Source organism: Pedobacter sp. GW460-11-11-14-TSB4 (genome assembly GCF_059423705.1).
This window is the reverse complement of the sequence record NZ_JBWKYI010000009.1, coordinates 115,344-173,014: the sequence shown is the minus strand read 5'-3', so window position 1 is coordinate 173,014 and position 57,671 is coordinate 115,344. Positions and strand designations below refer to the sequence as shown.

General features: G+C 38.6%; 46 protein-coding genes (2 of these 46 cut by a window edge). 16 read left to right on the top strand and 30 right to left on the bottom strand.

Annotation, left to right across the window (positions count from 1 at the left end; all coding sequences use genetic code 11):
* On the top strand, positions 1 to 1,771 hold the 3' portion of the coding sequence (locus AC07YT_RS11615; RefSeq protein ID WP_086547991.1) for an alpha-ketoacid dehydrogenase subunit alpha/beta. Its footprint begins 206 nt before the window's first position; the window shows 1,771 of its 1,977 coding nt (coding positions 207-1,977); its start codon lies off the left edge, out of view; its stop codon occupies positions 1,769 to 1,771.
* A gap of 97 nt (positions 1,772 to 1,868) precedes the next feature.
* Positions 1,869 to 3,506, top strand: coding sequence for an adenine deaminase (gene ade / locus AC07YT_RS11610; RefSeq protein ID WP_086547992.1), 1,638 nt, complete (start codon positions 1,869 to 1,871; stop codon positions 3,504 to 3,506).
* Between the two features lies 1 nt (position 3,507).
* Here ade and AC07YT_RS11605 read toward each other — a convergent pair whose 3' ends face one another.
* The 4 genes from AC07YT_RS11605 to AC07YT_RS11590 form a co-directional block, all read right to left on the bottom strand.
* Positions 3,508 to 3,852: a DUF5615 family PIN-like protein gene (locus AC07YT_RS11605; protein WP_086547993.1), complete on the bottom strand. Its 345-nt coding sequence runs from the start codon at positions 3,850 to 3,852 to the stop codon at positions 3,508 to 3,510.
* Positions 3,852 to 4,088 carry a DUF433 domain-containing protein gene (locus AC07YT_RS11600; RefSeq protein WP_086547994.1) on the bottom strand — a complete coding sequence of 79 codons (237 nt, stop codon included), beginning with the start codon at positions 4,086 to 4,088 and terminating at the stop codon, positions 3,852 to 3,854. Before AC07YT_RS11600 ends, AC07YT_RS11605 begins: the two co-directional genes overlap by 1 nt.
* A 38-nt stretch (positions 4,089 to 4,126) precedes the next feature.
* Entirely contained in the window at positions 4,127 to 4,735 is a 609-nt protein-coding gene (locus tag AC07YT_RS11595) for a SprT-like domain-containing protein (protein WP_494945322.1), read from the bottom strand.
* Between the two features lie 482 nt (positions 4,736 to 5,217).
* Complete coding sequence (locus tag AC07YT_RS11590; protein ID WP_086547995.1) at positions 5,218 to 7,485, bottom strand: helix-turn-helix domain-containing protein; 2,268 nt, start codon at positions 7,483 to 7,485, stop codon at positions 5,218 to 5,220.
* A 461-nt stretch (positions 7,486 to 7,946) separates the two neighbouring features.
* Between AC07YT_RS11590 and AC07YT_RS11585 the strand changes: the two genes are divergently transcribed.
* Positions 7,947 to 9,530, top strand: coding sequence for a peptide chain release factor 3 (locus tag AC07YT_RS11585; RefSeq protein ID WP_056094020.1), 1,584 nt, complete (start codon positions 7,947 to 7,949; stop codon positions 9,528 to 9,530).
* Positions 9,531 to 9,583: 53 nt separating this feature from the next.
* Here AC07YT_RS11585 and AC07YT_RS11580 read toward each other — a convergent pair whose 3' ends face one another.
* A complete protein-coding gene (locus AC07YT_RS11580; RefSeq protein WP_086547996.1) occupies positions 9,584 to 11,104 on the bottom strand; it encodes a glycoside hydrolase family 32 protein in 1,521 nt (506 codons plus the stop codon).
* A 47-nt stretch (positions 11,105 to 11,151) separates the two neighbouring features.
* Positions 11,152 to 12,201 (bottom strand): helix-turn-helix transcriptional regulator, encoded by a 1,050-nt coding sequence (locus AC07YT_RS11575; protein ID WP_086547997.1) that lies wholly within the window; start codon positions 12,199 to 12,201, stop codon positions 11,152 to 11,154.
* Positions 12,202 to 13,250: 1,049 nt separating this feature from the next.
* Between AC07YT_RS11575 and AC07YT_RS11570 the strand changes: the two genes are divergently transcribed.
* From AC07YT_RS11570 to AC07YT_RS11555, 4 genes are all read left to right on the top strand, one after another.
* Positions 13,251 to 14,348, top strand: coding sequence for a slipin family protein (locus tag AC07YT_RS11570; protein ID WP_086547998.1), 1,098 nt, complete (start codon positions 13,251 to 13,253; stop codon positions 14,346 to 14,348).
* 62 nt (positions 14,349 to 14,410) lie between these two features.
* Complete coding sequence (locus tag AC07YT_RS11565; protein WP_086547999.1) at positions 14,411 to 15,172, top strand: nucleotidyltransferase domain-containing protein; 762 nt, start codon at positions 14,411 to 14,413, stop codon at positions 15,170 to 15,172.
* A complete protein-coding gene (locus AC07YT_RS11560; protein ID WP_086548000.1) occupies positions 15,162 to 16,223 on the top strand; it encodes a DNA polymerase beta superfamily protein in 1,062 nt (353 codons plus the stop codon). Before AC07YT_RS11565 ends, AC07YT_RS11560 begins: the two co-directional genes overlap by 11 nt.
* Positions 16,224 to 16,234: 11 nt before the next feature.
* A complete protein-coding gene (locus tag AC07YT_RS11555; protein ID WP_086548001.1) occupies positions 16,235 to 17,659 on the top strand; it encodes an RtcB family protein in 1,425 nt (474 codons plus the stop codon).
* Between the two features lie 402 nt (positions 17,660 to 18,061).
* Here AC07YT_RS11555 and AC07YT_RS11550 read toward each other — a convergent pair whose 3' ends face one another.
* From AC07YT_RS11550 to AC07YT_RS11470, 17 genes are all read right to left on the bottom strand, one after another.
* Complete coding sequence (locus AC07YT_RS11550; protein ID WP_086548002.1) at positions 18,062 to 19,315, bottom strand: pyridoxal phosphate-dependent aminotransferase; 1,254 nt, start codon at positions 19,313 to 19,315, stop codon at positions 18,062 to 18,064.
* A gap of 31 nt (positions 19,316 to 19,346) precedes the next feature.
* Complete coding sequence (locus AC07YT_RS11545; protein WP_086548003.1) at positions 19,347 to 19,679, bottom strand: type II toxin-antitoxin system RelE/ParE family toxin; 333 nt, start codon at positions 19,677 to 19,679, stop codon at positions 19,347 to 19,349.
* Positions 19,679 to 19,867 (bottom strand): hypothetical protein, encoded by a 189-nt coding sequence (locus AC07YT_RS11540; protein ID WP_086548004.1) that lies wholly within the window; start codon positions 19,865 to 19,867, stop codon positions 19,679 to 19,681. Before AC07YT_RS11540 ends, AC07YT_RS11545 begins: the two co-directional genes overlap by 1 nt.
* A gap of 20 nt (positions 19,868 to 19,887) precedes the next feature.
* Positions 19,888 to 21,219, bottom strand: a complete 1,332-nt coding sequence (argH, locus tag AC07YT_RS11535) for an argininosuccinate lyase (protein WP_086548005.1) — start codon at positions 21,217 to 21,219, stop codon at positions 19,888 to 19,890.
* A gap of 30 nt (positions 21,220 to 21,249) precedes the next feature.
* Positions 21,250 to 21,582 carry a DUF5615 family PIN-like protein gene (locus tag AC07YT_RS11530; RefSeq protein WP_086548006.1) on the bottom strand — a complete coding sequence of 111 codons (333 nt, stop codon included), beginning with the start codon at positions 21,580 to 21,582 and terminating at the stop codon, positions 21,250 to 21,252.
* Entirely contained in the window at positions 21,582 to 21,803 is a 222-nt protein-coding gene (locus AC07YT_RS11525; protein ID WP_086548007.1) for a DUF433 domain-containing protein, read from the bottom strand. Before AC07YT_RS11525 ends, AC07YT_RS11530 begins: the two co-directional genes overlap by 1 nt.
* Positions 21,804 to 21,843: 40 nt before the next feature.
* Positions 21,844 to 22,911, bottom strand: coding sequence for a M20 family metallo-hydrolase (locus tag AC07YT_RS11520; RefSeq protein ID WP_086548008.1), 1,068 nt, complete (start codon positions 22,909 to 22,911; stop codon positions 21,844 to 21,846).
* Between the two features lie 120 nt (positions 22,912 to 23,031).
* On the bottom strand, positions 23,032 to 23,841 hold the full coding sequence (gene proC, locus AC07YT_RS11515; RefSeq protein ID WP_086548009.1) for a pyrroline-5-carboxylate reductase: 810 nt from the start codon (positions 23,839 to 23,841) through the stop codon (positions 23,032 to 23,034).
* Between the two features lie 149 nt (positions 23,842 to 23,990).
* On the bottom strand, positions 23,991 to 24,827 hold the full coding sequence (argB, locus tag AC07YT_RS11510; RefSeq protein ID WP_086548010.1) for an acetylglutamate kinase: 837 nt from the start codon (positions 24,825 to 24,827) through the stop codon (positions 23,991 to 23,993).
* A complete protein-coding gene (locus AC07YT_RS11505; protein ID WP_494945321.1) occupies positions 24,817 to 25,857 on the bottom strand; it encodes a PDDEXK nuclease domain-containing protein in 1,041 nt (346 codons plus the stop codon). The genes argB and AC07YT_RS11505 overlap by 11 nt, the downstream gene beginning before the upstream one ends.
* Before the next feature lie 22 nt (positions 25,858 to 25,879).
* Complete coding sequence (locus AC07YT_RS11500) at positions 25,880 to 26,854, bottom strand: Rossmann-fold NAD(P)-binding domain-containing protein (protein ID WP_086548011.1); 975 nt, start codon at positions 26,852 to 26,854, stop codon at positions 25,880 to 25,882.
* A 29-nt stretch (positions 26,855 to 26,883) separates the two neighbouring features.
* Positions 26,884 to 27,258, bottom strand: a complete 375-nt coding sequence (locus tag AC07YT_RS11495; protein WP_086548012.1) for a four helix bundle protein — start codon at positions 27,256 to 27,258, stop codon at positions 26,884 to 26,886.
* 4 nt (positions 27,259 to 27,262) lie between these two features.
* On the bottom strand, positions 27,263 to 28,411 hold the full coding sequence (locus tag AC07YT_RS11490) for an aspartate aminotransferase family protein (protein ID WP_086548013.1): 1,149 nt from the start codon (positions 28,409 to 28,411) through the stop codon (positions 27,263 to 27,265).
* 33 nt (positions 28,412 to 28,444) lie between these two features.
* On the bottom strand, positions 28,445 to 28,816 hold the full coding sequence (locus tag AC07YT_RS11485; RefSeq protein WP_086548014.1) for a four helix bundle protein: 372 nt from the start codon (positions 28,814 to 28,816) through the stop codon (positions 28,445 to 28,447).
* Positions 28,817 to 28,856: 40 nt separating this feature from the next.
* On the bottom strand, positions 28,857 to 29,837 hold the full coding sequence (gene argC / locus AC07YT_RS11480; protein ID WP_086548015.1) for an N-acetyl-gamma-glutamyl-phosphate reductase: 981 nt from the start codon (positions 29,835 to 29,837) through the stop codon (positions 28,857 to 28,859).
* Positions 29,838 to 29,926: 89 nt separating this feature from the next.
* Entirely contained in the window at positions 29,927 to 31,114 is a 1,188-nt protein-coding gene (gene argG, locus AC07YT_RS11475) for an argininosuccinate synthase (protein WP_086548016.1), read from the bottom strand.
* A gap of 1 nt (position 31,115) precedes the next feature.
* The gene (locus AC07YT_RS11470; protein WP_057931816.1) at positions 31,116 to 31,814 is read right to left on the bottom strand and encodes an N-acetyltransferase; all 699 of its coding nucleotides are present in this window, start codon (positions 31,812 to 31,814) and stop codon (positions 31,116 to 31,118) included.
* A 582-nt stretch (positions 31,815 to 32,396) separates the two neighbouring features.
* Here AC07YT_RS11470 and AC07YT_RS11465 point away from each other — a divergent pair.
* Positions 32,397 to 33,098 (top strand): DUF4397 domain-containing protein, encoded by a 702-nt coding sequence (locus AC07YT_RS11465; protein ID WP_086548018.1) that lies wholly within the window; start codon positions 32,397 to 32,399, stop codon positions 33,096 to 33,098.
* Between the two features lie 110 nt (positions 33,099 to 33,208).
* Here the strand turns inward: AC07YT_RS11465 and AC07YT_RS11460 are convergent, their stop codons facing one another.
* The 4 genes from AC07YT_RS11460 to AC07YT_RS11445 are packed head-to-tail and all read right to left on the bottom strand — an operon-like array spanning position 33,209 to position 39,651.
* Positions 33,209 to 34,192 (bottom strand): DUF5007 domain-containing protein, encoded by a 984-nt coding sequence (locus AC07YT_RS11460; protein WP_086548019.1) that lies wholly within the window; start codon positions 34,190 to 34,192, stop codon positions 33,209 to 33,211.
* 19 nt (positions 34,193 to 34,211) lie between these two features.
* Complete coding sequence (locus AC07YT_RS11455; protein ID WP_145954279.1) at positions 34,212 to 34,898, bottom strand: hypothetical protein; 687 nt, start codon at positions 34,896 to 34,898, stop codon at positions 34,212 to 34,214.
* A gap of 26 nt (positions 34,899 to 34,924) precedes the next feature.
* Positions 34,925 to 36,442: a RagB/SusD family nutrient uptake outer membrane protein gene (locus AC07YT_RS11450; protein ID WP_086548021.1), complete on the bottom strand. Its 1,518-nt coding sequence runs from the start codon at positions 36,440 to 36,442 to the stop codon at positions 34,925 to 34,927.
* Positions 36,443 to 36,453: 11 nt separating this feature from the next.
* Entirely contained in the window at positions 36,454 to 39,651 is a 3,198-nt protein-coding gene (locus AC07YT_RS11445; RefSeq protein WP_086548022.1) for a SusC/RagA family TonB-linked outer membrane protein, read from the bottom strand.
* Between the two features lie 468 nt (positions 39,652 to 40,119).
* On the opposite strand from AC07YT_RS11445, the gene AC07YT_RS11440 reads away from it, so the two are divergent.
* The 8 genes from AC07YT_RS11440 (at position 40,120) to AC07YT_RS11405 (ending at position 53,955) form a co-directional block, all read left to right on the top strand.
* Positions 40,120 to 42,549, top strand: coding sequence for a TonB-dependent receptor (locus AC07YT_RS11440; RefSeq protein ID WP_086548023.1), 2,430 nt, complete (start codon positions 40,120 to 40,122; stop codon positions 42,547 to 42,549).
* 26 nt (positions 42,550 to 42,575) lie between these two features.
* Positions 42,576 to 44,993, top strand: coding sequence for a TonB-dependent receptor (locus tag AC07YT_RS11435; RefSeq protein ID WP_086548024.1), 2,418 nt, complete (start codon positions 42,576 to 42,578; stop codon positions 44,991 to 44,993).
* Between the two features lie 66 nt (positions 44,994 to 45,059).
* Complete coding sequence (locus tag AC07YT_RS11430; protein ID WP_086548025.1) at positions 45,060 to 45,770, top strand: DUF4198 domain-containing protein; 711 nt, start codon at positions 45,060 to 45,062, stop codon at positions 45,768 to 45,770.
* A gap of 79 nt (positions 45,771 to 45,849) precedes the next feature.
* Complete coding sequence (locus AC07YT_RS11425; protein ID WP_086548026.1) at positions 45,850 to 47,055, top strand: PepSY-associated TM helix domain-containing protein; 1,206 nt, start codon at positions 45,850 to 45,852, stop codon at positions 47,053 to 47,055.
* Between the two features lie 23 nt (positions 47,056 to 47,078).
* A complete protein-coding gene (locus AC07YT_RS11420) occupies positions 47,079 to 48,017 on the top strand; it encodes a DUF6607 family protein (protein ID WP_086548027.1) in 939 nt (312 codons plus the stop codon).
* A 511-nt stretch (positions 48,018 to 48,528) separates the two neighbouring features.
* Positions 48,529 to 49,668, top strand: coding sequence for a M28 family metallopeptidase (locus AC07YT_RS11415; protein WP_086548028.1), 1,140 nt, complete (start codon positions 48,529 to 48,531; stop codon positions 49,666 to 49,668).
* Positions 49,669 to 49,816: 148 nt separating this feature from the next.
* Positions 49,817 to 50,893, top strand: coding sequence for a DUF5694 domain-containing protein (locus AC07YT_RS11410; protein ID WP_086548029.1), 1,077 nt, complete (start codon positions 49,817 to 49,819; stop codon positions 50,891 to 50,893).
* A 287-nt stretch (positions 50,894 to 51,180) separates the two neighbouring features.
* Entirely contained in the window at positions 51,181 to 53,955 is a 2,775-nt protein-coding gene (locus AC07YT_RS11405) for an outer membrane beta-barrel protein (protein ID WP_086548030.1), read from the top strand.
* Positions 53,956 to 54,133: 178 nt separating this feature from the next.
* Here the strand turns inward: AC07YT_RS11405 and AC07YT_RS11400 are convergent, their stop codons facing one another.
* From AC07YT_RS11400 to AC07YT_RS11390, 3 genes are all read right to left on the bottom strand, one after another.
* On the bottom strand, positions 54,134 to 55,141 hold the full coding sequence (locus AC07YT_RS11400) for an LLM class flavin-dependent oxidoreductase (protein WP_086548031.1): 1,008 nt from the start codon (positions 55,139 to 55,141) through the stop codon (positions 54,134 to 54,136).
* 152 nt (positions 55,142 to 55,293) lie between these two features.
* Positions 55,294 to 55,980: a class I SAM-dependent methyltransferase gene (locus AC07YT_RS11395; RefSeq protein WP_086548032.1), complete on the bottom strand. Its 687-nt coding sequence runs from the start codon at positions 55,978 to 55,980 to the stop codon at positions 55,294 to 55,296.
* Positions 55,981 to 56,382: 402 nt separating this feature from the next.
* A protein-coding gene (locus AC07YT_RS11390) for an MBL fold metallo-hydrolase RNA specificity domain-containing protein (protein WP_086548033.1) crosses the window boundary here: on the bottom strand, positions 56,383 to 57,671 show its 3' portion. Its footprint extends 112 nt past the window's final position; 1,289 of the gene's 1,401 nt are visible here — the last part of the coding sequence; the start codon falls outside the window, past its right edge; it ends in the stop codon at positions 56,383 to 56,385.

Sequence of the window (57,671 nt, the reverse complement as noted above, 5' to 3'; positions counted from 1 at the left end):
CCGCAATTTGGGTGTTTTCACTTCACGTGATATTCCTTTAAAAAAATTAATGGCTCAATGGCAAGGCAAAATTACCGGTTTTAGCAAAGGCCGCGACCGCTCCTTTCATTTCGGTACGCAAGAATATAAAATCATCGGGATGATATCCCACCTGGGTCCGCAGATGGCCTTAGCCGATGGCATCGCGCTGGCGGATGTTTTACGCAACCAGCCCCACGCTACTTTGGTTTATACCGGAGAAGGCGCAACCAGCGAAGGCGATTTTCATGAGGCGGTAAATGTTGCCGCAGTTTGGAATCTTCCCGTTATTTTTCTAATTGAGAATAACGGATACGGCCTTTCCACTCCAAAATCAGAGCAGTTCAGATGCAAAAACCTGGTGGATAAAGCCATTGGTTATGGCGTAGAGGGCATACAGATCGACGGGAATAATATTTTAGAAGTTTACGATACCATCAACCAACTGGCTATGGAAATCAGAAAAGATCCAAGGCCGGTTTTGGTAGAATGCCTTACTTTTCGAATGCGTGGACATGAAGAAGCATCAGGTACTAAATATGTTCCGCAAGAATTATTTGATGAATGGGAAAAGAAGGATCCGTTGAATAATTATGAAGCGTATTTAATTGAGCAGGGTGTTTTAACACCGGATACCGTTATCGACATCAAAATCCAAGTAAAAAGAGATATAGAGCTGGAAATTGAAGAAGCTTTTAACGAGGATGAGCCGATAGCTAATGCTGATCAGGAAGAGACCGATATGTATTTCCCATACAGGCAGCAGGTTATTCAGCCCGATGAATCTTCAACTGAAAAAAGATACCTGGATGCGATAACAGATGGACTGGACCTGGCCATGCAAAAGTATCCTAATCTGGTTTTAATGGGACAAGACATTGCTGATTATGGTGGGGCTTTTAAAATTACAGATGGTTTTACAGCCAAATATGGCAGAGGCAGAGTGCGCAATACCCCAATTTGCGAATCGGCCATTGTCGGTGCAGGTTTAGGCCTGTCTATAAATGGTTATAAAGCAGTTGTAGAAATGCAATTCGCCGATTTTGTAACTGTAGGCTTTAATCAGATTGTGAATAACCTGGCCAAAACACATTACCGCTGGGGCGAAAAAGCTGATGTGGTGGTGCGTATGCCTACAGGTGCCGGAACAGGTGCTGGTCCATTCCACTCACAAAGCAATGAAGCCTGGTTTACCAAAACACCAGGGTTGAAAATCGTTTATCCAGCTTTCCCCGAAGATGCGAAAGGTTTACTGCTTGCTGCAATCGAAGATCCAAATCCAGTGCTCTACTTTGAGCATAAATACCTTTACAGAAGTTTAAGCGCTCCTGTTCCTGATGGTTATTATACGACAGAAATTGGTAAAGCCGTTAGGCTTGCTGAAGGAGATAAATTCACGATTATTACTTACGGACTGGGCGTACACTGGGCTTTAGATTATATGGAGCAATATCCGGAAAGTGGTGCTACATTAATTGACCTACGTACATTACAGCCCTGGGATAAGGAAACTGTAAGCGCAGCAGTTAAAGCAACCGGAAGGGTTTTAATTTTGCATGAGGATACCTTAACAAATGGTTTTGGGGCCGAGCTATCTGCCTGGATTGGCGAACACTGTTTCGCTTATCTGGATGCTCCTGTAATGCGCTGTGCGAGCTTAGATACCGCCATTCCAATGAGTAAAATATTAGAAGAAGATTTTCTAGCTAAAGCAAGACTAGCCGAAACGATTGATAAATTATTGAAATATTGAGAAGGTTAATTGTATAAACTGTTCAAATCGGTTAATTGCTAAGGTAAATCTACAGTTAACCAATTTATACAATTAACCAGTTAAACATAAAGAATATATGGGCAATTTCAAAGTCGAAGGGAATATCATCAACATCACCAAGCGGAATATTTTCTTTGGCGAAGTAGCCGTTGAAGATGGAAAAATAAAATCAATCACCAAAATTTCTGAACAGAAAGAAGGAGCGCATTTTATCTCCCCAGGCTTTATCGATAGCCATGTGCATATCGAAAGCAGCATGTTAATTCCAAGTGAATTTGCGCGGTTGGCGGTTGTTCATGGAATAGTATCAACCATTAGCGATCCGCACGAAATTGCCAATGTTTGTGGGATGGAAGGTGTGGAATTTATGATTGAAAATGGCAATACCGTTCCTTTTAAATTTAATTTTGGGGCGCCAAGCTGCGTTCCGGCTACGGTTTTCGAAACGGCTGGCGCTGAATTAAATCACGATGATGTAAAGGCACTTTTAGAACGTCCGGAAATAAAATACCTCAGCGAAATGATGAATTTCCCAGGTGTGCTTTATAAAGATGAAGAAGTTTTAAAAAAGATTGCCGCTGCGCACCAGTTGGGAAAACCTGTTGACGGACATGCCCCAGGCTTACGCGGTGATGCGGTTCAACAATACATTAATGCCGGAATTTCTACCGATCACGAATGTTTTACTGCAGAAGAGGCACTGGATAAATTGCAACGTGGCATGAAAATCCTGATCCGCGAAGGAAGCGCCGCCAAAAATTTCGAAGCACTGATCGATCTGCTGAACGACTGGCCAGAAATGATGATGTTCTGCAGCGATGATAAACATCCTGATAGTTTAGTTGAAAATCATATTAATCAGCTTTGCGCAAGGGCAGTAGAAAAAGGAATCGACATATTCCATATCCTTAAAGCAGCCTGCATTAACCCTATCCTACACTATAAATTGGATGTTGGTTCACTCCAGATCAATGATGATGCTGATTTTATTGTACTTGAAGATTTAAAAAACTTCAAGGTAAAACAAACCTATATCAATGGGTTATTGCTTGCCGAAAATGGAAAAACAATAGGTAATTGGGTAAAACATGTCGAGGATCGCGAGTCGGTAAACCACTTCGACTGCAGTTTGAAAAAGGTAGAAGATTTTACATATCCATTTACCGGACAAAAAGAAATCCCTGTTATTGAAGCATTAGACGGGCAATTGATTACCAACAGGTTATCGGCCAAACCAAAAGTTTTAAATCAAAATATCATTAGTGATCTGGAAAACGATGTCTTGAAAATGGTAGTGGTAAACCGTTATCACGATGCACCTATTGCAATATCCTTTGTAAAAAACTTTGGCTTAAAACAGGGTGCCATTGCATCAAGTGTTGCCCATGATAGTCATAACATTATTGCCCTTGGTGCCGATGATAAAAGTATCTGCGAAGCCGTAAATCTGGTAATTGCAGCAACTGGTGGTGTAGTGGCATTGGGCAATGGGAAAAAAGAAGTTCTGGCCTTACCGGTAGCAGGCTTGATGAGCAATCATAATGGCTACGAGGTTGCAAAAAGTTATACCTCCATAGATCAGTTTGCAAAGGACCTGGGTTCTACCCTACTTGCACCTTTCATGACGCTTTCTTTTATGGCTTTATTGGTGATCCCTCACTTAAAATTGAGTGATAAGGGCTTATTTGATGGGGATGAGTTTAAGTTTGTTTAAATTATTTTACCCCCTCAATCCGATCAATAAAGACGTTAATCAATTTAAAATCTTTGTTAAGTTCAATTATCTGAGGCCAAAGGTTAGTAAGAACATCATGAAACCGGTTCATTTTCATGTTTCCTAACTTAATATGAATAACTTTTGGGGGAGGATTGTGTAGCAAAATACGTGAGGAAAAATCACTGTCTTTAGTAATGATGGTTAAGTTTTCTAATTGAGCATATTTCCAGATTTCGGTATCCGACCATTCATCGCCAAGCTCATATTGATGGACATATTCTTCAGAATTCCACAAAGAAAAGAATCTTGGCAAATTTACATCAATAAGAAAAACTTTTTGCATTAAGCTACAGCTTGCTTAATTATAAAACTATGGTTCATTAATTCAGTTGCATATAGCATACAAGCAGTAATATCCTCAGCTTCCAAAGATGGGTATTGCTTCAAGATTTCCTCCGAAGTCTCACCTGCTGCTAAAAATTCCATTATCGTTTGCACAGTAATTCTTTTACCTCTTATAATTGGCTTACCACTACAAATATTTGCATCAATGTATATACGGTCAAAAATCTTTTCCATAACTTAAAGTTAATCAATTAGTTTAATATCAGCTAATCTTATTCCACCACAAGAACCTCGGCTAAAGGGTTAAACAAATACAATCGTTTATCATCCAAACAAATACAACGATACCGTTTCCTGATTCTTTCGCCTTTGGTAAAGCGCCGGCCATCTTTGATTTTAAAAGTGGTATTAATGGGCAATTGTTCTAAATGTAAAGTCTCGGTTTTATTGCTATCGTATTTTTTTAAAGCACGCGATAAATGCAGATCGGAACAACTTGAAGCCGCCGGGTTAGACATATAGTTATCAATCGCTCTATGGATATCATCAGGAAAGATATTCATGTCAAAAAAAGGAACCATCATGCGCTGGAAATTCTTCTTCCACTCTGAGCCATGTGGTTTTACTTTATTCTTGAAATCGTTCCAGGTGAGTAAATGGGCAAACTCATGTACGGTAGTAACCAGAAAAGCGTAATGGTTGAGGTTAAAATTCACCGAAATGCGATGGCCTTTACCTTGATAAGGATGACGGTAATCGCCTAGTTTTGTAGAACGGGTTTTGGCAATTTTAAATTCACACTGAAAATAATCTATCCACTTTGCAATTAGCGGTGCCGCTGGCTCGGGCATGTACTGCGCTAAAACTTTAACCTTTTCCACGAATGCTAAGATAAATAATTTTAAGGTTTAACCACAAAAGAGACAAAGTTTTACACAAGAAAACAGAATCTTCTTGTAGCTTAAAACCACAGAGTGGGCTAAGTTTGCCCCAGAGAAAACGGAGATGTTTTAGTACCCATTAACAATAAAGTTTATAAGCTCAATAGATAAATAATCTATTTTGGGAAAAATGTGCTGTAATTCTTAAACATACAGTCGTCACCCTGAACCGAGCCTTAGCGAGCTCACCGAAGGTAATTCATTTCAGGGTCTATCTGGCAGAAAAGATGCTGAAACAAGTTCAGCATGACGATCAGATTTATAGAACAATCATTCTTTATAAACGCGCGCTAGCAAATCTGGTCCGAGACCAGTATAAATATCTATAGCAAGCCCGATCATATTCTAGTTAATAAATCCTCTTCCATGATCCTTTGTGTTCTCCGTGCCTCACGCTGTTCTCTCTGTGGTTAAAACTCGTCCTATTCTTCTGATGGAAACAACGATGCCAGCACCAGTTTAATCTCTCCGAAAGAATAATCTTTCCCCAAAAACTCCCTTATTGTAGCCATTGATTTTGTTTTCTGGCTCTCCACCGCATCACTGATATTTCTGATCTTATTTGCCTTTACCAGTTTGGTTACATCCAATTGTTGGGTTGAAACATAATAAGCCAGGTGGCCCTCAATAGTACCGGCAGAAAAACCACGTTCTTTTGCAATTTCATCAATGGTTTTGCCCTGCTCGTAAAGCTCAAAGCTGACCAGCTTGGTGTCGGTTTTTGGCTCTTTTTTCTTTTTCTCAGCTGCTGACTTTACTTTAAGTGTTTCGCCTTTTAACTGGATTGCCTTTTGGAGCTGATTATTTCTTTCAACTGTATTTAACAATGCATCGGTATCGGCTTTGCTAAACTCTTTCCCTGCAATGAGTGCCTGCAACAAGGCTTTGCTTTTATGCATTTTTTTCAATTGCTCATATACCAGAATTTCGAGTTCTAACAGTTCGGTAACATAAGTTTTAATTTGCTTTTCTTCCTTTATCACTTCAATTTGAGCCAAAAAACGATCTGAAATCTCCTTAACCAGCGGATTAAAATATTTTAAAGCAGCCTCTACCCTTTTCGATACATTAAATAAAGTATGTTCGGTTTGCTGTGCGAAGAGATTTTTCAGCTGATTCACAAATGTATCCGCTGTTGCCGTTATTTTTTGAAAGTCGGTATAAATAGTATCGGTCCAATCTTCATGTTTCTGCTTGGCCGATTTTTCACTTTTATCAAACGTCTGACGGTGCTCTTTTAAATAGTAGCGGATCAGATTCAGATCAAATGCAGCAAGCAGGTAACTGCGGATAAAAGTATAACTTTCTATACTGATCTGTTCGTTCAGTACTTCTGATGGCTGCTTCGTTTTAGAAAAATAATGCACATTCTGATCTTGTTGTAAACCACTATCGCGCAGGTGAGAAGTTAAAACCAAACCTTTTAATGAGCGTAAGCGCGATAAGGCCACATAAGCCTGACCTGGCGCAAAAGCATCACCAACATCTATAATGGCTTTATCAAAGGTTAAACCCTGGCTTTTATGTACGGTTATCGCCCAGGCTAGTTTAATAGGATATTGAATAAATGAACCAGCTACATTTTCCTTAATCTCGTTGCTTGCTTCATCCAGCTTATATTTTACGTTTTCCCAGGTATAACGGGAAATCTCTATGACTGTCCTATCCTCAGGGAGTTCAATTTCAATGATATCTTTCTCGATATGATGTACCACGCCGATTTTGCCATTGTAGTACCTTTTCTCGGCTGTCATATCATTTTTAATGAACATCACTTGTGCACCAACCTTTAGCTCTAAACTTTTATCATTCGGGTAAGCGTATTCATTAAATTCGCCCTGAATTTTTGCTTCAAAAAAGTAAGATTTACTTTTCAGCTGGGCTAGTCTTTCGCGGTTAATGCTATCTGCCTTATTGTTGTGCGTGGTTAATGTGATGTAGTTTTCATCGGCCGCAGGTTTAAAATCTTGCTTAAAATGCTGTCTCAGTAAAGCGGTATCTTCAGTCGTAATTTTATTGTTCCGAAGGTTGTTCAGCAGATCGATAAATACCGAATCATCCTGACGGTAAATTTTATCCAGTTCGATATAAACTGGTGGATTGTCCTGCAGGGCCAGGGCATCGAAAAAATAAATGCTCTTATAAAATTTGGCCATGATGCGCCACTCATCGTTTTTGACTACAGGCGGTAACTGGTGCAAATCGCCGATAAACAACAACTGTACCCCGCCGAACGGAAGATTTCTGTTCCGGCGTACATAACGTAAAGCAAAATCGATGGCATCGAGCATATCGGCCCGCAACATACTCACCTCGTCGATGACCAGCAACTCCAGTTCCTGCAACATGCGGCGTTTATTGCCCTGCATGTTTAAATGTTTTACTAAAGTTTTTGGCGTATTGAAGTTGAAATTGATATTTTCATTGATCAAGCCTCCGGCAGCATCTGGGAAGAAAGAACCGAATGGAAGTTGGAAAAGCGAATGGATCGTTACCCCCGATGCATTGATTGCAGCGATACCGGTTGGTGCCACAATTAAGGCTTTTTTATGTGTAAGTTTAATCAGTTTCCGTAAGAAAGTTGTTTTACCTGTACCTGCTTTTCCAGTCAAAAAAACGTGTTTCGAGGTATAATTAACAAATTTAGCCGCAATTTCTGCAGGCATAGAAGTTTCTTCTAAAGTGGGCATCGGCAGTAAAATTTTAGTTTACAATAAACGGAGGGATGAATAAAGCTAAACATTTTAGCACAAAACTAAACAATGATTGATGAGAAAATTAAATTTTCGGAGGATAATTTTTGATTTAAGCATTTGTTTAATCAACACAGTCTTAGTTAGCCAGAATAAAAAATCTTAATAGAATTACTGCAAAAGCAACCTAAACCTGACAGAAACGACAGCTCCCGTCCCGATTTTACATCGGGATTCGTCGGGACTATAGTGTATGGCAGGACTGTAATAACAAAAAAACCACTGTCCCTGCTTTTCTAAATCTATTCAACCACACTATAAAACAATACAACAACCTAACAATTAATGATAAAGCTTTTTCTTATCTTTGCGGCCTGATGAAGCAACAATATTCAAATCTTATCGCTGTTAAATTCCTTTAACAAGGTTTCATCAATCTTTACACCCAAAATTTTATTATGCTTAACCCTGAAATAGAAAAACGTAAAACCTTTGCCATTATTAGTCACCCCGATGCGGGCAAAACCACACTGACAGAAAAGTTTCTGCTTTTTGGTGGCGCCATTAATACTGCCGGGGCGGTAAAAAGGAACAAAGCGAACCAAAGTAATACCTCCGATTTTATGGAGATCGAAAAGCAGCGTGGTATCTCGGTGGCCACTTCGGTAATGGGTTTCGAATACAGTGGTAAACGTATTAATATTCTGGATACACCTGGTCACAAGGATTTTGCTGAAGATACCTACAGAACGTTATCAGCAGTGGATAGTGTGATTTTAGTGGTCGACTGTGTGAAAGGTGTGGAGGAACAGACGGAAAAACTGATGTCGGTTTGCCGTATGCGTAATACTCCGGTAATCATTTTCATCAACAAAATGGACCGCGAGGGTAAAGAGGCTTACGATTTACTAGATGAAATTGAAGAAAAACTAAACATCAGCCTTTGCCCGCTTTCCTGGCCTATTGGCCAGGGACACACTTTTAAAGGTGTTTACAGCATTTACAACAAACATTTAAATTTATTCAATTCGGATAAAACCAAAGTAACTGATTCGGTTGTGGCGGCAAGTGATTTAAATGATCCATCTTTATTAAATTACCTGAAAGAAAACGAAATCAATACCTTAAAAGATGATGTTGAATTGGTTGACGGCATTTATGGTAAGATAGATAAGGATTTATATACCGATGGTCTGGTTGCTCCTGTGTTTTTTGGTAGTGCGATCAATAATTTTGGGATAAAAGAGCTTTTAGATACGTTTATTGATATCGCTCCAAGTCCCAGACACAGGGAAGCTGAAGAACGTGATGTATTGGTGGAAGAGAAAAATTTCAGCGGATTTGTGTTTAAAATCCACGCGAACTTAGATCCGAAACACCGCGACAGAATTGCCTTTTTAAGAATCTGTTCAGGTAAATTTGAACGCAATAAATTCTATTACCATACCCGTCAGGATAAGAAATTAAAGTTCTCTAACCCGATGGATTTTATGGCGAACGAAAAAAGTATTGTGGAAGAGGCCTGGCCGGGCGACGTAGTGGGCTTATACGATAGCGGTAACTTTAAAATCGGTGATACTTTAACCGAAGGCGAAAAACTGCAGTTTAAGGGAATTCCTAGTTTCTCTCCTTCAATTTTTAAAGAGGTGGAAAACATGGACCCCATGCGTACTAAACAGCTGGAAAAAGGTATTGAACAATTAACCGATGAAGGTGTGGCACAGTTATTCGTGATGCAACCCGGAAACAGAAAAGTGATTGGTGCCGTTGGTGAACTTCAGTTCGAGGTAATTAATTTCAGGTTAGAGCATGAGTATGGTGCAAAATGTCGTTTCCGTACGCTGAGTTATACCCGATCGAGCTGGGTAACTTCTACCGACAGAAAGAAACTGGATGAATTTGTAAAACGTAAACAACAGCACATCGGCTTCGATAAAGAAGCTAATCCGGTTTATCTGGCAGATAGTGAATACATGATTAATTTAACGAAACAGGATTATCCTGATATTGAGTTCCATAAAACCAGTGAGTTTAAGAGTTAAATTGAATAAGAGAATGATTGAATGAGAGATTCAATCATTCCCTTATTCAATCCTTATTTCCTCCCGCTCATATCCCAAACTTTAAGCTTATTTAATACCGCTTTACCACCGTTGGAAAAAGCAGCTAAACCCGTGGCTTTTTCATCGGGAAAAATCATCGTGCTAATTACCTTTTCGCCAGCATTTCCGAAAACTTCTAACGAAGATTTATCAAACAGCACCTGAAGTTTAATTTTACCATTTACCGAATTTACGGCTGCAGTTTGAATGATGTTCTTATCATTTTTAATCCCTTTCTCTGAACGTGTGCAATCAACATAAAGTTGTTTTTTAATAGCATCATAGCCAACTTCTACTTCCTTAACAACATTTCCTTTCTCATCTTTTAGCTGAGCAAGTTTAAAACCTATTTTTTCAGCATCGCTGACAGAAAATTCGGCATCAATCCAATAGGAATTTTGGCTGGTGCCTAAGTCGATATGCTGATCGATAATAAGGTTTTGCCTGGTGATTACTTTACCACCTGAATGTTTTTTCATGTTATCACCAATTAAGCTAGCAGGCTGCTGAAACAAGCGAATTCCTTCGGGTGTAGTTTTTAAGGCTAAATCTCTCGGGATAGACATCTGTCCTTTCCATGGGAATGTTTCTTTACCGCCGGGCTGTAACCAGCCCAATAAAATTCTTTGGCGTTTTGGTGCATCGTTCCAGGGAATGGCCGCATAAAAAGAATCACCCTCATCCACCAACAAGGTTAATTTTCCATCATTATCGTTTTTAAAGGTCTTGCCATCAAAATCGCCGACAAAATATTGCATTGTTGGTCCTTTTGGCCCGAACAATGAAATGGCCAACACCCATTTAGTATTGTCTTTATTTCCATCAACAGCCAGAGGAATAATAAAAGGACATTCCCAGCCACTCCCCTGATTACCTTGTTTCCCAAAATCGCTCAGCATGGTCCAGTCTTTTAAGTTTTTTGAGCCATAAAACCTTGCCTGATGCTCATCTACCATCGCAACAGTCATGATCCATTGCTGAGTGCTTTCATGCCACCAGACATTAGGATCCCTGAAATCTTTTTTGTTTAAATCGATGATGGGATTTTTCGCATAATTGGTAAAGCTTAATCCGCCATCGTTGCTATAGGCCATGTACTGCGATTCGTTGCGCTGCTTCGGAAGATCTGCGGTATAAAAAGCGACAACCGGCGCTTTTCCCTTTCCCAATCCGCTTACATTGCGCTTATCCAGCACAGCCGAACCCGAAAAAATCATGGTAGTCGTATCTTTTGTTATTTTTTCGGGAATAGCAACCGGAAGATGTTTCCAGTTCACCAGATCTTTACTGGTGGCATGGCCCCAGCTCATGTGCCCCCATTTATTTTCGAATGGGTTGTACTGATAATAAAGATGAAATTCACCATTCAGATAAATTAACCCGTTTGGGTCATTTAACCAATTTGATGGTGCTGTAAAATGATAAGTCGGCCTCCATTGAGGCGTAGGCTGTTGAGCGAAAGTACTTATCGAACAGCACATTAAAAAAGCGAGAATATATTTGGTCTTGAACATAATTGAATTCAAATTACAAATAAGAATTCAATTACTAAAACGTTTAACTAGTTTCCTGAGCGCTTTACAAAATTTTCTTCATCAACGCTATTGTATTGCTGATGCGTTTGTGCTAAACGCCTTTTAATTTTTGAGATTAGCAATCGTGGCGAAAGTACTTTAACACACTCTCCAAAGCCTAAAATTTCGCGTTCCAGTTCATAATTCAACACCACATCGATCCTGAAAGTGGTAGTTTTCTCATTTTTGCTCAATACCACTTGTGATTGATGCATAGGTTTCGTTAGCACATAAGGCGCATGATCGTTGGTAAACTCGAGGATTACTTTTTGCGCACGATCGCGTTCGTTTTTCGTTACACCAATCAGATCTTCATAATACCGATCGAAATCTACCCCTTGGTAGGCAACAAACGTTTCGTTGGGCAATTCCTGAAATTCTATAATCCGATCTAATGCCAGGTTTAATATTCCTGGCCGTTTTTTAGCCTTGCAGATTAAAAACCACCTGTTGCGATATTCTTTTAACAGATAGGGATAATAAATCCCTTGCTGCGATTGTTGCGCTTTGAAAGATTTATATTCAATCAATAGCGATTGTTTGTTCAAAACAGCCTGGTACAATGGTGGGATACACTCTAAACCTTTAACCAGCTTATTGCTTTCCAATTGGATATTATTGCCACTCTGTTTGGTCGATTTGTAAAGGTTATTTTCTAAGCGGGCAATCATATCGCTCATTTCGTCGAAATAATTAAAGGCATTAAACTGCTTGAGTACGCCAACAATTTCCTTCATTTTATCTACATCGGCATTATTAATCGGGGCTTTTGTAATACTGAAAGCTGGGTCTTCGTAAGCATAAAAGCGTTTATCTTTTACCACAATTGGCGCATTGTAGCCCAATTTGTCGCTCCGCATCAGTTGGATGTCTGCCTGAATGGTCCGCTTGCTTACACCCGTGGTAATTCCTTCCAGTTCGTACAGCGTTGCCGATACCTTTTCGATAATATCCTCTAATGTCCATTTACGGAAACGATTCTTCAAACAATCGTCGATGGTTTTGTACCGGATGAGCGCTAATTTATTTACGGCCATTTTTAATCAATTTGAGTTTCAGGGTAAATTCTGATCATTAAAGCTGAACTAAATATAAGAAAGTGTTTATCATCTACGCAATACAATTGCGCAATTGGAGAATAAAAACGAGTATTTAAACGGAAAACAAAATTTAATAAACTAACAATCAACACATTAATGATATTACATGAAAATAATTTATACTGCGCAAATTGGTCGCGTAGTGGTAGTGGCATCTTTGTAATGTCGCCAGTCGATAATGTTCTTTGATAAATATTAATAATAGCAATCTGATTTGTAAAAGGCAGTTCTCTGTTTTAAAATAATACGCGCTCTCCGTTAGCTTGTGCCAATTTACTGGCCTAGCCAGAAGCCCCTGTTCCCGATTGGTGGAACAGGGTAATGTAAGTGCAAATCAGACCAAATAAAGAAATTCTGATGAATAATCGGAATGGCAATACTAAATAAAACTGATCCAATGTTGTGGGTTTCGGAATAGCCCCAAAGTATTCGGGCAATATGCGTAGAATATGCTGATCAGGATTATGATAGACTGTCTAAACACGTTGTGTGTCGTGGGTTCGAATCCCACTTCCGAGCAATCGGAATAATTCAGGGGTAGAATAACAACAAATCATGCAGGTTCGAATCCTGCTTCCAACCATCACTTGGAATAGCAAAATGGTAATGCAATGGATTAGGGTTCCATCTTAAAAGAAGGGCAACTTTTCAAACCGCCCACCAAAACCAGCGTTGCGCAACCGCATTTGGCTTCAGGATTTTTCGAAATCCAACAAGCAAATCTGTGTTTTGTTCAGCAAGGATCAGTGCAGCAAGAAAAGATTTAAAAATCAAATGAGTTAAAACGAAAAGGCAAAATGCTTCATGAGCTTAGGCCTGAGTAGAAAAACAAAGTTTCATTTTTAAACAAACTTGACAAACTTTTACTTCCGCAGAAAACAGGTAAATGTTCTTCCGCAACGCTTTTAAAAGAATAAAATAAATTAACAATACTCATTTAAGTCCTTCCATTAGGGGAGGATTTAGGTGGGCTAACTCCAGAAAACATGAAAAGAGTAACCATTAACACCAATTATGTTGGATTGGTGTTTAAAAAAGGAAAATTAAAAAACGTTTTAACCGCAGGAACTTATTGGTTAGGTTTCGGTGAAAACATTACTTTGTACGACATGGCCAAAGAGTATTATTACTCGGTAGCTGAATTAGATATCTTGTTGGAAAACATAGATTTTGTGAATTTGATTCACTTGGTAAGTGTGGCCGATAATGAATTGGCTTTGGTTTATCAAAACAAAAACTTCAAGAATGTTTTAACCGCTGGCAGACATGCCATCTGGAAAGGTTTATCGACTTATGATTTTATTAAAGTAAATATCAGCAATATCAAAATCGATGAAACCATTGACAAAAATTTGTTGGAGAAAGCACCATTAGTGAATTACATCAGGGCTTACAAAGTAGAGTCATTCGAAAAAGCCTTGTTATTTATCGATGGTAAATTTGAAAACGTATTGGAAGCTGGAAACTACGTTTACTGGAAAAACAGTACCACCGTTCAGGTTTTAAAAACCGATATGAGGCAATTGAATATGGAGATTATCGGACAAGAAATCTTAACTAAAGATAAAGCACAATTGAGGGTAAACTTCAGTATTCAATATAAAGTTGATGACATCATCAAAGCCTTATTGGAGAACAAGGAATTTGAAAAACAATTATACATCACCATGCAATTGGCATTAAGAGAATCTATTGGCTTAATGACTTTTGACGAATTGATGGAAAGCAAGGAAAAAATTGCTGAAATGGTAATGGCCATCACTTTAGATAAGGTTGAAAATTTGGGTGTAAAATTAACCAACTGTGGTGTTAAAGACATCGTTTTACCAGGTGACGTTAAGGAAATTATGAACCAGGTTTTAGTTGCCGAAAAAAGAGCGCAAGCCAATATCATTACCCGAAGAGAAGAAACGGCCTCGACCAGAAGTTTGTTGAATACCGCCAAATTAATGGAAGATAACAGCATGTTGTATAAGTTGAAAGAGATGGAATACGTAGAGAAAATCGCTGAGAAAATCAACAACATCAGCTTATCGGGCAGTGGACAAATTGTAGATCAATTGAAGCAGATCTTCGTAAAATAAATTAAATTTAGAAACCCCTCGGTTAGGTGAGTATTACCTACCGGGGATTAATGAAGAATAAAATGAAAACCACAATAATAAACAGACTTACAGAAATAGAAAGATCAAATGATATCAAAATATTATTTGCATGTGAATCAGGTAGCAGGGGGTGGGAATTTCCCTCACCGGATAGTGATTTCGATGTCCGCTTTATTTATGTGCGCCCGCTCAATTTTTATCTTTCTGTTCAGGATAAGGATGATCAATTGGGTTTTCCTATTAATTATGAGCTGGATATTTACGGATGGGACATCAGGAAGGTGCTTAAATTGATACGGAAATCTAATACTACTCCTTTCGAATGGTTACAATCGCCAATCATTTATAGTGAACTGGGTAATTTTAGAAATGATTTATGGACACTCTGTCAATCATACTTTTACAGAAAAACAAATATCAATCATTATTTAGGAATAGCACACAGCGCACTAGAAACGGTGGTAAATGAAGACGAAATTAAAATAAAGAAGCTTTTTTATGTACTTCGTCCTTTACTTTCGGCTAAATGGTGCTTGGAGAAAAACACGATAGCGCCGATGACCATCGGGCCGCTTTTAACATTAATGCCCGAGCATCTTCAAACATTGGTAAGGGATTTAATCATATTAAAATCGACCTCAGCAGAAGGTTTTATCATCAAGATAGCTCCTGAGTTGAGCAGATACATTGATGCTGAATTTAAAAACTGTACTGAAGGAGCCAAAGATTTACCAAAAGAAAGTTTTAATGCAGAAATGCTTGATACATTTTTTAGAGATACAATAACCCGTTATGACGATTAAAGATTTAAAGGATAAAAATTTACTGTTGTTTGAATGTTTAAGCGGGAGTAAGGCTTATGGGTTAGATACTCCACAATCTGATACTGATATTAAAGGAATATATTATATGCCAAAAGAAATGTTTTTTGGTTTGAAGTATATCCCACAGATAAGCAATGAAAGTAATGATGAAGTTTACTATGAAATTGGCCGTTTTATTGAATTATTGATTAAGAACAATCCAAATATTGTAGAAATCCTGGCAACACCAGAAGAATGTATATTATATAAGCATCCCATAATGGATAAACTAAATATTGACATGATTTTATCAAAGCTGTGCAAAGATACCTTTGGCGGATATGCTTTAACACAGATTAGAAAAGCAAAAGGTTTGAACAAGAAGATTTTAAATCCAATGCCGAAGACCAGAAAAACAGTATTGGATTTTTGTTTCATCACAGAAAATTATTCATCTGTAAAAGCGAAAAGCTGGCTTGCAAAAAATGCTATTTCGAAAGCTGATTGTGGATTGTCGAAAATTCCAAATGCTAAAGATCTGTATGCCTTGTTTTATGATGCGGAGAAGAAATTGAATTATAAGGGGATTGCAAATAAGGAAGCGGCAAATGAAGTATCAGTCTCATCAATACCTATAGGAGAACAAGAAATCGCCTATTTGTTTTTCAACAAGGATAGCTATTCATCTTATTGCAAAGAGTACAATGAATATTGGGATTGGGTAGAAAAACGAAATGAAAATAGGTACAGCTTAAATAAAAGCCATGGCAAAGATTACGATGCCAAAAATATGATGCATACCATTAGACTTTTGCAGGTAGCGCTTGAGATTGTACGCGATGGAGAACTAAATGTAAAAAGACAAAATCGGGATGAGTTACTTTTAATAAAAAGAGGGGAACTTGATTATGACGAAGTATTAAAAATGGCAGAAAAACTAATGCTACAAACAGAACAAGAAACAACAAAAAGTAAGCTTCAGGAAAAACCAGATGCTCAACTAATCGAATCGATACTTGTTGAGATCAGAGCAGAACTTTATGCCGATTAAAAGATTAAACAATGAACAACAACATAACAGGAAAAAACCTTATAGCATTAGGTTATTCCGAAGGAAAAATAGTAGGTCTGGCTTTAGCTATCCTGAATGAAAATTTCAGGGATATTGAAGAAAAAGAATTACTGGCCTTATTTAAAAAAGTAAAAGATTATCCGGAAAGTTTTTTGGATGATGAAGTATTAAGTGTACTGGCAGCGGCTGTGATTGAGGAAGCCAATCCAAAATCAGACGAGACCATTGCACTGATCAACAACGCAAAAGAATATTCGATTTTCGGTGCTGATTATATCGAAGAAGGGGCCAGGAATCAAATGAATATTGCGATGAAACTGCCTGTTTCGGTAGCTGGTGCATTAATGCCCGATGCCCACCAAGGATATGGTTTGCCAATTGGTGGTGTTTTAGCAACCAGAAATGCAATTATTCCTTATGGTGTAGGTGTAGATATTGGCTGCCGAATGGCGTTGAGCATTTTCGATATTCCAGAGAAACATTATTTCGGGAAAGATGCCATGTACAAACGAGAGTTAATTGCTTTTACCAAATTTGGTGCAGGTCAGAATTTTAATGGCCGTGAAAAAGCCGACCACGATGTTTTAGAAAATGAGGCTTTCAACTCCACAGCTTTTCTCAAAAATTTACATGGAAAGGCCTGGGCACAATTGGGATCTTCGGGTGGTGGAAATCACTTTGTAGAATGGGGGATTATTGATTTTGCAGAACGCGATGAAATTTTAAATATCGATAAAGGGCGTTATGTAGCATTACTTACGCACTCAGGTTCCCGTGGATTGGGTGCAACCATTGCTGGTCATTATACCAAACTGGCAAAAGATATCTGTAAACTCCCGAAAGAGGCTACAAATCTGGCTTATTTGGATTTAAATTCTGCAGAAGGGCAAGAATATTGGATTGCCATGAACTTAGCCGGCGATTATGCTTCGGCCTGTCATGAGGTGATCCATAAAAGATTAACCAAAGCCATTGGCGCTAAAGTTTTAGCTAAAGTAGAAAACCATCATAATTTTGCCTGGAAAGAAATGCTTGATGGCGAGGAAGTGATTGTTCATCGCAAAGGGGCTACGCCAGCAGGTAAAGGGGTGATGGGGATTATCCCCGGAAGTATGACAGCACCCGGATTTTTAGTGCGCGGTAAAGGTGAAATGAGTGCTATCAATTCGGCTTCACATGGTGCAGGGCGATTAATGAGCAGAACAAAAGCCATTCAATCGATTACCAAATCGGATATGAAAGCCATTTTAAAAGATCACAACGTTACTTTAATTGGCGCAGGTTTAGATGAAGCACCAATGGCCTATAAAGACATTAACAAAGTAATGGCAGCACAAACCGAACTGGTTGATGTAGTTGCCAAATTTGAGCCTAAAATGGTGAGAATGGCTGATGATGGAAGTCGTGAAGATTAGTTTGGAGTTTTAGTCCAAAGTCCTTAGTCTGGAGTCTATAGTAAAATCGTCACCCTGAACCGAGCCTTAGCGAGCTCACCGAAGGTAATTTATTTCAGGGTCTATCTTGCAAGAAAGATGCTGATTCCCAAGCTTCGGGACAGTATGACGGTCGGGGTTAAGAGACAAATCAATGTACTTCTCAGGATAACTCAAAAAACCCTCTTCAAAATTAATTGAAGAGGGTTTCTATATATTTTATTAAAACCGACTTGCTCAGCTCCAGGTTAAATAAACCTGATTGAAGTGGAAACAAAAAGCTTTTTCAGCTTTTGTTGGAACAAAAAGCAGGGCTGCAGTAACCAGTTAGTACAACAATTGCGTTCCAAAAAAACGCTTATATTGTCCTATACCTACAGATAATTATTTCAACTTACTCAAAGCCGTTTTAATCCTTGGTAACATGTCTTTAATATCCTGCAGGGTACAAGCACCAACAGATGCCCTGAACCATGGCATGCTGTCTTCATTTCCGAAAGCAGAAAATGGCACTAATGCTGCTCCGGCTTCTTTGATCAGATAGAAGTTTACATCTGCACTGTCTTTTAAAATTTGACCATCTTCAGTTGTTTTTCCGATGTAATCGATTTTTATGGTTAAATAAATGGCACCCATTGGCTCCACGGCATCAACATTAAAGCCTTCATTTTTCAGTTCATTAAAACCATTGTAAAGGGCATTTAAACTATCCTGTATCTGGCCTTTAAAACTGGTCAAAAAAGTATCTACCTGTGTTTTATCATTAAAATAGTTAGACATCGCCACTTGCTCAGCTTTCGGTGCCCAGGCACCCATATGACCAACCAATGCTTTCATTCTATTAATAATATCTTCCGGACCAAAACCCCATCCTACACGTACACCAGTTGCAGCCAAACATTTCGAGCTACCATCAACAAAAACGGTAAACGGTCTCATCGCCGGACGTAAAGAAACCGGATTTACATGCTCTTTTCCGAAAGTTAAAAGCGAATAAATCTGATCGTACATCATGTACAGTGGTTTTTCATCAGCACCACGTGAAGCATTTTCTTCTAAAACGGCATCACAGATTTCAGCTAACGAATCCGCATCGAACATGGTTCCGGTTGGGTTTAATGGCGAGCACAAAGCCAATAAAGTTGCGCCTTTTAAATGCGGTTTTAATTGCGCAGCTGTTGGCATAAAGTTATGTGCAGCATCGGTTTCTACCGCAATTGTTTTTGCTGAAGTTAAATGTGAGTAGTGGTTATTGTTCCAGGATGGTGCAGGGAAAACCACGGTATCTCCCGGATCGATCAAAGCCAGGTAAGTAGCATAAATTAATGGACGGGAGCCACCAGAAACTAAAATACTATTCGTGTTGTATTCCAGTCCAAATCTATCTTTTAATAATTCAGAAACGGTTTCTCTCAAAGGCAGAACACCATCAGCAGGAGGGTAATTGGTTTGATTAGCATTGTACGCCTCCACAATTCCGGCTTTTAGTTCAGTTGGGATTGGGTAAATGTTTGCATCAAAATCGCCTATGGTTAAGTTAGCAATTGAAGCGCCTTTGCGTTTCATTTCATTAACCTCGTTACCAATTTTTATAATTTCTGAGCCAATTAATGAACTGGCTAATACTGAAACTTTCATACTTATATATTGAATGCTAATGTTAGCAGATTTATAATGCTTTAATTATTTTTTGAAGTTCTTTCTTATCAATACTACTTTCTTCTGATTTATCGTAGAGGGTTAACATATTGATAATTGTACCATCGGGGGTAGTTGAAACTAAATAAGTTACTATCCTAAATCCTCCACTTTTACCTTTTCCCTTGCTTTTTACAGCAAGTCTAATTTTGTATAAACCTGCACCTAGATCAGTACCTTGCTGCGGATTTTCAAGAAGTTTTTCTTCGAGTTCGTAGAGATCTTCTACTAAAGAAAGATATTTCTTTTTATAGACTTTGGCTTTTTTTATAAAAACGTTTGAATAAATAACCTCATTAGCCATTAAATATCTCTTAAACTTAAAGGCTTCCGTTTTCCTTGCTGCATTTCCTTAATTTCTTTTAAAGCCTGAGCAATTTCAGAAGTTATCTGGCTTGTTGGTTCTGTTTTAACTTTAGCACCAATTTTGCTAAGGAATTCTTTTACAAAACCTGCGTCTTTATCCTTAATTTCTATTGTTAAAGTTGTCATAATTACAAATTTAGCAAAATTTATTTAACCAAATCTTCAATTGCTTTATTCACTTTTCCGAAACCAAATTGCGACAAAACAGCTTGCATTGCTGCAGAAATCTGCTCATTACACAGGTTGCCAATGCTTCCTTCATGTGTATGGTGTATTTGGCCAGAAGGTGCAAAACTGCCATTTTCTATCTGCTCGCCAACAATTTTATAAGCCTCTCTAAATGGGACACCTTGTAAAGCCAGATCGTTTACTACTTCAACGCTAAACAGGTAATCATATTTTTTATCTTTCAAAATATCATCCTTTATCGTGATATTCTGGAACATGAAAGTAGCGATCTCCAGACATTCGTTTAATGAAGTGATTGCCGGGAAAAGGTTTTCTTTTAGCAACTGTAAATCGCGGTGATAACCTGATGGCAAATTGGTAATCATCATGGCTATTTCATTCGGCAAAGCCTGAATTTTATTGCAGCGCGAGCGGATCAGCTCAAAAACATCAGGATTTTTTTTGTGCGGCATAATACTCGACCCTGTAGTCAGTTCTGCCGGAAAACTGATGAATCCGAAATTCTGATTGATGAACAAACAAACATCCATGGCCATTTTAGCTAAAGTTGCTGCAACCGCGCTCATGGCCTGTGCTAAAATCCTTTCGGTTTTGCCACGTCCCATTTGCGCGTAAACCACATTATAGTTTAAAGTTTCAAACCCAAGCAAATGGGTTGTTAAAGTTCTGTTTAAAGGGAATGAAGAACCATAACCAGCAGCGGAACCCAGTGGGTTTTTATTGCAGATTTTCCATGCAGCCAGCATCAGCTCCATATCATCTGCCAGACTTTCGGCATAAGCACCAAACCACAAGCCAAAAGATGATGGCATGGCAATCTGTAAATGTGTATAACCTGGAACTAATTTATCTTTGTGTGTATTGCTCAGTTCAATTAACTGGTTAAATAAGGTTGAAGTTTGGCCAACCATATCTTCAATGCAGGCCCTAAAGAAAAGTTTTAAGTCAACCAAAACCTGATCGTTACGCGAACGGCCACTGTGGATTTTTTTACCTGCTTCGCCAATGCGTTGAGTAAGCAACCACTCTACCTGCGAGTGCACATCTTCTACACTGTCTTCGATGGTGAAATTTCCAGCTTCAATTTCTGCATAAATATTTTTCAACTCGTGCTGAACGGTTTTTAGTTCTTCGGCGGTTAGCAAATTAATGGTTTCTAACATTTGAGTATGCGCCAAAGAGCCCAATACGTCAAACTTTGCCATTTGCAGATCCAGTTCACGGTCTTTTCCAACCGTAAAACTTTCTACAAACTGATTTACATCTATATTTTTTTGCCAGATTTTCATTGGGCGTTTATTATTATCCAGGGTTAAGATTTATTTAAGTTCCAAACAAGAAAACTCATTCTGCTTAATAAAATCAGTTATTAGATCTATTTTATTTATTAATGCTTGTGCAATTCCTATTGTTGTGTTATTACCAAACCGCAACCAGATTATTTTTGGCGGATGACTGTATAGATTTGAAAATTCATAAAAATCTGCATCGAAAGTAACAATAACATAATTGTTTCGACCTGCATACTCCCAGATTTCTTTATCTGATTTATTTTCCAGATTTAAACGCCGGATTTGGTCACAGTCTGGAAAATCATGCGCTAAAAGCTTTATAATTCTATGAGAAATATTTTGATCGAACAGCAACTTCACTAGGCCACTCTAATATTGTGTTCTCTATCAGCCGAATATGCCAGGCACGCAAATATTTCTTCTTCGCTAATTTCAGGAAAATCTTCAAGAATACCCTTAATCGTCATGCCATTGGCCAGCCAGCCCAACACATCATAAACTGCAATTCTTGTTCCTTTTATACAAGGCTTGCCGAAACGTTTATTTGCATCGATCTCTATGAAATTAGGATATGTTTTCATCACGTAAAGATAAACAATATTATAAGAATTTTGATTTAGCTTAGCCAATAACTACAGGTCGCAACATATTAACATATCCTTCAACACCCTCAGCTACTTCTCTAACATATAAAAATTCATCGGCCATATGCGAGCGGCCGGAAAAACCCGGACCACATTTTACTGATGGAATATCTAACAGCGCCTGATCAGAAGTAGTAGGCGAACCATAAGTCGTTTTGCCAAGTGCTACTCCGGCCTGAACAACCGGGTGATTTTTATCAATCGACGATGGTTTTAAACGGATCGAACGCGGGGTAACATCACAATCAACATTTGCCCTGATAATCTCTAATACTTCTTCATTGGTATAGGCATCGGTTACGCGTACATCAACCGTAAAGGTACAATTTGCCGGTACAACATTATGCTGCGAACCTGCATTGATAATAGTCACCGTCATTTTCAACGGACCGAAAACCTCCGATACTTTCGGGAACTGGTAATTTCTAAACCATTCAATATCTTTCAAGGCCTTATAAATGGCATTTTCTCCCTCTTCACGGGCAGCGTGCCCGGCTTTACCATGCGATACACAATCCAAAACTAACAAACCCCGTTCTGCAATGGCTAAATTCATTTCTGTAGGTTCGCCAACAATACCAAATTCAAGTTCACCTAAATCTGGCAAAACCAATTCCAAGCCATTGTTTCCGGAAATTTCTTCTTCTGCAGTGGCCGCCAAACAAATGTTATATTTTAAACCTTCCTGTTCGTAGTAGTATAAAAATGTGCCAATTAATGAGACTAAACAACCGCCGGCATCATTACTTCCCAAACCAAACAGTTTATCACCTTCAATTGCTGCATCATAAGGATCGCGGGTATAACCAGAATTTGGCTTAACGGTATCGTGATGTGAGTTTAAAAGCAATGTTGGTTTAGTGGCATCGAAGTGTTTGTTGTAAGCCCAAACGTTGTTCATTTTGCGTTGAGTCTTAATCCCTCTCTCCTCCAAAAACTGGGCGATTAAATTCGCAGTCCGATCTTCTTCTTTACTAAAAGACTGGATGCGGATCAACTGTCGCAATAAATCCAGACTTTCTTTTTGTATATTTTCTAATGACATATTATCAAGTAATTAGTATTAAGTATCAAGACTAAACCCGTCTTTAAACTTTCTACCTTTTATTTTGGCTTTCAGTTTTATGTTTGCAATTAAGACCTTATGCCCTAAACCCCTACACCTCTAACCCTCTTTAGTATACAAATTTCCCGCTTTTAAGGCCGAAAGTTTAATACCTTTTATCAACGAAGAGCTATAACCGTTGTGTTCCATTTCATTTAAACCTGCGATGGTACAACCTTTGGGCGAAGTTACCTTATCTATTTCTGATTCTGGGTGTGTTCCATGTAATAAAAGCAAATCGGCCGCTCCTTTAGCCGTTTGAACAGCCATTTTTAAAGCTTCATCCGCATGAAAACCAATTTCTACCCCACCTTGACTTGCAGCCCTAATTCCCCTTAAAAAGAAGGCAATACCACAGGCGCAAAGTGCCGTTGCCGAAGTCATTAAATCTTCGTTTATTTTAACTACCGAACCTACCGTTTCAAACATGCGGGTTACGTCTTCCAAATTTTGTGGCGAAGCGTTGTCGCTTGCAATGCAAGTCATCGATTGCCCTATTGCAATAGCCGTATTCGGCATTGCCCTGATAATTTGAACATTGCTATCCAGTTTTTCCCTAACCGCTGCGCAGCTTACACCTGAGATTACCGAAATAACCAAATGTTTGGCAGGATTTATGGCCGATTGGATTTCCTCTAAAACCACATTTAATTGCTGAGGCAAAACAGCTAAAATGATCACATCTGCATCAGCTGCTGCATCGGCATTATTCGCTGTAACCTTGTAGCGCTCTTGTGCAAACTTATATAAATTGGCTGTGTTGCGTCTGGTTAAGATAATGTTTTTGGTTGTGGTGTAATTGGCTTTAACCAATCCTTTTGCTAAAGATAAACCGATATTTCCGCTACCGATTATGGCTATTTTCTTCATGTGGTTCGTTTTATTTTATTTCAGTGGTTTAAACTGATTTATATTTCCTTTTGAAAAGCAATTCCAGCATTGCTATTAATGTTCAGTCCTGCTATTCGTTACAAGTCCCGCCTAAAACCCTCCGCCTTCAACCTTTATACCTTCAATCCTTACTTCAGCATTTTTGTACCAAAAGTTCCCTCAGCAAGCTCAGCCAGTTCATCGGCTTTACCGATATACACTGCCGAAACTCCTTTTTTAATCGCTTCGAAAGCATTATGCAATTTAGGAATCATTCCACCTTGCACCGTTCCATCTGCTTTTAGCCCTTCAAATTCATCAGCTTTGATTTCTCTCACTACTGAACCATCATCATTTACATTTTTAAGCACCCCTTTTTTCTCGAAGCAATATACCAAACGTGTTTCGTATAAAGCCGACATGGCTACCGCAACCGAAGAGGCGATGGTATCGGCATTCGTATTTAAAAGTTGTGTATCACCATCATGTGTAATCGCACATAAAACCGGAACTAAGCCAGCTTTCAACAGACTTTCTAAAGTTGTTGAAGACACAGCGTTTTCGTCCAGATCACCAACAAAACCATAATCGATTACAGCTCCTGCCATTGGTCCGCTTTCAGCTCCGTAAGTTTTGGTAATAACCGGTCTCTTTTTTGCTCTAATTACATTACCATCAGCTCCACTTAAACCGATCGCATTACTCCCTTTGGCCTGTAGCTGGGCAACCATATTTTTATTGATCAGTCCGGCATAAACCATCGTTACAATACGCAAGGTTTCGATATCGGTAATTCTTCTACCATCAATCATTTTGGCTTCAATGCCTAGCGATTCGCCCAGCTCCGTTGCAATTTTACCCCCGCCGTGCACCAGGATTTTATCTCCTGGCAGTGCTGTAAAATCCAATAAAAACTGGTGTAGATTTTCTGAATTATCGATTACGTTTCCGCCGATTTTTATGATAGTGAGTTGTTTATTCTTCATTTCTATAAAAAATTTCTGAAAGCTGATGTAGTTTTTCTACTAGTAGCTTTTTGTCAATGAGTTTCGTTTCATAATCTGCAATTAAAGCTGGTGATAAATTCCGGGCCAAAGCATATTCTACAACTTCAATGTCTTTACCTTTGCACAATAAAACGCCAATACTCGGATTTTCATGTGGTCGTTTTACATCCCTATCTAAAGCTTCAAGATAGAAATTTAGTTTCCCTAAAAATTCAGGTTGAAATTCTTCAATCTTCAACTCGAACAAAACCATGCATTGCAAATCACGATGGTAAAACAGCAAATCTGTATAATAATCTTTATTTCCAACCTGTAACCTATACTCACTACCCATATAAGTAAAAGCCTTACCCATTTCCAATATGAAATTTTGGAGATTTTTAATTAATGCTTGTTGTAGATCGTCTTCCGAATGAATTTCTGGTAAAGCTAAAAACTCAAAGATATAAGGATCTTTAAAAATTCCTTGGGGAAGTTGTTTGATGATTGTCGAATTAAACTTATTACCAAGCATAATTCGTTCAAAAGTAGCAGAATTTAATTGCCTCTCGAGTTCACGTGAAGATAATTTTTCATTTATACTCTGATAGAGGTAAAATAATTTCTCCTCACTTGTTTTTGTTTTAGCTAAAATCAACAAATGGTTGGTCCAGCTAATTTGTGTCAGCAGTGCTGACACAAATTTATCCAAGTCGATATCAGCACCTTGAAATTGTGTCGGCAGTGATGACACAATTTCTTTATCACTGTAAACTTCATAAAACTGTTTCATTCTATAAAGTCCGCGGCGGTTAAATCCTTTCAATAATGGCTGTTTCTCCGCAATATAATCTGCTAAATCATTTACAGTCCCCTCACCCCATTTGCCATTCGCAACCTTTTCAGAAACAATTTGACCAACATTAAAATATAACATTACCAGCTCTGCATTTGCTTTACTGTAAACCCGGTTCCGGGCTTCAGTAATGATCAAAATAATCTGTTCGAAATCTGTTGTTATATTTTTCATCGGCGCTCCCACACAGCTAATGTTATTTCAATTCTTCCAGCATCGCTTTAATTACTGCCTGTGCAGCCCATAAACGATTCCCTGCTTCGTGGATAACCAGTGAGTTTGGTCCGTCCAAAATTTCCGATGATAATTCCAGATCACGACGAACAGGCAGGCAGTGCATCACTTTAGCATCGTTTGTGAATTTTAATTTCTCATTATTCATCATCCAGCCGTCAGGATAAGTCAATACTTTTCCGTACTCTTTATAACTACTCCAGTTCTTCACATACACATAATCGGCACCAGCCAAAGCTTCCTCTAAATTATACTGAATATTGGCATCAGGTGTAAAATCTTCCGAAAGTTCGTAACCTTCCGGCTGCGCGATTGTAAAATCGATCATCCCTTCCGCCTGAGCTTTGCACATCCACTCTGCAAAAGAATTTGGTACTGCCTGAGGCAATGCTTTAACATGAGGCGCCCATGCTAAAACTACTTTAGGTTTGCGACCATCAGGTTTCTTTGTCCAGGTTTCGTGAATGGTAATAATATCGGCAAAGCTTTGTAAAGGGTGGCGTGTTGCACTCTCCAAACTCACTACAGGTACCGCGCAATATTTCACAAATTTATTGAAGAAATCTTCGCTATAATCTTCCTCACGGTTATTCAGTTTCGGAAAAGAACGCAAGCCTAAAATGTCGCAGTATTGGCCCATCACCGCAGCAGCTTCGCGAATATGTTCAACGGTTGAACCATTCATTACCACGCCATCCTGTGTTTCTAAAGCCCATCCTTCTTTATCCAGGTTCATCACCATTACATTCATACCTAAGTTTAAGGCCGCTTTTTGCGTACTTAACCGGGTACGTAAACTCGGATTCATAAAAACCAAACCTAAGGTTTTGTTCTTACCCAAATCCTGGTGGGCATAAGGGTTTGCCTTTAACGCAAGCGCATCATTTACAAACTGTTTGATGCTTGGAACATCGTGTACGGAAGTGAAAAGTTTCATATTAAGGTATAAGGTTTAAGGTGTAGGGTTTAAGGTTTTTCCCCTCCACCTGCTCTTAAAAATTTCAAAAAAGAAATTAGCATTGCCCTAACTTCATTAATTGCTTGGTTAACTTTTAAATATTCTTCTTCGCTTATGTATTTTAATTCTGAAGCACATAAACAACAATAATCAATTTCATTGGTTGAGCCCAACGCTGTATCTAAAAAATGAGCAAAATCTTTATCGGTAAATCTTCCACATCCTTCAACAATATTTAAAGGTATAGATAGTGCTGCTCTAGTTAATTGAGACGTTAATTCAAACCTTTCTTCTTTTGGAAACCTAATTGCAATATCTTTCTTGATGAACATATTTAATTCATGAGCTTTTTTCCAAACGTCAAGTTTTTTATAGTCTCTCATCACCTTAAGCCTTTTGCCCTACACCTTTTACCGCTTTTTCAAAAGCGGCTAAAAACTCATCAGCATGTGCTTTCGTTAAATTTAAGGCTGGCAACAAACGGATTACATTCGGTTTTGCCTCGCCGGTAAAAATATGGTGTGTAAATAATAATTCTTTTTTAACATGCGCCAGTTCTGCAGGTAGCTCGATACCGATCATTAACCCACGGCCACGCACTTCTACCACCTGCTCAAATTTCTTCAATTCAGCAATTAAATAATTTCCAACTTCTTCCGCATTTTTGATGAGGTTATCTTTTTCCATCACTTCCAAAACGGCTAAAGCCGCAGCGCAAGCTAAATGGTTACCGCCGAAAGTGGTACCCAACTCTCCATGCCAAGGTTTAAATTTGGACGCAATAGAGATTCCCGCTACCGGAAATCCATTACCCATTCCTTTCGCCATGGTATAAACATCGGCCTCAACACCTGAGTAATCGTGCGAGTAAAATGAACCTGTACGTCCGTAACCGCATTGTACACTATCAGCAATGTAAACGGCATTATATTCATCACAAAGTGAACGGATTTTCTGCAAGAAACTTTTCGAGGCTTCTTTAATCCCGCCAACACCTTGAATACCTTCAATAATAACAGCCGAAATTTCATTACCCTGTGCTTTAAAGGTTTCTTCTAAAGCAATTTCATTATTGAAAGGTAAAAAGATTACATTTTCGGTCTGGTTAACTGGTGCTACAATTTTAGGATTATCGGTTACGGCAACCGCTAAAGAGGTACGTCCGTGGAAAGCACCCGTAAAAGCAATTACTTTCTTTCTTCCGTTATAAAATGAAGCCAGTTTTAAAGCATTTTCATTGGCCTCGGCTCCCGAGTTGCACAAGAACAATTGGAAATCCTTTTTACCGGAAACTTCACCAAGTTTCTCTGCCAGTTGAACCTGTAAAGGAATTTTCACCGAGTTAGAGTAAAAACCAACTTTATTTAACTGATCAGTTAAGCGATTTACGTAATGTGGGTTAGTATGTCCGATTGAAATTACCGCATGACCGCCGTATAAATCTAAATATTGTTGATCATTAGCATCCCAAACATTACTGCCTGCTGCTTTGGTTATTTCTATATCGTTAAGTGGGTAAACGTCGAATAGTTGCATTTTTTTTGAGGTATAAGGTTTGAGGTGTAGGGTTTAAGGCTTTTTCCCTCCACTTCTCAAAAATTTTAAAAATGAAATTAGCATTGCCCTAACTTCGTTAATTGATTGGTTTACTTTTAAATAATCATCTTCGCTTATATACTTTAATTCAGAAGCACATAAACAGCAATAATCTATCTCGTTAGCAGAGCCTAAAGCATTATCAAGGAAGTGTGCAAAATCTTTATCTGTAAATTTCCCACATCCTTCAACTATGTTCAAGGGGATAGATAAAGAAGCCCTGGTAAGTTGTGAGGTTAATTCAAATCGCTCTTCTTTTGGAAATTGAGTTGCAATATTCTGTTTGATAAACATATTTAGCTCATGTGCCTTTTTCCAAACGTCAAGTTTTTTATAATCTCTCATGCTTTACCTTACGCCTTAAACCTTACACCCTCCACCATAATTAAAAATAGGCGGCTTTTAATTTAAGTCCTGCTGTTTCATCCAGACCGAACATTAAGTTCATATTCTGAACTGCTTGTCCGCTGGCACCTTTTAACAGGTTATCAATAATACTGATGATAAATAATTTACCACCATGTTTTTCTAGGTGTACCAATGCCTTATTGGTGTTCACAACCTGTTTTAGATCGATGTTTTTCCTGCTTACATGCGTAAAAGGATGCGCACTATAATAGGCTTCGTAAATATTTTGTGCTTCTTCTAAACTCAAATCACTTTCCAGGTACATTGCCGCTAAAATACCTCTGGTAAATGCTCCACGCTGTGGGATAAAATTTAAAGCTTCAGAAATGGATGGTTGCAACTGCAATAAACTCTCGCTAATCTCATTCAAATGCTGGTGCTCAAATGCCTTGTAGATGGAAAGATTATTGTTTCTCCAGCTGAAATGCGAAGTGGTTGATAAACTCTGTCCCGCACCTGTTGATCCCGTAGTTGCATTAATATGAACCTCATTTTGAATCAATCCTTTAGCAGCCAATGGTAATAAACCCAATTGAATACAAGTCGCAAAACAGCCAGGGTTAGCAATATTTTTAGCTGCTTTAATTTTATCGCGATTCAGCTCAGGTAATCCGTAAACAAAGTCTTTGGTCGAAAAGCTAGCATTTGCATGCAACCTGAAATCCTGAGAAAGATCGATGATTTTAATGTTATCTTTAATTGGATTTGCAGTCAAAAACTTTTTGGCATCACCATGGCCAACGCATAAAAACAATACATCGATATCTTGCGGGATATCACTTACGAATTTTAAATCCGTATCGCCGATTAAATCAGTATGTACATCGGAAATTAAGTTTCCGGCGTTACTTGTGCTATTTACGAAAGCAATTTCAACATTGGGGTGGTTAACCAAAATACGTAGCATTTCGCCACCTGTGTAACCCGCACCACCAATTATTCCTGCTTTAATTTTCATATTTAAAAAGGTTTAGGGTTTGAAACTCGAGGTTTAAGGTTTGGGCGCTTTAATTTACGCCTTTAACCTTATACCTCAAATCTCCGAGGTTATGCCTCGTTATTTACTTTATGCCAGATCATTACCTGGTTACCAAATATTTTTGAGAAACCTTTAACATCTTCTCCGCTCCAGGCATTGTTCATTTCGCCATAGCTACCAAATTTATTGCTCATTAAATCATGGTTAGATTCAATTCCGATAATCTGGAAACGATATGGCAACAACTCTACAAACACCTTACCGCTCACAAATTTTTGTGTATCGGCTAAAAAGGCCTCGATATTCCGCATAATCGGATCATGGAACTGACCTTCATGCAACCAGTTGCCATAAAAAGATGATAGTTGCTCTTTCCAGCTTAACTGCCACTTGGTTAAGGTGTGTTTTTCTAAAGTGTGGTGTGCTTTAATAATGAGAATGGGACCAGCCGCCTCAAAACCCACACGGCCTTTAATACCAATAATGGTATCACCTACGTGGATATCTCTACCGATACCAAAAGGCTGAGCAATGGCCTGTAATTTTTGAATGGCCCTAACAGGTGCCAATTTTTCGCCATCAATGGCAACCAGTTCACCTTTTTCGAAGGTTAATTCTACCTTACGCGATTCTGTTTCTGAAACCTGGGTTGGCCAGGCGCTTTCCGGCAAGGTTTCGTGTGAGGTTAAAGTTTCCTTTCCTCCTACCGAAGTTCCCCATAAACCTTTATTGATCGAATATCTTGCTTTTTCGGCACTATATTCTACACCATGTTGTGCTAAATATTCTATTTCCGCTTCGCGGGATAATTTTAAATCTCTAATTGGCGTAATGATTTCAACCTCAGGAATAAGAATATTAAAGATCATATCAAAACGTACCTGATCGTTACCTGCACCAGTACTTCCATGAGCCACGTAATCTGCACCGATTTTTTTAACATAATTGGCAATAGCAGTTGCCTGACTAACGCGTTCTGCACTTACTGATAATGGATAAGTGGCATTTTTTAATACATTACCAAATACCAGGTATTTAATACAACCTTCATAGTAACTTTCAGTTTCATCTACAACAGCATGCGATTTTACGCCTAAAGCATATGCTCTTTTCTCAATTTCCTGTAATTCTTCATCAGAAAAACCGCCAGTATTTACGATTACTGAATGAACTTCTAATCCACGATCTTGTGCCAGGTAAATACAACAAAATGAGGTATCTAAGCCTCCGCTAAATGCTAAAACAACTTTTTTCATGCTATTTAAATAAAAAGGTAAATAAAAATAAAAGGGCTTTTAAGCCATTTTTTGGCTTAGGTTTAACAACTAAGCGCTGTTTAATGCGCATAAAGCGCTCGTATAATTTGGGTTTCTTTTGCAGTTCTTCGGCAAATTGCTTGGCTACTTCGTGCTTTTTCTCAGCCGGATCGTAAAGCATAGCTGTACACATACAGTTTTTGCGTTCCTTCATTTTTAAGATTTCGAAGTTTACGCAGCTCTGGCAGCCTTTCCAAAATTCTTCATCCTGGGTAAGTTCGCTGTAGGTTACAGGTTCATAGCCTAAATCAGAATTGATTTTCATGACGGCCAAGCCAGTGGTTAGACCAAATATTTTCGCTTTTGGGTACAACTTTCTCGACAAACCGAAAATTTCATTTTTAATGGCCTTTGCTAATCCCGCTTTGCGGTATTTAGGGCTTACCACCAAACCACTATTGGCCACAAACTGTCCGTGGCTCCAGGTTTCTATATAGCAAAATCCCGCCCAGGAACCATCCTTGTGGAAAGCAATAACCGATTTGCCCTCCTGCATTTTATTAGAAATATATTCCGGCGAACGCTTAGCAATGCCTGTTCCACGAGCTTTTGCCGATTCAGCCATCTCTGTTACTATTTCTTCGGCAAATACACGATGTTCAGGAAGTGCAACCTGCACTATAAATTCGTTAATATCCATTCGTTTTCTAACGAAAAATTATAAGTATTCTTGTTAATTGGGTTTTTAGAGAGGATCAATTCCTCGTTACGTTTAGTGTGGGTACTAAATACGTGGAGTGAAATTTTGCCGGCTTGTGGGATAATAAAATACGGGCTGAAAATGATTAATAAACAAACCTTTCCCAGACACATTTTGTGCTGAGGAAACAGAAAGCTTATATAAAATTTGTTTAATCATTTCTTGCGTATTAAAACGGCTTTAACTCTATTGAGGTGCAAAGGTTTAAATAAAAATCGAGTTACACAATAATATCGTCATTTTTTTATGTTAAGCTTTCCATTTTATTGAATTAATCTGACTTAAACGAGGATTTGGGCAGCTAATGGCTTTTAAAAATTTTCGGGTAATGTATCGTTCGGCTATTGGTACAGTTACCAATTTTAACATTGTTAAAAAAACGCGACAAACTTTAACATCTGCTTAACATCATTTAACATCCTGCAATACGGTTTAACCCCAATATTTGTACGTCTGTAGCGAATGCGATCTGGCTATCGTTTTATGGATACTTCTTAAATATTAAATCAAAATTTTAACTGTATGAAGAATTTTACGCCATTTCATTTCAAATCGATCACTTTATTTGTTCTAATCGCTTTTACAGCATTAACTTCCTGTAAAAAAACCGAAACTGCCGATCCTACCATATCTTATTTAAGGGTAATCAATGCATCACCTTCTTTGGCAACCTACAATGCTTACTTTAACGGGAGCATAGTTAATTCGGCAGCTTTACCATTCGGTGGCTCCGCTGCCTATCTTTCTTATCCCGCAGGCAGCTACAGTCTAAAATTTACTACTGCCAGCAGTACAGAGAGTTTGTTAACCAAAACCCTTACCTTAAGTCCGGGCACTTATTATTCTTCTTATTTAATTAACAAACCTGCTGCATTAGATACTTATACCATTGGGGATGATCTTTCTATTCCATCAACGGATAAAGCTTATATCCGTTTTATCAACTTATCACCTGATGCACCGGCTTTAGACCTGGCAAAAACCAGCGCTACCACCATGCTGGCTACTAATAAAGCCTATAAAAGTGCAAGTGGTTTTATTGCTGTAGATGCAGGAACTTATACATTGGATGCAAAAGAAACTTCATCGGGAACTGTTAAAGCTACTTCTGCCAGCACTACTTTTACAGCGGGTTATCATTATGACATTATTTGTGGCGGTTTGGTAACACCAGCAAATGAAACTGAACGTCCTTTAAGTTTGCAGGCCATATTGATTAAATAATCGCATAAAAATATTGATCCATAAAAAAGGGCAACTTTCGATATGAAAATTGCCCTTTTTATATTTACAATTCAGGAAGAGACCATTAATGACATAGCCCTCTTCTTGAATTATTTTTTGACCACATCAGTAAATTTCACCTGGATGACATAAGTTCCCTCTAATTTTAACTGCCACGACCATCTTGGATTTACAGAAAAACCTGGTGATGCCGGAAAGCCATCTATTGACTTTACAAAGGTGCTCGGTATCCTGTAATACATTAAGAAACCCCAATCGGTAGTTGGTGTAACATATTTTGTTAAAGGAAACGGTGCTACCTCAAAATCGCAGATCATGGCGGTATCAGTTTGAATAACCGGGTTGAATTTAGCATAGTTTTCAAAAATTGGCCTATCTCCCCTTGCTATAATTTCTCCTGCTTTAGGATTAAAAACTTTACCATTTTTATCAACCATCTTTAAAATGGCCCTTGCTCCCTGGTTAGATATTTTGGTACAGGTAATGATTGGATTTTTCATCGGCGTGGCTACACCCGTAACATCATTAAAACCGTTAGAAACATTATCTGTGATCACGAATAAATCTTCTCCAATTGGATCTACAACATTTATGGTGGCCATTTTAGGAAAAAGTTTTGTGCCTGTACGATTGGTCATTTCAACATCAAACACATATCTGCCCAACGGTAAATTAGCCGATGCCCTGTTAAAAGTTAGCTGCCCGCTATTTTCGTTAAAATACATTGGTAATTTTTTCACCAATTCTCTTTTCTTGTTCAGCAGCTCAACAGTTACGTCAGTTTCGGCATTAAAACTTGTACCTTCCTTGAACACCAGGATCTCGTATTCTTTAGAAAACTCAGCCGGCGCCGGAGAGCCATCTTCTTTTCTCAGGTTTAACATTTTAAAGGTATAAGGTGGTGTTGAACCATCTGCGTTAATCCTGTCAGACTGGAAAAGTATCAAGCCTCTTTTAGCAAAAATATCGTTGTCTTTATAGCGAATGGAGTCACTTTGGAAACCATTCTCAATTTTTGAACAGGCATAAATACTCAACAAGAATAGTATGCCCAAAATATATTTAATTTTCATAATTTAAATAATTTATGATTTAATTCCCTAGTGGCTGCCCATTAAAGAACAACCTATGATTTCCACTTAAAACATGAACAATCCCTGTTTTTGTGATAATGCCAGAAGTCTGGACGTCTACCGCTTTGTCTTTTTGATCTTCAGGTATTGCATCCTGATTAGGTTCTTTATCATCACGTGTACCAATTACCTTGGTATAGGTAACATAATCTACGTAATTTACATACTGCCCATATTCAAAAGAACGTCTGAATTTGATTAAATACTGAACATTGGGAATTACACCGAGTGCGCTGTTGTATAGTTTGCCTCCCAGCGTAATCTGATCTCTATCAATTTTTCCGGCAAAAAGATAGGTCTTCAACGAATCACTAAGCTCCTGAGCAGGAATATCCTTTATTCCGAAATTAATATTTTCATTTCCGGTTTCAATAGCCTTTTGGTTTTTCTTTGCCTTTACATAATCGGCAACACTATAATTAGTGGTGGCAAAGAAAGTTACATTTCCATTTACAGCATCTTTTAAACCAGCTTTATCGATTACTTTAACCAAAGAATCAAAATTCCGGTTAGATTTTAAGTAATCGTAGGTAGTCATATCCACGTAGGCGTTGCTGGGCCCTCCATCGCGCTTATAGTCGTCTTTTTTACATGCCGAGAAAGCGACTACGACTATAGCTATATATATTAGAATATTATTTTTCATGATTTTTAATCTAAAGATTAATTTATTTACACTTTACCCAACCAATAGGTGGTTTGTTTTAAATATGGATTATTCCTAAACAGAGCAGGATCTACCGGCCAATAAAAGCCCTCTTTTCTAAATCTTTCTACCGGAAGCCAGTCTACAAGGAATCCATACCTTCTGGTTCTCAATAAATCATAAAACAGGTGTCCTTCTAAAAACATTTCTCTTCCACGCTCTATAATGTATTCATCCATCACCTCATCTACCGTTAAGCCAGGATCTACCAAAACAGGATTAGGGTCGTTTCTTGTTCTAAACGTGTTAATAATAGTTGTTGCGGTAGCCGCATCTCCTTTATACAGTGCAATTTCGGCTTTTAACAACCTCATATCAGCTAAACGGAATATGATGATGTTATTGCTTAAATAAGGATTTAATTTTTGTCCTGGGTTTCGATAGGTTACATTACTGTATTTTAAAGACGCTGGTTTTTCTGGTATGGTTAAATCAAATCCTTTTTTATACCTGATATCGGTAGTCGTGTAAAAATGATCATCTAAATACCTCGGCACTACAAAATACCTTGGGTTGTTGCCATTTCCAACAATATAAGATTCGTTTAAGAAAAATCCACCCACCGAACTATTTGAGCCTTCAAGGGTATTCTCACTGATGTTGATCTCAAAAATACCTTCTGAAGAACGGCCTATAAAGGTGTTTTTATAATTTGCAGTATCTGTTAATGTATAACCTCCACGACTAATTAAGGTGTTAATGGTGGTATCGGCACTATTCACGTCAACCATATTTGGTGCATCTGAGGCTACATTGGACATAGTAGCGCGCCACAAAAATAAATGAGCTAAAAGCGCATAACCAGACCCTTTATTGGCTGTCACTTTTGCATCGCCACTGTTGGCATAATTCCAGCTTAACAAATTAATGGCTTTATGGCAATCGCTCTCAATCAGTTTCATCACTTCTGCTTTCGATGTTCTAGGCAATTGAGGTGCATTAATCGGATCTTCATAGGCTTCGGTAACAACAGGTACATCGCCCCAAACCCTAACCATCATAAAATAACTCAATGCTCTTAGAAAGTAGGCCTGTCCCATAATATTATTTCTAAATTCGGCAGGATCATCTTCAGAAGACAATTGAGAATTGCTCATGCCAGCTGCTTTTTGCAAAATGAGATTAGACATGGCAATGCTTTTATAATATAAGGTATAATTTGCCAGGCTATTTAAGTTGTACTGAAAGGTAAAATCGCCATTCTGTATACCTTCCAGGCCATCTCCTGTATATTGGATGGTAAAGTAATTTTTGGCGATTGCATCTCCATACATGAAATACCGGTTACTTTTATTGGTAATAGCGCTACGGAACATCGCATAATTACCAGCCATGGCACTCCTTACATCTTTGGCTGTTTTCCAAAATGTTTGCTCATATGGCGCATCTTTGGGTTCTTCGTAAAGTAATTTTTTACAGGCACTGGTGGTAACTATAATGATTACAGTACTTAATATGCTGAGTTTTGTAATTATATTTTTCATTATTGATGATATTAAAATTGAACTTGAACACCTAAAGTATATTTTTTCGGAATCGGATATCCGTTTCCATTATACTCGCCATACCCATTTACAGCCTCTGCATCTGGTAGTTTTTTAGATTGCTGGAACATCCATACATTATCTACTACGGCAAATATTTTAAATTGACCTAAGCCCAGTTTCTTTAATGTGCTTGCATTAAGATCGTAGCCAAGGTTTATACTTTTTATTCTTAAATAACCACCTTTTTCTAAGAAGAAAGTTTGTGCTCCTGTATAATAATATCTGTAAGTACCTAAATCGTACTTGGCATATTCTGCATTATCGCCTGCACTTCTCCAGATATTCAACCGATCCAGATCTGGCGTAGAAAAATTAGCAAAATTAGCTACAGCATTTCCATCCTGAGAGTTTGCAAAACGATCGGAATCGAATAAATTGAGTACATCTCTTTTAAAGGTAAAGGTGGTAAAAATACCAAGTGTGAAATTTTTATAACTCAGGTTATTGGTAAAACCACCTGTAAAACGAGGATTTGGATCTCCAATTGGCATCTTATCCGGGTTAATACCATCATTAAAAATATCAACGAAATAATCGCCATCTAAATCCGCCAGGTAAAAATCCCCCTCGTTAAAGGTTCCGTTGCTATTCCTATATCGCTCGCCGGTGAAAGGGTTCTGCGGAATATCTGAAGTTCTCGAAAACACACCCCTGGTTTGATAAAGATAGAATGCATTAATAGGGCTACCCACCGATAAAATATGTGTTTTATCAAACCTGTCGCCACTCAAAATGATATCTCTACCGCCGTTTGGCAAACTCATGATCTGGTTCTTGTTGTAGGAGATATTAAATGAGGTATACCATTTAATCTTTTTGTTGATTGGGTTTGCGGTAAAAGTAAGTTCCATACCTGCATTACGTACCGAAAAGGCATTGGTATAAGCAACATCGTAACCTGAAGTAACTGGTAGGTCTACGTTAAATAGTTTCTCCTTAACCTCTTTATTATACACATCAAATGAGAATGCATATTTTCCATTTTGTATTTCGACATCGGTACCAATGTTCCATTGGGTAGATTTCTCCCAGCTTAGGTCTTTTTGGGCTACACCGTTAACAAAGTTTGGTGTTATTGCAGTAACGCCGTTGTAAGAAGTGGCGCCACCATCGCCAGCAATAAAACCATTGCCTTCAAAAACACCATTATTAACAACATACTTATTATACTGTACGTAAGCATTTCTTAAATCTTCATTACCTGTTGCACCATAACTACCCCTGATTTTTACCAGTGTAAATGGGTTATTGGTGATGTTTTTCATGAAATTTTCTTCAGACAAGATCCAGCCTAAAGATAGCGATGGAAACACGCCCCATTTGTTATTCTCACCAAAACCTGATGAACCATCGGTTCTTATGGTTGCAGATAATAAATATTTCTCCGCATAATCGTAATTAAAACGTCCGTAATAGGCAATTAAACCATGGGCTCTATATTGCGATAATGCTCTGATATTGGCTTGTTGAAATCCGGTGACCACCTCAATATTATCAGAAGCACCACCAAATCCGGCAGCCTGTGTATTTTGATACTGACTGTACTCTATATCCTGTCCAACAACAGCCGTGAATGAGTGTTTTTGTATCGAACCATTATAATTTAAATAATTAGAGGTTCTCAAACCCATTGCACTTGAAGAGAAGCTGGTAGAGGCGTTACCGAAACCATTGTTTAATAAACTGCTCACACTCGCATCCCTACGTGCATTATCTGCGGTGTAAGATGACTGAGAGTTTAGTGTAAAGTGTTTATTAAACTCATAAGATAAATTTAGGTTTACCCCAAACTGGTTACTGATATTTTTATCCAGGTTTTCGCTATTGGGATTTACAAAAAAGTCGAGTTTCTCTGGCGACAAATTAAGCAGAGAAGAAGGTAAATTACCCGAGCCTATTTTGGTAGGTTTCGAAGGATCGTCAGGATCCTCATTTCCCCTGGCCCGATCAGCCCTTGAATAATAAAACTGTGGATTGATCATCAATTTTTTGTTCAATGCCCTTGATGACAAGTTAAGTCTGCTGCTATAACGTTTAAATCCGGTCCCTTTGATAATACCCTGTTCGTTATAATAGCCTCCGCTAAAACGATAGGTCATCCCATTTTCTCCGCCACCGGTTAAACTTAAATTGTTGTCATTAATCTTACCTACCTGATAAAACAGATCCTGCCAATCGGTATTTCCGTTAAAAGCCGGGTTTAAACTATCCGTAAGTATATAAGGTAGCTGTCTTCTTTGGTCGTAGGTAAGCTGCCTTTGCAAAACTTCCATCTTTTGTCTGCGTTCTGTAGCACCGATGGTTGCCTCTCTTAAATCCGGCCTTTGCACAAAACCTACATAAGAACTCAGGCTAACTTTAGTTTCGCCGCCTGTTCCTTTTTTTGTGGTGATTAAGATTACACCATTAGCTGCCCTGGAGCCATAAATAGCTGCAGCAGATGCATCTTTCAGTACATCTATCGATTCAATATCATTCGGATTGATACCCGCTAAATAGTTAGTACCGGTTCCTGTTCCAGGCGGCACAAAATCATCTGACGACTGCGGTATTCCATCAACCACATATAAAGGTGATCGTATCGTATTATACTGATCGTAGCTGGTGCTCGCTGTAGAGTTACCCCTCACCGATACAGATGGAGATACGCCGGGCTGACCCGTAAAATTTTGAACATTTACCCCCGAAAGCCTACCCTGTAACAACTGATCGAAACTTGATGCAGGTAAATTGGCCAGTTCTTTTCCCGAAATACTGGAAATCGAAGCAGTTGTTTTCTTCCTTGTAATTTTCTGATAGCCAATAAGTACCACCTCATCCAGCATCTTATTGTCATCAGCCAGCGTGAAGTTTAAAGTACTGTTTCCATTAAGCGGTTTTTCTACCGGCAGGAAACCTACTATTCTGGCGACAATAACGGCCTTCTCGTTTTGTATGGTCAGTACATATTTACCTTCGGCATTTGTTGATGTACCATTTTTTGTCCCTTTTTCTAAAATAGATACCCCGGGGATGGGGCTTTGATTCTGATCTAAAACGGTTCCTTTGATTGTTTTCTGCGCAAAAGCGAGCCAGGGAATGAGCAAATAAAAAAAAGTTGCCGCTAAAAATTTCACATAGCAATGTCTTGTAGAAGTTTTTTCCATTGATGGTTGGGATAGGATGATTAGTTAGGTTTGATTATAAACTAAAAGTATCAATATTTTTACTCAAATTTTAATTTTTTTTTAATCAAAATGAACCATATTTTAACCTAAAAATTGGTCGATATACCATATTTTGTTTCATAAAAAATGACATTTGTAATTAATAATCTACCGCTAACTGCTCAAAACGCCTCATTTCACTAAATAAGCTCATATTCTCACCCATCACCAAATTAAAATTGGAGAAATTCTACCAAAAGTTTAGTTGTAAAAAATTGCGCTTAAATACGGATAAAATATCGACTAAAACGTTAAAGTAATTCGTTTCTTTTTGCCCAAAAAGAGAAATATAACACCGAAATACAGGCCTCAAATTCATCTATTTAGAATAATTCAAAATAATTTGGATAATACGTTTTTCTACCGTTATTTTGCAGCTGTTTAGAATTAATCCAAATAAATATTATCATGCTTAAAATCAGACTTTTCAGTATAACGTTTCTTTTAACTTTTACCAGTCTACTCTCCTTTGCTCAGCAGTTTGCGACCATAAGTGGTACCGTTACCACTTCCGACGGTAAACCAGCAGCTTATATTTCAGTAGGTTTAAAAGGAAAAGGTCTGGGAAATGTAACTAACGAAAAGGGTATTTTCGAAATCCAGCGGGTTAAACCAGGATCATATATATTAAGGGTATCGGCTGTTGGTATCCAAAACATAGAAAAACCAGTGACGATTACCGCTGGTGAGCACAAAACCGTTGATTTTGTAATCAACCAAAATTCAAACCAGCTTAATGAAGTAAATATTAACCAGGGCGTAAATAAGTATATCGCTAAGAAAAGTGAATTTGTTTCGAAAATGCCACTTAATAACTTAGAAAACCCGCAGGTATATACCACAATTACGAAAGAAACAATGGCCGATCAGCTTGTGTTTTCGGTTGATGATGCAGCCCGTAATGCCACTGGTGTTCAAAAAATGTGGGAATCAACTTCGCGGGGTGGCGATGGTGGTGCTTATTACGCATCAAGAGGTTTTATTGTACAGGCGAAACTGAGAAACGGAATTGCTGGTAACGTAACCGGCCGTAACGATGCTGCTAACTTAGAAAATGTAGAGTTTATTAAAGGTCCATCTGCTACTTTATTTGGTAGTACATTAACCTCATATGGTGGTTTAATTAACCGTATTACCAAAAAACCTTTTGAAGGAACCGGAGGCGCGGTAAGTTTTTCGACAGGCAGCTACGATTTTAACAGGGTTAGTACCGATTTCAATTTTCCTGTTGATAAAGATAACCACATTTATGCCCGATTAAATACTTCTTATAATTACAAAGGTTCTTTTCAGGAGAATGTGTTTGACAAAGGTTTCTTCATTGCGCCGAGCTTATCATATAAAGTAAACGATAAATTAGACTTTGTTTTCGACGCCGAAATTGCGAATGGTACAAGCACCCTAAAACCTTTTGTTTTCTTCTATTTCCCGGTTGCACAACTGGGTTTTGACAGGGCAGACCAAGCTGGAATAGCTTACGACAAATCCTTTACGGGCGACGCGATGAAGCAGAAATACAATAGTTCTAACTTCTTCTCACAGGCTAATTATAAGTTTAACGATAATTGGTCTTCGCACACCAGTTTTTCAAGCAATTATAGTTTCTCTAATGGGCGTGGCACATATTTGTTCCTGGTACCAAACAGCTATTTTAACCCTGCTGCCGCACCAGGCGCCGAAGTTTTATCCAGAGCAGATCAATCAACTGATAATAGTAAGGTTTTTACCTACGAGGTTCAACAAAATTTCAATGGCACTTTCAACTTAGGTTCGGTAAAAAACAGAATGGTTTTAGGTCTGGATTATTTAAGCCAAAACTCCGATCAGCTATTTTATTCGATCGATACTTTTGATATAACCAATAAAAACGGAACCGGTGCAAATTACAATGATTTTACGGAACATAATCTGGCTGCATTTTATGCGGCACTTCCTAATGTTCCTAAATATCCGTATAACTTTAAAACCAATACCTACAGTGCTTATGTTTCTGATGTAATTAACTTAACAGACAGGTTAATTGCCCTGGCCGCTTTAAGAGTAGACCGGTTTGATAACAAAGGTAACTCTGACCGTGCAGGTTCATCTCCAAAAGGTGCTTACAAGCAAACTGTTTTTTCTCCAAAATTCGGTTTGGTATTTCAGCCGATTAAAGATCAGTTATCATTATTTGCCAATTACCAGAATGGTTTTAACAATGTTAATGGTATCGATTATAAAGGTGATACTTTTAAAGCCGAGCAGGCAAACCAAATTGAAGGTGGTGTTAAAACGAACATCTTTAATGGAAAATTAACAGGCGCTGTATCTTACTACTATATTAAAGTTAAAGATATTGTTAGGGGTTATAACCAAGATGCCAGTAATCCTAATGCACAAATTCAGGATGGTAATAAAATTAGCAAAGGTATAGAAGCTGAAGTTATTGCAAACCCTGTTGACGGTTTAAATATTATTGCAGGTTTCGCTTATAACGATAACCATTTAGAAAATGCATCGCCAGATGTAGAGGGCAGAAGAGATGCTTATTCAGCGGCACCCTACTCAGCAAACTTATGGATCAGTTATAAATTCAATGCCGGCTCGCTTAAGGGTTTTGGATTAGGCGCAGGCGGTAATTATGCAAGCGACAACAAAATTGTAAATAGTGTAAGCCAGGGGGTATTTATATTACCTGCTTATAAGGTTTTCAATGCCTCGGTATTTTACGACCATTCAAGATTCAGGATCGGAGCCAAAGTAGACAACTTCACCAACCAAAAATACTGGACAGGTTACAGCACCATGAATCCTCAAGACCTAAGAACTGTTACCGGCAGCGTTACCTACAAATTCTAATTAAAAACAACAATAAATATTAAAAAATGAATAAAATTAAACCCATTAGCTTAACGTTCTTATGCTCTCTCTTTAGCTTATTCTCATTTGCGCAACAATTTGGAACAATAAAGGGAAAGATTAGCACTTCTAATGGAAAACCAGCGGCCTTTATTTCAATTGGATTAAAGGGCAAGGGTCAAGGCACTACATCAGATGATAATGGCTTATACACCATAAACCGTGTTAAAGCCGGAACTTATACAATTAAAGCTTCTGCAGTTGGTATCGACGCCTCAGAAAAAAGCATTACGATTGTTGCAGGTGAGACTAAAATTATCGATTTCGTATTTAAAGAAAATGACCAGGCGCTGGAGGAAATTACAATAGCGGGGATTAATCAAAAATACAAAGTAAGCTTACCTTCTGCTACACTCAGGTTAAACGAACCATTGTTAGAGGCACCACAAAACATTCAAATCGTAAGTAGTGGAATCCTTAAAGACCAGCAGATCATTAGCATGAGCGATGGCTTGATTAGAAATGTAAGTGGTGCAGTTCGTCTTGAACACTGGGGAGATATGTACACCAATATTTTAATGCGCGGATCGCAAATTCAGGCCATGCGTAATGGTTTCAATGTGGTTTCATCTTACTGGGGGCCATTAACCGAAGACATGAGCTTTGTTGACCATATTGAGTTTGTTAAAGGTCCTGCCGGATTTATGCTGGGCAATGGCGATCCAAGCGGCATGTATAACGTGGTGACTAAAAAACCTACCGGTTTAAACCAGGGCGAGGTTTCGTTTACTGCCGGAAGCTTCGATTTATACCGTACAACAATTGATCTTGACCACAAACTAACTGCTGATGGTAAATTCTTATTCAGGTTAAACGCAGCTGCACAAAATAAGGGATCGTTCAGACCATTCGAACAAAATGACCGCTACAGTTTTGCACCCGTATTAAGTTATCAAATAACACCAAGCACCAAGCTAACAGCAGAGTATACCTTGCAAAATGCAAAAATGACTGAGGTAGGTTCTTATTATATTTTTAATACTGCCGGGTATGCCAGCTTACCAAGGGAGTTTACTTTAACACAACCTGGCGTACAGCCTACCCGAATCAACGACCATAGTGTAACATTGAACTTAACACAACAACTAGGTCAGAATTGGAAATTAACTGCACAGGCAGCTTATTATAAATATTTACAAAATGGCACAAGCTCATGGCCATCAGCAGTATATCCAAATGGTACCATTATTCGTAATGTTGGGATATGGGATGCTGAAAGCAGCATGAAATTAGCTCAGTTATTTGTGAACGGAACGGTTAAAACAGGTGGCATTGTACACCGCATTTTAGCTGGTTTTGATGGTGGCAAGAAAAATTATATGGCCGATTGGGGTCAGTCTCACGATTTAGATCTCGCCAGTTCTCCATTTAATTTATACAATCCGAATTATGGCTTCCCGTCAAACGGTTATCCAAACTTTGACCGTGTTACTCCATTAGAACAAAGGGCTGTTGCAGCAGGAGGTTTAATGGATCAAAAATACTTAAGCGGTTACGTTCAGGATGAATTAGGCTTTTTCGATAATATTGTTCGTTTAACCCTTGCAGGTCGTTACACTTATGTAAGTCAATCGGCCTGGGGTGGTTCACCTGATAAAGCCAAACATGTAACCCCAAGGGTTGGCTTAAGCGTATCGGTTGATAAAAACACTTCTGTTTATGCAGTTTATGATGAAGCTTTTACCCCACAGACCGGCTTTTTCCGGGATGGTGGCACCGCAAAACCCATTACCGGTAACAACAAAGAATTGGGTATCAAAAAAGACTGGTTTGACGGCCGTTGGAACACCACCCTATCCGTTTATAGAATTACCAAACAGAATGAGATTACCGGAGATCCACTTAACAAGGCCGGAGAAACTTTCAGTATTGTAATTGGCGAAAAAAGAGCACAAGGTATAGAGTTTGATATCCGTGGTGAATTGGCCAAAGGATTAAACTTAATTGCAAACTATGCCTATACTGATGCGAAGGTAACAAAGGTAGCAGATGGAGTTGAAGGCGTTTTTGTAGGTCAGGTTGTACCAGGTTTTTCAAAACATACCACGAATGCATGGTTAACCTATTCATTACAGAATGGCCTGCTCAAAGGTGCAGGGATTTCTGGAGGTTTTACATACCTGGCCGGCAGAGCAGTAGGAACATACAGCGGAGAAAACGCTAACGAAAATCTTCCTGATTATTTTAAACTGGATGGAGGCTTATTCTGGTCGCATAAAAAAATAAAAATAACCGCCAATGTATTTAACATTTTAGACAAGTATTTGTATAGTGGTGCGTATTACACCAATTACTGGAATGCTCCAACCTACGATCTACCAGTCTACTCATGGCAAGCCGAAGCACCAAGAAACTACAGAGTAAGTGTAGCCTATAAATTTTAATTAAATCAATCAGGAGCAATTGAATCAGATCAATTTCTCCTGGTTTTAAAACCCAACCCAGAAAACATGAAAACTAAAATCTCATTATTATTTTTCTTTCTAGCCTTTAGCATTTCGAGTGCATTTGCACATGCTTTATGGATAGAAACAGCCTCAACAGGTAAAAAAGGACAAGCACAGGAAGTGAAAGTTTTCTTCGGAGAATACGAGAGCAACGAACCTGACTCAGCCGCAAAATGGTTTAGCAATTTAAAACAATTCAGCCTGGTGTTAACCGCTCCAAACGGAACAACTAAGGTGTTAACCACAGCTCCGGATGTACGTTTTTTTAAAGCAAGTTTCACTCCTGATCAGGATGGCACCTATAAACTTTCTGTAGTTCATGAAGTTGCTGACATTTATGAAAAAGCTAAAATTGAATATTATGCCTTTGCAGATGTGGCAGTAGGAAATGCTAAAGTAAACACGGCTTTCCCTGCAACTGCAGCATTAACCATCAGACCGGATAAACATGCTTTAAAAGTGGGTGAAACTTCAGTTCATCAGGTAATTTACAACAAAGCTCCTTTTGCAAAACAAAAGTTAACGGTTGTAAATGCTGAAAGAAAAGCACAACCTACTGAAACCGATGCAGAAGGAAAATTCACTTTCAAACCAGAACAAAAAGGAAATTATTTTCTGGAAGCCTTTACAGAAGATAAAACGCCCGGAAAATTAAATGGAAAAGATTACGATAAAGTTTGGCATTTAGTCACTTATACTACTGCAGTTAAGTAGTCGTAAATTTTTATAAAAATTTAAAGCCAATTAGTCTTAAAAAAGGCTAATTGGTTCTTTTATTCATACCACTTTGCTAATGGCACTAACAAAAACATCAACCAAATCAAAAAACAAGAAATCGCGACTAAGACGGATCAGCGACTGGCTGCACCTGTGGCTGGGCATTGCATCAGGATTAATTGTATTGATGTTAGGCGTTACAGGATGCATGTACGTTTTTCAAAAAGAAATTACTGAACTGATTCACCGCAAAGCCTATTTTGTTGATGTTCCTTCAAATCCTAAAACCTTACCATTAAGTTTACTACAAACCAATGCCGAAAAAGCATTAGGGAATAAAAAGAAAATCAGCTTTATTTCTACATACAAAACACCGGAAAGGGCATGGGAATTTGGCACTTATAAGGCCGGCGACCCTAAAGCCTTCTGGTATTTCGATTCAGTTGATTATTACGATCTCGTATTGGTAAACCCATATACAGGAAAAGTAACCCTGGTTGCCGACCATAAATATGAGTTTTTTGCCGTCGTTAAAATGATCCACTGGAGTTTACTGATCAATCATCCCATTGGTCAGCAGATCATCGGTTGGTCGACTTTCATTTTTGTTTTCCTGCTCATTTCAGGCATGGTCATGTGGTGGCCGAAAAACCTCAAAAAATCGAACTTCGATAAGAGTTTTAAAGTAAAATGGAAGGCCAAATTTAAACGCATTAACTACGACATGCACAATGTACTGGGTTTTTATGTTATGCTGATCTGTTTAATGCTGGCGTTAACAGGTTTGGTTTGGGCATTCCAATGGTTTCAGGGGGCAGTTTATGTGGTGGCATCAGGAAGCACTACGCCACCCAAAGTGGTAGAAGTAAAATCAGATTCAACAAAAAGCATTAAAGCCGTTCCATTCGATATTGTTTTTGATCAGGCCAAAAAGATCTTTAAAAATGAAGACCGCATTGGGATGTCGCCGGCAGCACCTGGTACAGCAACCATTTATGCCACAGGTTATCGTGGTGAAGAAACCTATTGGAATTATGATGTGATCCAGTTCGATCAATACTCGGGCAAGTTATTGCATAGAACAAACCAATCAGAAAAAAATGGTGGTGAAACGGTAATTGGCATGAACTACGATATCCATGTTGGGGCCATTTTAGGATTAACCGGAAAAATAATGGCCTTTTTTGCCAGTTTAATCGCAGCAAGTTTACCCATAACCGGATTTATTATCTGGTGGGGAAAAGGAAAAAAGAAAAAAAATACCGCAGTGGCGGAAAACTAAATACACCCTAATTAATCATAAAAATGAAATTTTTAAACCTAATTTTAGTATTAAGCGGTTTAATCACCCTTAATGCTCATGCACAAACAAAAGCAGACACTCCCGAAGAAAAACTAGAAAAGGATAGAAAAGCAATAAAATCTTTAGCTGGCTTTTATGAAGTGAACTTCAACTATGGTGAAGTTACTGCTCCAGATCCAAACTACAAATTCAGTAAACCTTACGAAAGCCATGGCAACGAATGGGCAGAAATTATTGTAGATGAACCTAAAAGAATTGTGATTCAACACATGCTGGCCATTAACGACACCACGGTTATTAAACACTGGCGCCAGGACTGGACGTATGAAGATACCAACATCATGCTTTATACCGAAGGTAATGCGTGGAAAAAGGGCAATTTAACTCCGGCTGATGTGAAAGGAAAATGGACGCAAAAAGTTTATCAGGTTGATGATAGTCCACGTTACCAGGGCTACGGAACCTGGAGCCATGTTGGCGGTCACGATTCATGGTCGAGCGAAACCGACTCTCCACTACCAAGAAGAGAATCTACTGTGCGTAAAGATTACAATGTATTAAACCGTGGCAGCAGAATCACCATCACTAAAAATGGCTGGATGTTTGAGCAGGATAATAAAAAAATTGTGCGTTCGGCCAGTGGCGATAAACTTTTAGCTGTTGAAAAAGGTTATGAGGAATTTACGAAAATAGATCCTAAAACTTTTGCATATGCACAAAAATGGTGGGCCAGCCAGCAAACTTATTGGGCAGATGTACGCGGTGTTTGGGCTGATATTATTGGCTCGCAAAATACATTTAAAGTACAAACCATGGCGAACGGCAAATTGCTTTACGAAACCCTTTTTAACCTGGGCGATCAATCTATTAAAGAAAAATGGTCAGCAAACCAGAACAAAGAAAAAATTAAAACTGCTTTACAGCCTTATCTGGTAAAGTAAAATAATTGTTTTTATAACGAATGGTTGATGGTTAATAGCAATGGTCTGTTAACTATCAACCATTTTTTACTTAAACCTTACAAGCGATAAGCAAGAGCCATTTTAACCTTTTACTTATTAGTTACATAATGATATGGGCGTTCCCCAATCCCGTGAAATACGGGAAAGGGTCGGGCTTTTCAGGGCTGCGCTGCGTTCCGGTACCGGTGAAAACCGGCACAGAACCCTTACAATCCCTAACGCAGATTTACAATAATAAAATACCCTTACGGCTTTGACTAGCTTCATCTTTAAACTTAAGAACTACAGGCCCAAGTTAAATAAACCTGATAAAGCGGAAAGCCCGGAACGAGGCACGAGTGAGGACTTGAAGCGATAGCAGGACTTTCGTAAACGAAGCACACCGAACCTTTATTTACAAAAAATTGACTATCTAAATTGTAGGTGTATCAAGGTTATACCGTTTAAAAACCGTAAGGTTGTTGTCCAATTTAATTTATTAAATTTCGGGATGAAAAAATTTGGCTTCATCATCTTCCTTTTTTTAGCAATCAATACTTTCGCACAAGATTCTACTTATACCAGAAATATCATTAACACCCTGACATCAAAAGAATTTTGGGGCAGGGGTTATACCCGAGATGGGATGAAAAAATCTGCGACATACCTTGCAGAAACTTATCAGAAAATCGGTCTATTACCGATGGGAGCAAATTATAAACAGGTTTTTAATTTCCCTGTAAATACTTTTCCAGGAAAAATGATGGTGGCCATTAACGGCCAAAAACTCATTCCCGGTAAAGATTTCATTGTGAATAACGAAAGTCCTGGTATTAAACAAAAAGCAATTTTAAACAAGATAGATAGCCTCCATTATCAGGCTTCGTCATCATTAAATATTTTGTTAAAAGATAAATTAACCTGGTCTGTAGCAACAGAAGTTGGCGATTTAACAACGATTCAGATCAATAAAAAGCGTTTAACAGCAATACCGAAAACAATTAGCGTCGACATCGAAAATAAATTCATTCCCGATTTTCAGGCTGCCAATGTTTGCGGTTTAGTTAAGGGCACTAAATTTCCTGATTCTCTTTTAATCATTACTGCACATTACGATCATTTGGGCGGAATGGGTGCCGACACTTATTTCCCTGGTGCAAATGATAATGCTGCCGGCGTAGCCACTTTATTGAGCCTCGCCAAATATTATGCCGCACATCCCCAGGCCTATTCTATTGGTTTTATCTGTTTTGCCGCCGAAGAAGCCGGATTATTGGGATCGAGATATCTCGTAGAAAACCCTTTGGTTCCTTTAAGCAAAATAAAATTTCTGATCAACCTGGATTTAGTTGGCACCGGCGAGGCTGGAATGACGGTAGTTAACGCATCTGTTTATCCTAAAGCATTTGCCATGCTCAACGCCATCAACAATGAAAATCAATATATCTCCAAAATAAACCAGAGGGGTAAAGCCGCCAACAGCGATCATTATTTCTTTACCGAAAAAGGTGTCCCTGCATTCTTCATTTACACACAGGGCGGTCCCACTGCCTATCACGATGTGTTCGATAAGCCAGAAACGTTACCACTTACCGAATATCAGGATCTGTTTAAATTAATTGTTGCGTTCAATCAAAAAATGATGGAGTAGCCTCTTTTCGATTCAAACCTTTAATGTCGAACACCCAACGATTGGATTCCTTTTTCACCGGTTGGGATAATATTACAGGCCTTTGGGATAATTAAATATAGCAATCAAGCCTGTATAATCATCTTTGAATCAACAAAAACGATTCATTATGAAAACCATCCCAAAACTTAGTCTTGCATTTTTATTGTTAATCGCAACTGCAGTTAAATCGAATGCCCAGAACCTCATTGAGATTGTTATAGTAGGCTCTTCGCACGACAACTCCAAATCGGCACAAAACTTTCAGGCGATCATTGATAAACTTAAAAACTTTAAACCTGATATGGTTTTTGGCGAATACCTGCCCCAGAGCGATTATGCCAAACTGGAAGAAAGCAACTGGGCTAAAAAATCGTTTAGAAAAGGACATGATTATTTAGAAAAATTAAATCCGGCATCACCGAAAAATATTGATGTACAAATTAAAAAACACCAAAAAGCACTCGCCTCATTCCCTTATTACCATAAAACCAGAATGAATTTAGCTGTTCACTATGCTAAAAACTGGGACAGGGGAAATGCCGATTACCAGATTTTTGTACTCGAGAATTATATGAAAGAAAGCTTTGGCAAAGAAGAACAGGCTGAATACACCAAAATGTTCGGCAGCATAGATTCACTAAAAAAAGTTGGTTTTTATAGAACCGGGAGTGAATATACTAAAATCTATTTCCCACTTATTTATCAGTTGAAGCAAGATCAGATCTACAATATGGACTGTCAGACTTACGATAAATCGTGGAGCGAAGCCTGGGCCAGGACTGATTCGTTATACAAAATCCTGATCAATACAGCCAAGGCCGATACCACTTCACCAGAGGCCCTTACCGTTAAAGCACTGGAAAAATACTGGAGCTATAGTGATGAAGAATCAAAGGTTTTTAACGCCGATCCATATGCTGGCATGAATACCGTAAGATACGGTGTACTGGATGAATCTATTAATTTTTATGGTGGCCGTCACTTTTATGGTTATGCGGGTTTCCCTACCGAGACGGTTAAAGAGATGATTGTGCAATGGACTTTAAGAAACGAAGGGATGTGTAAAAATATTATCGATCAGGCAAAGGCAAAAAAAGCCAAAAGGATTGTGGTCGGTGTTGGCGCATCACACCGCAAGTGGATGGAAGAAATTTTAGCCAAAAACCCAGCTGTTAAAATTATCAACTATAACGATTTACATTAATATATTATACGCTCCTATTATTAAGCCTCATTGCATTAGCTTGAGGCTTTTTTATTTTAGTCCATGTAATTTTTTCGTTTTGTATTTGCAAAAATATGGTAAGCGGGCTATTTTTACCTAAAAGATTAGTTGTTTTCGGTTGAAATGCAACGTTTAGTTAGCCCGTACGTCTATTAATGAAATTAAGCCAGACATTTAGTCTGTCACATTTTTTATATCGTTCATCACATTTATCTATACCGTAAAAACATAGCGCCTAATTTTAGTTTGCTTATTTAAACCTGTACATGAAGAAACTCCTGCTTTCAATCGGCCTTATCCTAACTATTTTTAATTTATTTGCACAAAAAAACGGAAGCATTACCGGAATTTTAGCCGATAGTGCCAATCGCAAAATCACCTTAAATTACGCCACAGTTTCAGTGTATAAAGTTGGCGATAGTGTATTAAACACTTATAAATTATCGGATGATAAAGGTATTTTCAAAATCAACGGACTAATCATAGGCGTAAAATACCGTTTAGTGGTAACCGCATGGCAATATGGAACATACCGGAAAGAAGTAGAACTAACTGCAGCCAACCCCGCCTTAAATCTGGGCACCCTTTATCTTTCTGTTAAGGCGAATGACTTAAATGAAGTGGTAATTTCGGGAGAAAGACCACCTGTAATTGTACGTAAAGATACCATTGAGTTTAATGCCGAGTCTTTTAAAACACTGCCATCGGCGGTGGTAGAAGATCTGCTAAAAAAGCTACCTGGGGTTGCAATCGCTGCCGATGGGTCTATACAGGTTAATGGCAAAGCAGTGAGTAAAATTTTAGTAGACGGAAAGGAGTTTTTTGGTGGCGACCAGCAGATTGCAACGAAAAACCTGCCCGCAAACATCATCGATAAGGTGCAGGTGGTTGATGATAAGCAGGCTAAAAGACGCGATCCGGATTTAACCGCAGCAGAAATTCCGCAGATTATCAATTTAAAACTAAAAAAAGCCATTAAAAAGGGTGCTTTCGGTAAATTATATGCTGGTGGAGGGTTAAAAGAGCTGTATCAGGCCGGTGGATTAATGAACTTTTTTAGGGATACCACACAGGTGAGTATATTGGCATATGGCAACAACATTAACCAGCCAGGCTTTAACCCTAACGATGTACAGCGGATAGGTGGTTTTAACCGCAGTGGCATCAATTCCATGATGATGAATTCTACCGGTTATTTCGAGTTTAATGGCATTAATTTCGGCGGCAGTTATAATGGTGTCCAAACTTCTTCGGGTGGTGGTTTTAACTTTAACACCCTAACCAAAAAGGGGATCAAAATTAACACACAATATTTCTTTGGCCGATCGGACAATCTTTTAGAAAAACTCACCAATACCAACCAGACATTAGGTACCGACAGGTTGATTACCAATGCCAGCGAAAACACCAATGCACTGATATTGAAACATAATATAGGCGGAAAATTAGACTGGCAAATCGATTCTTTAACACAGCTCACTATCGAGCCGGCAATTGTACTAAGTGCTAACAATTCGGTAAGCAAGGTCTCTTCGCGTAATAACAATGCGAACAACCAACTCATTAACACGCTCCAAAATTTAAATGACCTGAATACTTCGAGCAACAAATATCAGCTTAGAGCCGATTTTAGCAAGGACTTTAAAAAGGCAGGAAGATCTTTAAACCTGGGCACCGATATTTCGGCAACACCAAATCCAATTCTTAATTACAACAGAAGCATTAGTGTTTTTTACCTCACACCTTCCACCTCAGAAATAGATCAGTTGAGGAACAATACCATTGATAATTTCAGGTCTTACCTATATGGCAATTATACCGAACCGATTAGTAAAAAATTTTATTTTAAAGCCGATATAAGTGGAAACATCATTAATAACGAAAATGCACTCAGCACTTTTTATCGCAATCCGGCCAACCAGCTGTACGATATTGCAATCCCCAATTTATCGCAAACCGTTAAACAAGCCGGTTTCAAAACCAATACCAATATTAGCCTCGGATACAAGGTAACTAAAGACCTCTTCCTTCAGCCAGGATTGGTACATAACTATATTTCGTTAAACAACCGCTTTACCAATAGCGCAGATATCGATCAGCGTTATAATTTTATGTGGCCGACATTCCAGTTGAAGTACAAAATATTCCGTTTTAACTATTCAGCCCGCTTTGCAGAGCCGAATGTAAGTTATCTTCAGCCCGTGGCAGATAATACCAATGCATTTTACATCAGAAACGGCAATCCGAACTTATTGCCCGCCCGTACGCAGAATTTAAGCATGAATATGTACAAATACGATCCTAAAAGTCTCATCAATTATAATTTATACGGCTACGGTAGTTTCACAAAAAATGGTGTGGTTAACACGATTACCATAAATAATGGCGTCCAAACAATCAATCCGGTTAACAAGAGCGGTATATACAATTTTAGTGGCGGGGCCAATATTTCGAAAGATTTCAAAAAAGATAAAACCAGTTTAAAAGTAGGTTTAGGTTTCTGGGCCAATTTTGATCATACTCCGGTGATAGTGAATAATATCCAAAGTGATGCGAATGTATTTTACGTAGGGCCAAATGGAAGTGTGAGGTTAAACCTGAATGATAAGGTAGAAATTAACCAATCGTATTCCGTTAACCTGAACAGGAGTAGATACGACGACAGTTTTTACACCAATATCAGTTACAATACCCATCAAAGCACTTCCGAACTAATTATCCGTTATCCCAAAAAACTGGTTTTCGAAACCAGCTATTCTCTAACCATCAACGATCAAAACATTGCCGGATATAACAATAACATCAAATTCTGGAATGCTGCCCTTACTTACCTGTTCATGAAAAACGACAGGGCGCAATTAAAATTCTCGGTGAATGATATTTTACAGAGCAATGTACGAAGGAATATCCAGATTACAGGCAATAGCATTATCGACACACAGAGTAATAACCTGGGTAGATATGGCATGCTTACGCTTACTTATAATATCCAAAACTTTGGACAAAAAGTTGGTGGCCGGCAAACGTTTTTTAGTTTTTAAAGCGCCCGTTCCTGATGCAGGGGGCTGTGTCCACACAGCGCTCCGCAAAAATTACTCGTTTCAAACTTTTCATAATGGCCGGATAAGTGCGAGCCGAAGCAATCTTTTTGTCAATTCATCAAATAGATTGCTTCACTCCTTCGCAAATCCCTTTCTTCAGTTCGCAATGACGATTTTATCACGACAAAAACATCTCGGCAAGCAACTCATACGATTTTATACGGTCTTCAAAATGCTCAGTAATGGTAACGGCCATCAGTTCATCAACATCATAATCGGCAGCCAGTTTGGTCAGTCGTTCTTTAATTACCTCCGGGGTACCATAAATCATTCTTGGTTTATTGGCCTTAATGCGTTCCTGCTCTGCAGCATTATAATTGATATCTTTAATGTCGTTCCAGCCGACCGAAGTTAAACCTCCTCCTTTTTCCAGCTGGAGAAAACGATAAGCCATTAAGGCCTCCTGCTGTTTAACTTTTTCTTCATCTGCTGAGCAGAAAATAAAAAGGGCCACATTTTCTACTGGTTTTGCCAGGTCAACGGAAGGTTTAAAATGTTCCCGGTAGTATTGAACAGCCTGCGGCCCTCCATGTGGGTTAATAAAATGGGCAAAAGAAAAGCCCATTCCAAAGTGTGCCGAAAATAAAGCACTTTGTCCGCTACTGCTCAAAAGCCACTGTTGCGGAATGGTTTCAGCAATCGGAATAGCCTTTATTTTTGCCTGAATTCCGCCATCTGAAGTATCGTGTAAGTAATGCTGCAGCTCTCGCAGTTGTTCTACAAAATCCTGCTCGCTCCAATTGTTTGAGGGGTTAAGCAACGAAGCGGTAATGCGGTCGGTACCCGGAGCACGCCCCATACCCAGATCGATACGGTTAGGGTGCATCACCTCCAGCAAACGAAAACTTTCTGCAACCTTTAACGCGCTATGGTTAGGCAGCATAATACCACCCGAACCTATTCTTAACGTTTTGGTATGATTGGCCAAATGCGCAATTAGGATCTCGGGCGTTGAACCTGCTAAACTGGTGGTATTGTGATGTTCTGAAACCCAGAAACGGTGGTACCCTAACCTTTCGGTTTCTTGTGCAAGTATAGTGGTTTCTTCAATGGCACGACGGGCAGTAACACCCTTGCGAACCGGTGACTGATCTAACACACTTAGTTTTATTTTTGTATTGCTCATATTCGTATCTAACAAATTTATGAGCCTGCTCATTTAAAACAGGAGTACGAAAAGCTTTATGACTTTTAAATTACCCCCTAGCCCCCTCGAGGGGGAACTTAGAGCGAAAACACAAAAACACCTTTTTTATTTTTAAAACAAGTAAAGCCCCTTTAGGGGTTTGGGGTTAGTTTGACTAAATACTGATCTTCGCCATCATCAAAAATCAATTCAGCATCCCATCCCGTTTCTTTCGCAATCTGCTTAATGGTTTCTTCATCGATGTAAATCCAGTTAAACCAATTGCCTTTCTCGCCTTTATATTCGTACTGATAAGATACCTCTCCATAATATTGGTTTTGTGGTTTTGGCATATCTTCATATAAATAAGCAATATCAGAAGAATCGAAAATTACCTGTCCGTTAGGGTTAATGAGGTCTTTTAATTTGATGAGAAAATCCTTAAAACCAGGTAAAGTTCCGGTTAAACCAATACCATTCATGAGCATGATAATGGTATCGAATTTCTCCTGATAGGTAAAAATATCCTGCACGAATGCTTTTTTTACACCGCGGTCTTTCATAATATTCACCGCTGCTTCCGAAATATCAATAGCCGTTACATCAATATTAAAAGCCTGTAAAAGTAAAGCATGACTGCCCACACCGGCGCCAATATCCAATACCTTGCCGCTGCACATGTGTAAGGCCTGAAGTTCTAAAACGGGCATATCTTCATCATCACGGAAGAAGAATTCTAAAGGCATTTCTTCTGGCTCCCCATACGAATTGTGCAACCAAAGGGTATCAGCCTCGCCTGTTCTGTAAATATCTGTTAACGCTTTACCAAAAACATCCATGCGGGCAAAGATAGGGAAATTGAATATGATGTAAGATGGAAGATGGATGAAGTGAGATGGAAAATGGAAATTTATAATTACGCTGTTAGTTGGGATTTAAGTTAGTCGGGATTTGTAATCCCGTCTTAGGAGCCAGGGACTTCCAATCCTCAAAAGACAAGTGAAAACCAGACTATAAATTTGAAGAATGAAAGTAAAATGGAAAATGGATGAGGTGAGATGGAAAATGGAAGAGGTATGAAAAGGAGCCGATGAAACAAACTCTTCTTAACTACCTTTGAGGATGTAAAAAGAAAAATCGTCATCTCGACTGAAGCACAGCGGAATGGAGAGATCTATATTTTAGATTTCTCCATTCCGCTCGAAATGACGGCGCCCTACAAATCCGGACCAACTTAATCATTATTCGATCTCAAATACCTGATGGTAGTCGGGGATAGCCACATGTTTAAAACCTGCATCTTTCAATTTGCTGGCGAAATTTTGCTGCACTTCGTATTCGCCATGTACCAAAAAGAGTTGTTTAACTTTAGCGGGATCCTGACCTGATAAAAAATGTAATAAATCTTCATAATCGCCATGTGCACTCATCGATTTTATCGATCGTACTTCGGCTTTAACTTCATATTCATCGCGGAAAATCTCCACAACTTTTTGTCCGGCAATTAACCTACCACCAAGCGATTTAGGTTCGCAATATCCCACCATCAAAATGGTATTTTTCTGATTACCAATATTATTCCTGATGTGGTGTTTTACACGGCCAGCCTCTGCCATACCTGATGCAGAAATAATCACACATGGTCTGGGATCGGCGTTTAAAGCTTTCGATTCTTCTACACTTTCGATAAAACGCAGGCCTTTAAAACCAAATATATCATGATCTACTTTTAAAGTTTCCTTAACGCCATTATTGTATACTTCAGGGTGGTTTTTAAGAATTTCAGTTGCTTTTGATGATAAAGGACTATCTACATAGTACGGAACATCAGGCAATTTACCTTTTAACTCCAGCCCATTTAAAGCGTAAAGCAGCTCCTGCGTACGGCCAACGGCAAAAGCCGGGATAATCACTTTCCCCTTTTTCACTTTGCAGGTATTGTTAATGATTTCTAAAAGCATGTTTTCGATCGGATCAAGATCTTTATGCAGCGAATCGCCGTAGGTAGATTCCATTAAGATATAATCGGCCTGATCAAACTGTTGCGGGCTCTTTAAAAGCAAGTCGCCATAACGGCCCACATCTCCTGAAAAGGTAATTCGTATCGGTTTTCCGTCTTCTGTAATGGTAAGGTGAACCGCAGCACTGCCTAAAATATGGCCGGCATCAGTAAACTTTAAGCGAATGCCTGCCTCAATCTCGAAATCCTCTTCATACTCCACAATCTTCATCTGACTAACCGTTTTAGTCACGTCTTCATCGGTGTAAAGTGGCTCTTCCATTTCCTCGCCTTCGCGCAGATGGCGGTTAGAAAATTCGGCATCCTGCATCTGTATTTTGGCAGAATCCATCATTAAAATACGGGCCAGATCCATAGTTGCCGAGGTACAGAAAATCTTACCTTCAAAACCTTCTGCAACCAGTTTGGGCAATAAACCACAATGATCTATATGTGCGTGTGATAAAACCAGGTAGGTAACCTTTTTGGCATCAAAGCCGAAAAAATCGTTTAATTTATCGGTAATACGGC

Coding starts and splice junctions, on each gene's coding strand:
- AC07YT_RS11525 (WP_086548007.1), bottom strand. CDS start 21,803: ATGAAAACATATCCTAATTTCATAGAGATCGATGCAAATAAACGTTTC.
- AC07YT_RS11420 (WP_086548027.1), top strand. CDS start 47,079: ATGAAATTTTTAAACCTAATTTTAGTATTAAGCGGTTTAATCACCCTT.
- AC07YT_RS11605 (WP_086547993.1), bottom strand. CDS start 3,852: ATGCAAAAAGTTTTTCTTATTGATGTAAATTTGCCAAGATTCTTTTCT.
- proC (WP_086548009.1), bottom strand. CDS start 23,841: ATGAAGAAAATAGCCATAATCGGTAGCGGAAATATCGGTTTATCTTTA.
- ade (WP_086547992.1), top strand. CDS start 1,869: ATGGGCAATTTCAAAGTCGAAGGGAATATCATCAACATCACCAAGCGG.
- AC07YT_RS11545 (WP_086548003.1), bottom strand. CDS start 19,679: ATGGCTAATGAGGTTATTTATTCAAACGTTTTTATAAAAAAAGCCAAA.
- AC07YT_RS11495 (WP_086548012.1), bottom strand. CDS start 27,258: ATGAGAGACTATAAAAAACTTGACGTTTGGAAAAAAGCTCATGAATTA.
- AC07YT_RS11470 (WP_057931816.1), bottom strand. CDS start 31,814: ATGGATATTAACGAATTTATAGTGCAGGTTGCACTTCCTGAACATCGT.
- AC07YT_RS11410 (WP_086548029.1), top strand. CDS start 49,817: ATGAAAACCATCCCAAAACTTAGTCTTGCATTTTTATTGTTAATCGCA.
- AC07YT_RS11400 (WP_086548031.1), bottom strand. CDS start 55,141: ATGAGCAATACAAAAATAAAACTAAGTGTGTTAGATCAGTCACCGGTT.
- AC07YT_RS11570 (WP_086547998.1), top strand. CDS start 13,251: ATGAAAAGAGTAACCATTAACACCAATTATGTTGGATTGGTGTTTAAA.
- AC07YT_RS11465 (WP_086548018.1), top strand. CDS start 32,397: ATGAAGAATTTTACGCCATTTCATTTCAAATCGATCACTTTATTTGTT.
- AC07YT_RS11600 (WP_086547994.1), bottom strand. CDS start 4,088: ATGGAAAAGATTTTTGACCGTATATACATTGATGCAAATATTTGTAGT.
- AC07YT_RS11555 (WP_086548001.1), top strand. CDS start 16,235: ATGAACAACAACATAACAGGAAAAAACCTTATAGCATTAGGTTATTCC.
- AC07YT_RS11565 (WP_086547999.1), top strand. CDS start 14,411: ATGAAAACCACAATAATAAACAGACTTACAGAAATAGAAAGATCAAAT.
- AC07YT_RS11560 (WP_086548000.1), top strand. CDS start 15,162: ATGACGATTAAAGATTTAAAGGATAAAAATTTACTGTTGTTTGAATGT.
- AC07YT_RS11425 (WP_086548026.1), top strand. CDS start 45,850: ATGGCACTAACAAAAACATCAACCAAATCAAAAAACAAGAAATCGCGA.
- AC07YT_RS11445 (WP_086548022.1), bottom strand. CDS start 39,651: ATGGAAAAAACTTCTACAAGACATTGCTATGTGAAATTTTTAGCGGCA.
- AC07YT_RS11580 (WP_086547996.1), bottom strand. CDS start 11,104: ATGTTCAAGACCAAATATATTCTCGCTTTTTTAATGTGCTGTTCGATA.
- AC07YT_RS11520 (WP_086548008.1), bottom strand. CDS start 22,911: ATGTCATTAGAAAATATACAAAAAGAAAGTCTGGATTTATTGCGACAG.
- AC07YT_RS11405 (WP_086548030.1), top strand. CDS start 51,181: ATGAAGAAACTCCTGCTTTCAATCGGCCTTATCCTAACTATTTTTAAT.
- AC07YT_RS11430 (WP_086548025.1), top strand. CDS start 45,060: ATGAAAACTAAAATCTCATTATTATTTTTCTTTCTAGCCTTTAGCATT.
- AC07YT_RS11490 (WP_086548013.1), bottom strand. CDS start 28,411: ATGCAACTATTCGACGTTTACCCACTTAACGATATAGAAATAACCAAA.
- AC07YT_RS11550 (WP_086548002.1), bottom strand. CDS start 19,315: ATGAAAGTTTCAGTATTAGCCAGTTCATTAATTGGCTCAGAAATTATA.
- AC07YT_RS11590 (WP_086547995.1), bottom strand. CDS start 7,485: ATGCCCACTTTAGAAGAAACTTCTATGCCTGCAGAAATTGCGGCTAAA.
- AC07YT_RS11435 (WP_086548024.1), top strand. CDS start 42,576: ATGAATAAAATTAAACCCATTAGCTTAACGTTCTTATGCTCTCTCTTT.
- AC07YT_RS11500 (WP_086548011.1), bottom strand. CDS start 26,854: ATGAAACTTTTCACTTCCGTACACGATGTTCCAAGCATCAAACAGTTT.
- AC07YT_RS11460 (WP_086548019.1), bottom strand. CDS start 34,192: ATGAAAATTAAATATATTTTGGGCATACTATTCTTGTTGAGTATTTAT.
- AC07YT_RS11450 (WP_086548021.1), bottom strand. CDS start 36,442: ATGAAAAATATAATTACAAAACTCAGCATATTAAGTACTGTAATCATT.
- AC07YT_RS11505 (WP_494945321.1), bottom strand. CDS start 25,857: ATGAAAAATATAACAACAGATTTCGAACAGATTATTTTGATCATTACT.
- argC (WP_086548015.1), bottom strand. CDS start 29,837: ATGAAAATTAAAGCAGGAATAATTGGTGGTGCGGGTTACACAGGTGGC.
- argG (WP_086548016.1), bottom strand. CDS start 31,114: ATGAAAAAAGTTGTTTTAGCATTTAGCGGAGGCTTAGATACCTCATTT.
- AC07YT_RS11440 (WP_086548023.1), top strand. CDS start 40,120: ATGCTTAAAATCAGACTTTTCAGTATAACGTTTCTTTTAACTTTTACC.
- argB (WP_086548010.1), bottom strand. CDS start 24,827: ATGAAGAATAAACAACTCACTATCATAAAAATCGGCGGAAACGTAATC.
- AC07YT_RS11575 (WP_086547997.1), bottom strand. CDS start 12,201: ATGGCCGTAAATAAATTAGCGCTCATCCGGTACAAAACCATCGACGAT.
- AC07YT_RS11585 (WP_056094020.1), top strand. CDS start 7,947: ATGCTTAACCCTGAAATAGAAAAACGTAAAACCTTTGCCATTATTAGT.
- AC07YT_RS11540 (WP_086548004.1), bottom strand. CDS start 19,867: ATGACAACTTTAACAATAGAAATTAAGGATAAAGACGCAGGTTTTGTA.
- AC07YT_RS11395 (WP_086548032.1), bottom strand. CDS start 55,980: ATGGATGTTTTTGGTAAAGCGTTAACAGATATTTACAGAACAGGCGAG.
- AC07YT_RS11455 (WP_145954279.1), bottom strand. CDS start 34,898: ATGAAAAATAATATTCTAATATATATAGCTATAGTCGTAGTCGCTTTC.
- AC07YT_RS11415 (WP_086548028.1), top strand. CDS start 48,529: ATGAAAAAATTTGGCTTCATCATCTTCCTTTTTTTAGCAATCAATACT.
- AC07YT_RS11485 (WP_086548014.1), bottom strand. CDS start 28,816: ATGAGAGATTATAAAAAACTTGACGTTTGGAAAAAGGCACATGAGCTA.
- argH (WP_086548005.1), bottom strand. CDS start 21,219: ATGAAAATCTGGCAAAAAAATATAGATGTAAATCAGTTTGTAGAAAGT.